Genomic DNA, 57,671 nt, shown 5'->3' on the forward strand with positions numbered 1-57,671 from the left:
GATCTCGAGCTGACCTACGGCGGCTGCGGAGCCGACCCGTGGGGCGGTGTGCGCGCCGCGTTCCACGCCGAAACCCTGTTGCACCGCAATGATTTTGCGATCGATTACAACGCCATGGTTCGCGCGGGAGTGGCCGCCATCGGTACCACTGTCAAGATCGACCTGGACATCGCGGTGGTGCAGGGGACGCAGCTTCCCGCGATGTAGCTCCGCCGGAGCTGAGTCGGTAGCACGTGGTATCCGACGGCGCACCTGGTTAGAGCTATCAACCGGACTCGTCGAGACCGGGCCCGCGCTCAACTGCGCAGCTGCGCGTTGAGTCGTGCCGCCTGGCGCGTGAGGTGGTCGCGTTCGGGGAGGCTGGTCGCCGAGCGGGCGGCTTCGGCGTAGAGCCGTGCCGCGGTTACCGGGTCACCGTCACGCTCGCGCAGGTATGCCGCGACGGCGGTGTGGCGGGGTAGGGCGGAGTCGAGCTCGGCCAGGGCGGCCAGGCCGGCCCGCGGGCCGTCGGCCTCGCCGACCGCGACCGCCCGGTTGAGGCGGGCCACCGGGCTGTCGGTGAGGCGCACCAGTTCGTCGTACCATTCGACGATCTGCACCCAGTCGGTCTCCTCGACCGTCCGGGCGTCGGCGTGGAGCGCGGCGATGGCGGCTTGGACCTGGAACTCACCTAGGCGGTCGCGCGCGAGGGCGGCCTGCAGCACGTCGACGCCCTCGGCGATCAGACGGGTATTCCACAGGCTGCGGTCCTGCTCGGCAAGCGGCACGAGCCTGCCGTCGGTGCCGGTCCGTGCCGGGCGCCGCGCATGGTGCAGCAGCATGAGCGCCAGCAGGCCCGCGACCTCCTCATCGTGGGTCTTGGTCGCCAGCTGGCGAGTGAGCCGGATCGCCTCGCCGGCGAGGTCGACGTCGCCGGAGTAGCCCTCGTTGAAGACCAGGTAGAGCACCCGCAGCACCGTGGCGACGTCACCGGGCTGGTTGAACCGGACGTTCGAGACGGTCCGCTTGGCCCTGCTGATCCGCTGGGCCATGGTCGCCTCGGGCACGAGGTAGGCCTGCGCGATTTGACGCGTGGTCAGGCCCCCGACCGCGCGCAGCGTGAGCGCGACGGCCGAAGCCGGTGTCAGAGACGGGTGCGCGCAGAGGAAGTACAGCTGCAGCGTGTCGTCCACCGCCTCGCCCGGGTCGGGCCTGGGCTCGATTTCGACGAGCACCTCGCGCCGCTGCCGGGAGGTATCGGAGCGGGCAGCGTCGAGAAACTTGCGCCAAGCCACAGTGACCAACCAGCCCTTGGGATCTCGCGGCGGATCATCCTGCCACGCGCGCACCGCTTCGACCAGGGCGTCCTGCACGGCATCCTCGGCCGCCGCGAACTCGGCTCCGCGACGGACGAGGATCCCGATCACCGTGGGGGTGAGGGTCCGCACCAGGGCCTTGTCCACCGTGCGTTACTCCGTGATGGTCGGGGGCGCGGTCAGGAACGGTCGCACCTCGAGCCACTCCTGGACTGGTTTGCCACCCGCCCCCGGAGCCGCGGACAACTCGCCGGCCAGCTCGAGCGCCCGCTCGTGGGTGTCGACATCGATCACCACCCAGCCGGCGATCAGGTCCTTGGTCTCCGCGAACGGGCCATCGGTGATCGGCGGCCGCCCCTCGCCGTCGGAGCGGATGAACGTGCCCTCCGGGGACAGCGCCTGACTGTCGACGAACTCGCCGGTGCCCTCGAGCCGCGCGGCGAAGTCCTGCATGTACTGCACGTGGGCCGAAAGCTCCTCCGGTGTCCACTGGTCCATCGGCACATCGTTGGCCGAGGCCGGCGCGCCTCGGTAATGCTTGAGCAGCAGGTATTTGGCCATCGTGTTCTCCTCGGTACGGTACGGCCCATTCTGGCCGTGTTCATTTCGGGGACGAAGCCGCCGGTTGATTCTCGACATCCCACGGCGAAATTTCTGGCGGACTTCGAAACTCGTTCGATTATGGTCCTCAGACTTTGTCGCGCGTCCAGTCGTGGCCGCGAGTGTCCCTGGGATGGAGCTGGTGGCGCATTCTCGACAGCCCAAGCCGTGCTGAGATCTAGAATCTGCTTCTGCCTGGTGGCGCCCCAGGCGCCGAACGAGAACCCGCGCGCACACGCCGAAGCCGCCATCGGACGCGCCATGTGCCTCTGAGAAGATAGATTGCCGCCACGATCCTTGTCGCCGTTGCCATTTGGCGGTCGGAGCCATTGCGGCGGTGGAGCGTAGTTTCGCTGGCCTTCGCGATCGTGCTGCCGCTGCCGCATTTCTCGCTGCCGCATGCGGTGCGCATCGGCTGGGGTCCGCTGGTGACGGTCGGCAGTGGATCGTGGTTCAGCTCCGGGGGCATCGCGCACTCACGGACTCCAGGCCGCGTGAAACCTCCGCTCGCCGTTGAAGGTTAGGGTGGCCCATGGCTGTCATTCATCATACGACCATGTCGCCCAGCAAGCTCGAACTGCTGACCGCCTGGTTGCCGACCCGGCCGTGGTATCGAGACGGCGGGCGTGCGCCGGAGCTGAGCAAGGCCGGTGGCTTCCGGCTCGACGATCCGGCGGGTGCGGTCGGCATCGAATTCGTGCTGGTGAACGATGGCGTTGGACCGGAACCGATCACCTATCACATGCCGCTCACCTACCGCGGCGCACCACTCGACGGTGCCGATGACGCTCTCGTCGGCACCTCGATACACGGTGTGCTCGGACAACGCTGGATCTACGACGCGACCCGAGATCCGGTGGCGGTCGCTCAGATTGTCGCGCTGTTGGCCGGGCAGGCGCAGCCGCAAGCGCAGCGCACAAGCGACACCCCGGACCCCTCCGTTGCCGTCACATCGGGCGAGTTCTCCTCCGCCGCAACGAAACTCCGCTCGGTCCTCGATACGCCGACGCACACCGATATCGCCGTCGGTAGTGGTCGAAGCGTTCGGGTCGAGCGGGCCCTACGTCCCGAGCCGGCCACACCGGCTTCCGGTCCGACGGATACCGCCCGAGTAACCGTGCCATGGCAGATCGTCACCGGTTCCACCGTCCGCGGCACGGTTCTCGCGATCGACGCGTGACCGCACCGGAGTAGCGGTGGTGGTCCTGGAAGGCCTTTCGTCCTCGGCTACTCCTCGGATTCGGGCTGGTCGCGTTCGCGGCCACCGCCATTGGTGCCGTCGACGCGCGGACGGTGGCGTTCGGCACTGCGATCAGCGCGTCGCTCATCGGGTTCGGCTGTGCGCTGCTCGGCATCGGCGGTTGGCTGGTCGAGCGGAACCGTGGAGCGTGGCGACCGATGGTCGAGGCTGCGCTCGTCTCGGCGCTCTGCGAGGGGTGGTTGATGATTGTCGCGGGCTCGCGGCTGATGCGTGACCCGTTGCGCGAGAAGCTGCTTGCCCGACACATGCCGCTGACGCTTGTGGTCGGGACGGTCATCGCCTGCGGTGTCGGGACACTCGTGCACATGCGCAATGCACCGCGACACGCTCAGCCGGCGTAGAAATATCGCGACCCGAAAGCAAACATTCGGTTATCCGCATCCTCTGGCCATACTATGGAGCTATGCCCGAAAACGAGAGTGCGGGTCGTGGGGGTTCGCTTGCCGACGGAGTGCGGCTGGCTGTATTTGTCGCGGGTATCGGCTCGGTGGTTCTCGGAGTGCTGATCGCCGTGTGGCCGGACAAGACCGAGCCGATGGCGGAGTTGTTGTTCGGGCTCTATCTACTATTGAGTAGTGCGATACAGCTGATCATCGCGATAGACGCCCGGTTCGGCGCGGCGCTGCGGACGTTCGTATTATTCAGCGGCGCCGTCTCGATCGCATTGGCCGTGATGGCGTTCCACAGTGCGAATTCGATCCTGCTGCTCGCGGTGTGGATCGGTCTCGGCTGGGCCGTGCGCGGGATCGTGCAGGCAACGGTGGCGGTCTGGGCCGAGGGGTTGCCTGAGGGTGGCTGGCAAGAGATGTTCGGGCTGCTGACCATGATGGTGGGATTCATCATGATCGCCCTGCCGTTCGATTCGCTGGACGTACTCGGCATGGCTGCGGGTGGCTGCGCGATCGTGATCGGCATGCTGGAAATTCTCACGGTCGCGCGCGGACGCGGCGAGGTCCACCCGGTTACGCGGTCCGCGCACATTCCGGCGGCGCCGAACTGAACTGGCGCACACCCGAGTTGGCGTTCGATCGCGCTGGCGCGATGGTCATGGGACGGGTTAACTGTCGTCATGGTGCGTACCGATAGTGGTTCGGAACTGATCGTCGTCACCCACGGTGCCCGGGCGGGTATCGATCCGAATGCGGTGCGCGAGAGTCTCGCGGCGCAATCGCGGCTGGTCGAACTACTGCCGGAAGGCGGTGCGCCGGTACGCATCTTCGGGCCGCCCAATCGATTGCCGCGGCGGATCGCGGGTACCGCTCAGGAGGAAGTGGGCGCGGAATATCTGCGCTACTTCGCCGTGCGCGGAGTCAGGGATGAACTCGAGGCGCTCGCGGACCGACTGCGTGCCGATGACGCGGTCGAGGCGGCCTATATCAAACCGCCCGCGGAACCGCCGATCGCGCCACCGGTCGTACTGGCCGATATCGCGGCCCGTCGCCTGGCGGACGCGCCGCCCGTGACGCCGAATTTCGAAGCCCGGCAAGGTTATCTGGATGCCGCGCCGCAAGGTGTGAACGCGCGCTGGGCCTGGACCCAACCCGGTGGTCGCGGCGCGGGCGTGCGCATCGTGGACGTGGAGGGCGCGTGGCGATTCACCCACGAAGACCTGCTGGCGAATCAGGGGGGAGTGATCGGCGGTGCGCCGTCGACGGATGCGGGCTGGCGCAATCACGGCACAGCGGTGGCCGGGGAGATCAGCGGTGATCTGAACACCTTCGGTATCACCGGGATCGCCGCCGATGCCGCCATCCGCGCGGTCTCGGTATTCGACGCGGGGTCCGCGGCAGCCATCCGCACTGCTGCCGACGCACTGAGCGCAGGCGACATCATCCTGCTCGAACTGCACCGGCCCGGACCGCGCCACAACTTCCAGAACCGCGAGGACCAGGCTGGATACATCGCGATCGAATGGTGGCCCGACGACTGGGCGGCCATCCGCTACGCGATCGGACGCGGCGTCATCGTGGTGGGCGCGGCAGGCAACGGTTCGGAAGACCTCGACAGCGCCTTGTACGACACCCGCCCCACCGACTTTCCGACCTCGTGGCGCAACCCGTTCCGTGGCGGCGCCGCCGACTCCGGCGCCATCCTGGTCGGCGCCGGCGCACCACCACCCGGATTCCACGGCCGCGACCATGGACCCGCACGTTCGCGACTTGCCTTCTCCAACTACGGATCCCGTGTCGACGCACAAGGCTGGGGCCTCGAAGTCACCACCACCGGATACGGCGATCTGCAGGGCGGCGCCGACGAAGACTACTGGTACACCGACACTTTCAGCGGAACCTCCAGCGCATCCCCGATCATCGTCGGCTCCATCGCCAGCTACCAAGGCTTGGCCGCCGCAGCCGCCGGGCGCAAAACACCATCCGAGGTACGGGCGCGACTGCGCGCGACCGGTTCACCCCAACTCGACGCCCCCGGCCGACCGACGACCCAGCGGATCGGCAACCTGCCCGACATCCAGGCGATGATCGCACCGTAAATCAGCGGAGGCGACGGCATTCCTGGAATGGCTTGCAGCCCAAAACCTCACGCTCGCCACCTACCGTCCTATATCGATGCCTGGCATGCCCAGGCATGGGCGGAAAGAGGAACGGCTTGTGTCGGGCGCGACGCGCGGGCGAAGCTGGAAACTTGTGGACAACGTTTAGTGTCGAAAGGTGAATGGCCCGTTGAACTTTCGGCGCGAATTCGGCGACGTTTCGGGGTGAGGCCGACCATCGACGACCCGGCAGCCGGGCTGCGATTTCCGCCCTGACCTGGGCAGGGGCGGCATGTAGCGGTGAGTGGCGGAAGTCTACGGCCACAGTCGAAGTGGGATTCACCCGCCAAGGATGGGGGTTTCGCCAGTGTCATCCCGGTCGAAAATTTCGGTAGGGTTCGGCGGCGCGGACGGGGTGGGTGCCGTCGCGACCGAAGATCGATGTGACGCCGAGGAGACTGTGGTGGGTGTCGTTACTGTCCGCGAAGAGCAGGCAATTCAGCGGTTGACCGACCGCCTGGTCGACGACTACCCGGCCGATCAGGTCGAAAGCGTAGTGGGTACAGCGCGGCAGCGGTTCGCGGGCCATCCGGTGCGGGAATTCGTTCCGATTCTGATCGAGCGAATCGCGCGCAGGGAACTCGAGGTCTCGACAAAACAGGCCGAGGCGGAAAAGGTTGCAGCGCAACCGGATCCGATCCAACAGCCCGACCCGGCGCGGGGGATCGGCCGAATCCGCACGGCTGGCCGCGAATTCGCCGCGGACAAGCGGCTCATGGGACTCGCGGCGGCGGCTCTGGTCGTTGTTCTCGCGTTGGTCATCGCCGTCGCGGCGCGCCAGCCCGACCAGCCCGCTCCGGCCAGCGCGACAGCAGCGCTGACCACCGTGCACGGCGTGGTCGGCTCGGAGAAGATGGCCTTCTTCGAAGACCCGCGCGTCGTGGATGCCTTGGCCCGCAAGGGCGTCAAGGCGCAGGTCGATCCGGCCGGATCGCGACAGATCGCGACCTCCATTGATCTCGGGAAGTACGACTTCGCCTTTCCGTCGAGTGCGCCTGCGGCGGAACGGATTCAGCGGGCGCGCAATATCAGCACCAAGTACACGCCGTTCTCTTCACCCATGGCGATCGCGACCTTCCAGCCCATCGCCGACCTGCTGACCGCGGTAGGCGTGGTGCGTCCGGGGCCGGTCCCGACCTTCGACATGGCTCGGTACCTCGAACTCGTGCGCAACGATGTGGAATGGGACAAACTTCGCGACAACACCGTCTACCCGGTGCACAAGAACATCCTGGTCTCCACGACCGACCCGCGGACCTCCAACTCCGCCGCTATGTACCTGGCCATCGCCAGCCACGTCGCTAATGACAACACCATCGTGCAGGGTCCGGCCGCCGAGCAGGCCGTGCTGCCCACGGTGTCGCGGCTGTTCGTGCGCCAGGGCTACACCGAGAACTCCACCGACGGCCCGTTCCGCGAGTACCTCGCGGCGGGTGTGGGCCCGACACCGATGGTCTGGATCTACGAGGCCCAGTTCGTCGAGGCGGCCGTGCGCGGCCAGATCAAACCCGGCATGGTGCTGACCTACCCGTCCCCGACCGTGGTCTCCCAGCACACTCTGGTGCCACTCACCGCGTCCGGTGATCGCATCGGACGACTGCTGGCCGCCGATCCGGACCTGCAGCGTCTGGCCGCCGCACACGGTTTCCGCACCAGTGACCCCAGCCAATTCGCCAAGGTCACCGCCGACAACCACGTCTCGGTACCGGGCGACGTGATCGATGTGATCGACACGCCCACCATCGACACCCTCGAACACCTCATCGACAGCGTCACCAAGTCTTACAACTGAGGTCGCATCCGAGTCAGCAGGCCACTGCGCCCACCAAGCCGGCGCATCTCGGTGCCGAGCCGTGCGCTGCCTTTTGCCAGGGGCATGTACCGGCGACCCATATGTCCAGGTCATGACCGATTGCTGAGGCGGCGCGATCGGAGGATCGTAGAGCCTGAACGGGACATATCGGATCGGGAGGTCGAGTAGCGGGGGTCGGGGGATTCGAGTAGCGGGACACTCGTGGCAAGGGGGTGTATTCGGGCCAGGCTATGGGCGGGGATGAAGAAAGGAGCGTCCCATGAGCGGGATGTTCACCAGGACGGCCAGATATGCGGCTCCATATCGGTCGGCCCCGACGGTCGGCACACACGGGATGGTGGTCTTCGGGACCGGCACCGACTGTTACCTATCGCATCGGCCGATGTTCTTCTCACCGTTCGACTTCCAGGTGCTGCTCGACATCGAATTGGACGAGCGCGGCAGTCGGGCACTCGGCGCCGACCGGCGCACCGGATTCCGCGGCGGACACGCCTTCGATCCAGCGGACCTCGCGCTCGTCGACCTCGATCCGCGCGCGGATCATCCGCGAACCACATTCCGGGGCAACCTGATTCGCGGCCATCTGGACCGGCGCGGCATCGTGATCGCACGCGACGTCGTAGCCACCGTGCGCCACGTCGTATCCTTCACACAGCTCGATCCGCATCCCCTGCGCACCGCGGAATTGTTGACTCACCTGTGCTTCGGCCGGGCCGGCAAGATGTATGTGGCGCACCGGATCGGGCGGCGGCCCAGCTTCGATCAAATCGTTTCGGCCCGGCTCATCCCCGGCACCGTCACCGACCTGCTCGGCGCCCCGCTGTCGGTCGATGTCACAGAGTTGGTATTCGATCAGGCGCAGCCGATCATCCTGGGACAGCGAGATTTCGCGGGCCAGCGGTTACGGGTCGGCGAGATCGCGGTGGCGGCCTTCCATACGACCGATACCGTCGGCGGGCAGCAGGGCTTCCTCGTCGACATTGCCATCGAGCGGCAGCTCTACCTGGAGGTCGCCGACCTGGTGTGATGTCAATACGCCGGAGGTAGCTGTTCGTGGCGGATCCGGTCAGGGCGCGAATCGGTCAGGGGGAGGACGACAGCTCGCGGGGGGCGCCATTACCTTCGGATCATGTCCGAATCGGTCCTGCACGCAACCGAATCGCGGCGGATAGCCGAAGTCGACATACTCCGCGGATTCGCACTCTTCGGGATCCTCATCGTGAATGTCGTGGTCGCCACGCTGCTGTGGTCATTCGGCGGCACCATCGACGATCCGCGCCTCGGCTTCGACGGCCCGTTCGACCATTTCGTGAACGCGGTGGTAGAGGCGCTGTTCAGCGGCCGGTTCTATCTGTTGTTCGCATTTCTGTTCGGCTATTCGTTCACGCTGCAGATCGCGGCGGCACAGCGGGCCGGGATGTCGGCGAATCCGCGGCTGCTGCGACGCTGTGTCGCGCTGATGGCGATCGGGTTGGCACATGTTTTCCTGCTGTGGATCGGCGACATCCTGACGCTGTACGCGTTTCTGAGCCTGTTTCTGATCCTGCTGCGGTGGTTGGAGCTGCGGGTGGCGGTCATCGGCGGGACGGTGTTGTATCTCGCGTGGTCGATATGGGCGTTCCTGCCGGGTGCCGGTGGAATTACCGAGGTAGCGGAGCTGCTCGATGTGTTGGCATTGCACGAGGGCTACACCGGCAGCTTCGGTGATACCTTCACGATGCAGCTGTCGGAGGCGCCGCTGTGGATCATCCTGATCTGGATCACCCAGGGAGTTCCGGCGCTCGGGATGTTCCTGATCGGGATGGCTGCCGGTAGGCGCGAGCTGTTCACGGAACAGGAGACATTGCGCCGCTGGGCACCTCGGGTGTTCATCGGCGGGCTCGCGGTCGGACTGCCGGTCTCGGCGGTGACATTCTCCTACGGGATGGGTTGGCTGGAACCGCCGTCGTACTGGAACGGGATCCAAGAAATGATCAACCCACTCATGACATTCGCATACATCGCGGGGATCATCATGCTGACTCGAGCAGCCCGCACCGCACAGTATATGGCGCTGCTCGCCCCGGCCGGTCGGATGGCGGCCTCCAACTACATCATGCAGTCGGTGGTGTTGATGGTGATCTACACCGGCTACGGATTCGCCCTAGCAGATGATGTGCCACCGGCGGGCGTCATCGGGATCGCGTTGGTGACCTATGGCGCGCAGCTCGCCTTCAGTCACTGGTGGTTGCGCGGCCACGCGTATGGGCCGGTGGAGTGGGTGCTGCGCGCTGCGACATATGGTTTGGTTCCGGCATGGCGGCGGCCGGAATACGTTCCAGTGCAGAGGGATCGATTGGCTTGACGATGCTGAGCGCGCACTGGTCCGTCGGAACTGGCGACATCTGCCCATCTCGACGAAACGTGCACGCTCAGCATCGTTTCCGCCCCGCACGGTCCGGCTTCCCCTGAGGGAAACCGGGAGCCGCGTGGGTCAGCGATCAGCGGGGACCGTCAGCGCTTCCAGGAGAGCACGAGCGAATTCGGTTGGGGTTTCCCGCACACCGCTGTGCCCACCTGGGAACTCGACCAGCGGTCGGTCCAACTCGGTCGCAAGGGTTTCGGCGGTCCGATAGGGGAGTTGGCCACGGGTTTCCCGACCTGCGGCGAGCACAAGGCGGTCCACGACGGCGGCGAGTGCGGCCGTATCGGGCCGGTAATCGGTGACCGCGCGCAGTTCATGAGCGAACATCACCGGCGCGTTACCCATGAGCCGCCCGAGCATTTCGGCGGTGCGCGCCGGGACCTCGGCGGCATTGGGCAGCGGCTTCGAGGTGACGCCCACCGCCTGCATGAAACGCCCGCCCGCGACGGCGGGTCCCTGGTCACGGGCGAGTTCGACCACCTCCTCGACCATGGCCCGGTGCGCGGGCGCATCGGGCAGGACCGCGAAGCACGGCGGCTCGTGGGCGACGACCAGGCGCAGCCGTTCCGGATGACGGGCGAGCAGGTCGAGCGCGACGACCGCGCCACCGCTGACACCGGCGACATATGCGAATTCACCTGCGGGCGTAAGGTGTTCGAGCAGACGGTATGCGTCGTCGCTGAAAACTTCCATCCGCTGGTCCACGGGTTCGGGAGCGTCCAGCACGCTGCGCGAGTAGCCACGCGGATCGGCGGCGACGACCGTGAAGTGCTCGGCGAGCGCATCGGCGATCGGGTCGAAGATGCCGGCGTCGCCGCCACTGCCCGGCAGGAGGAGCAGCACCGGGCCGTGGCCGCGCACCTCGAAATACAAGGTGGCGCCGGGAACTTCGAGGGTTTCGGATCTCACTGCGATTTCGCTTTCTCGTCGGTCGGCCAATGGGTGAGGGTGATGTGCAGGGCGTCGATCACGCGGTGCCAGGATGTGGCGGTGGAGCGGGCGTGGCCGAAGCCGCCGCTCGCCTCCAGGTTGGCATAACCGTGAAAAGTGCTGCGCAACAGGCGAACCGCATCGGTGATATCGGGTTCGTCGAGCCCGTAGGCGCGCAGCATCCCATAGGTCAGGTCGATGGCACGCAATCCGCCGGTCCAATCCGCGGCGACGGCGGGGTCCATCGGCATTTGGGTGGCGGCATAGCGGCCGGGATGTTCCAGGGCATAGCGGCGCCACTCGGCGGCAAATGCCGCGAGCGCAGCCCGTCCGGCGCGCCCGGCCACCGCCGCGGCAATGCGGTCGGTCTTCTCGTCGCTTGCCAGCATGGCCACCCGGTTACGCAGATCTTCGAGGTTCTTGATGTGCGAGTACAGGCTCGCGTCCTTGACTCCGAACTTCCTGGCCAGCGCGGCGATGGTGATGTTGTCGAAACCGACTTCATCGGCGAGCTCCGCCGCCGCCAGCGTGATCCGCTCGGTAGTCAATCCGGCGCGTGGTGACATCACATCTCCTGAAACTATGGGGCCTAGTTTATAACCTAATAGCCCTAGGTTTCGCAAGTTTCACGCGCAGACGCACACCGCATCTGGGGGTCCCGGTAGTAATCGCCGAAAATCCGAGGAAGTTCGAGATGTCGCCTGGTAGAAGGTGATTCGTGGACTCGCCGGAAGAAGAAGTTGCCTGAACGGCAATCGCGCGAGGGCTATGCCCATGGTGCGGTTCCGCTGATGATGCGGTGGATGCGCAGATGATTCAGGTTCGCTTCGAATTCGGCGACCATGGCGAGGGTTGGCAGGAACAGCTTGTCGAACGGTCGTGCCAGTCGTAGATCGAGTTGCTGAGTCCGAACAGCGCGTCGCGTTCACGTAGGCCGGTCAGGGATCGCCGGCCTCAGCCATGTTCCGAGCGGGCCGGCGGCCGAGACGCTCCGAGAACTCGACGACATTTGGCCGGGCCCGACCGATTAATTCGCGTGCCCATGCCGGTCAACATTCTCGGCAGACCATGACTACTTTGTCCGAGGAGATCTTGATGACCCCGACTTCGACCGCCACCACGCACACCCTCGACGTGCCCGGGGCTCGACTGCACTACGAGGTGCGCGGTAGCGGGCCGCTGGTCGTGTTGGTCGGCGCCCCGATGGATGCGGCGGCCTTCGCGCCGCTGGCGGAACTGCTCGCCACCGACCGCACCGTGCTCACCACCGACCCGCGCGGCCATCAGGGCAGCGTGCTCCATGACGCGGAACAGGACTCGACACCGCAGCTGCGCGCCGACGACCTGGCCTGCCTCATCACTCACCTCGGCATCGGCCCTGCGGTGGTATTCGGCTCCAGCGGCGGCGCTGTGAGCGCATTGGCCCTGGCCCAATCCCAGCCGGACCTGGTCACCACCGTGATCGCCCACGAACCGCCGCTGGGTGAACTGCTCGAGGACCGCGACCAGGTGCGCGCCGGAACCGAGGACGTCATCGCCACCTACCGCAGCGGCGATGTGCTCGGTGCATGGCGCAAGTTCATGGTCAACGCCAACATGGTGATGCCGGAACCGGTGCTACAGCAGGTGTTCGGCGGCGAGCGCGACCCGCGCCAGCTGGCCAGCGAGCGCTACTGGTTCGATCACGAACTGCGCGGCACCACCACGTGGGAGCCGAATATCGCTGTGCTGCAATCGACTCCGGCCCGCATCCTAATCGGCATCGGCTCCGAATCGACCGGCCAACACTGCGACCGCACATCGCGGGCGCTCAGTCAGGCCATCGGAGTGACTCCGACCGTATTCCCCGGCGGACACACCGGATTCGTCGAGGACCCAGCCGGATTCGCGGTCCGGTTGCGTGCGGTACTCGCAGGTGCTGCTTAGACCGGCGAGCCGGTAGCGCAGCATCGCCTTTGTGTCGATCACCCGGGCGGGGCCGAGAATGCGCAGCGGCGGCAGACCAGAGTTGCAGAGGTCCCGGTAGTAACCGCGCGGAAAACAACGACAATGGCTTGCCCATGGCTTCGGGAGTTGGAGGTCGCGTCGTCTCTGCGCGTCAACGCCGTGTTGGTGCCACGGTCGGCGCGCGTCTGGTCCCTCGGCTGCGTGTCAGCTCGCGATGTGGGCTTGGATGCCGTCGAGGAGGAAGTCGAGGCCGGTGCGGAAGGTTTGGTCGGCGTCCAGGTGGGCGGCGTCGCGTATGACCGTGGACAGCGCGGGGAATCGGCCGGTGGCGAAGGTTCGCTCGAGATAAGGCCCGAAGGCGGCCTGCCACTGCTTCTCGTTCATCCCGGTGGCCCGCTCGGCGCGCCGCTCGGCGATCTCCCGACGCACCGCCCCGACCACGTACGCATTGACCGCGTCGACCACCGGCATGACGATGTCCACGTCGATGCCGTCCATCGCGGCCACCACAGCCTCTCCTCTGGCTAGCGCGTTCGGCCCGAGCTGGGGTCGCCCACCGATCAGGTCGGCGAACCATTCGTGTTGATGAGCGGCCTGTCGGGTGGTTTCGGCGAGGGAGCGCAACACCTCTCGCCAACCGTCGCCGGCCGGCCGGATCTCGGCGTAGACCGAATCGACCATCAGGTCGAGCAATTCCTCCTTGGTGGCGATGTAGCCGTACAGCCGCATCGGCCCGACGTCCAGTGCGGCGGCAACCTTACGTAGCGACACCGCCGGTAGTCCTCCGTCCGCGTCGGCCAGCTGGATCGCCGCTCGTATGATTCGCTCCCGGCTCAGCGGGGCCGGCACTGGTCGATTCGGTGGCTCCGGCCTCTCCCACACCAACATGCCGCTGACAATACATCGGACAGTTCGATACAGTGTATTTGATAATTCACTGTATCGAAGGGCGACTCATGAATGGGCAGACTGCATCCACGGATGTTTTGATCGCGGGCGGCGGATCCGTCGGGCTGATGCTCGCGGTGCTGCTGCGCCACCACGGCGTCAAGCCCCTCGTCGTCGAGGAGAAGCCGGAGCTCTCGCCCCACCCCAGGGCCACCGGCATCGGGTCGCGGACGTTGGAGATCCTGCGCGAGGTCGGCCTGGAGCACGCGGTCAACGAGGCCGCGGTCGACTTGCGGGCGGGGAAGATCAGAGGGCGCACGCTCGCAGAGGCCGACTTCACCGAAGGCGCGGAGTGGAAGACGAAAATCGCGGCCGAGCTCATCTACACACCAGCTCGGATCCGCGGCACCTGCGCACAGAACCGGCTCGACCGCGTGCTGATCACCAAGGCTGGCGACGTGAAGTTCGGGCTGGCGCTCGACTCCTTCGAGCAGGACTCCAACGGCGTCACGGCGACCCTGTCCGACGGGCGTGTCGTGCGGGCGCGCTATCTGGTGGCGGCCGACGGGGTGCGGAGCCGGGTCCGGCAGATCCTCGGCATCGGCCTCACCGGTCCCGGTGCGATCGGTCAGGAGACGACGAGCGTCCTGTTCCGCGCTGATCTGCGGCCGCGCAAGCCGTTCGCAATGTGCAATATCGAGCATCCGGACGCGACCGGCCTGCTGGTGACCGTCGACGGCGAACGCGAGTGGGTGTTCCTCACCCGCCTCGACACCGAGCCGACTCCCGACCTCATCCGCACCGCGGTCGGCGACCCGTCGATCGAGGTGGAGATCCGCAGTGTGCTGAGGTTCCGGGGGCGCGGCCAGGTGGCCGACCGGCTCTCCGTCGGGCGGGTCTTCCTGGTGGGCGACGCGGCGCACGCCATCCCCCCACTGGGCGCGTTCGGGCTGAACGCCGGCGTCGCCGACGCGCACAACCTGGCGTGGAAGCTCGCGCACGTGCTGCGCGGCGAGGCCGGACCCGAGCTGCTGGAGACTTATCACGCCGAACGCCATCCAGTGGCCCTCATGACGATGGAGCAGGCGCGCCTGCGGTTCAACGATCCGTCCCTGCACTGGGGAAAGGACATGGCACAGGCGCGCAAGGCAGCGGGGGCGATAAACGCGCCGGTGGTGCACATGGGCTACCGGTATGGCGGTGCGGAGCTCCCCTCCACCGAGGACGTCGCCCTCGACCTCGACGGGTCCCCGGGATCCCGCCTGCCGCACATGTGGGTGACCGACGGGGTGTCCACGCTGGATCTCGTCGGATCGCAGTGGTGCGTACTCACGGCCGATCCCGACGTGGAGGCCGACATTCCGGTGCACCTGGTGGACGGCTGGCCGTACGGGACGGTGCTGGTTCGACCTGACGGTTTCGTGAGCCGCTCGTACGGCTAGCGCGCCGCCTTCAGGCAGGTGGCGAGCATGTCGCGGAGGCCCTTCTTCTCCTGCGGCGGTGTCCAACACGAAGCCATCCCGTCGTGACCTGAGTGGAGGGCGGCGCAGCAATGCACTGCCCTTACCCGTGTAGTCGGAGGTCAGCGAACGAAAGTTGATGCGCGGTCGGACAAGTCGAGCAGCATTTGCGGGACGATACCGAGCAGGACGGTCGCGCCCGCGGTGAATGCGACGACCGTGGTGGTGAGGAACGGGGAGGCGACGGTCGGGGCGTCGGCGGGTGGGTCGGTGAAGAACATCAAGACGATGACGCGGATGTAGAAGAAGGCGGCGATGGCGCTGGAGATGACACCGACGATGACCAGATAGGCAGCATCGCCGGAAGCGGCGGCCTGGAAGACCGCGAACTTCGCGACGAAGCCACCGGTGAGGGGCAGGCCCGCGAACGAGAGCAGGAAGAGGGCGAAAATTGTTGCCAGCCAGGGGGAGCGGCGGCCGAGGCCCGCCCACTGGGACATGGCGGTAGCTTCGTCACCTTCGGCATCCCGGACCAGGCTGACGACCGCGAACGCGCCGAGCGTGCCGAGGCCGTAGGCCAACAAATAGAACAGGATGGCCGAGGTACCGGCCGCATTCGCCGCGGCGAGACCGGTCAGGATGAATCCGGCATGCGCGACGGAGGAGTAGGCGAGCATGCGCTTGACGTCGGTCTGGGTAATCGCCATGATCGCGCCGATCACCATGGTCGCGATGGCAATGGCGGCGAGCACCGGACGCCAGTCGTCACGCAGACCGGGCACCGCGATCTGCAGCACCCGCAACAGCGCACCGACTGCCGCGATCTTCGTCGCCGCGGCCATGAAGCCGGTCACCGAACTCGGCGCGCCCTGATACACATCCGGCACCCAGGACTGGAACGGCACCGCACCGATCTTGAACAGCAACCCCACGGCCAGCAGCCCCACCCCGAGCAATGCCAAGGTGCTGTTCTGCGGATGCTGGGTTATCGCATCGGCGATCCCACCGAGCTTGACCGTCCCCGCCTGCCCGTAAAGCAGCGCAACGCCGTAGAGGAAGAACGCGGACGAAAACGCCCCGAGCAGAAAGTATTTCAGCGACGCTTCCTGCGAGAGCAGTCGCTTGCGCCGCGCCAGCCCGCACAGCAGATACAGCGGCAGCGACAAAACTTCCAACGCCACGAACATGGTCAGCAGATCATTGGACGCGGGAAACAGCATCAGTCCACCGATTGCGAGCATGGCCAGCGGGAACACCTCGGTGGTCGCGATACCCGCACGGACCGCGGCGATTTCCCCCGCACTACCGGGCACCGCGGAGGCCTGTGGGGTGAACGCGTCCACCCCACCGCCGACGGCGGCCGCGGCCACACTCCACGTCCCAGGACCGGAACGTACCTGCGGCCGCGGCTGCGCACCGCGCTCGGCCATGAACAGCAGCGCCAGAATCGACACCACCAGAATCGTGCCCTGAAGAAACAGTGTCACACCGTCGATCGCCACCGCACCCACCATCACGGTCGCCTTGGTCCCGGACAACCGCAGCACCGCCACCAGTGCCGCGACCAACCCGGCCAGCCCGAGCGGCACCTGGATGGCATACCGGTGGTGGCGCGGCGCGAACGCCTCGACGAGCACCCCGACCACCGCCACCCCGAACACGATCAGCATCGGCGACAACTTTGCGTATTCGATACTCGGCGCGGGCATACTTGCCGCGAGCAGACTGCTCATTTGTGGCCACCTCCGTGATCGGCCCCCGCTGCGGGGATCGCGGGCGTCTTCGGCGCGGGATCGTGGACGCCGATGGTGGTGAGCGTCTGACCCACTGCGGGATTGATGAACTCCAGCACCGGTTTCGGATAGATACCGAGGAACAGCAGTGCCGCGATCAACGGCACCACCACCGCCACCTCGCGCGGCACCAGATCATAGAGCCGCTCGTTGCCCTCCTTGACCGGACCGGTCATCATCCGCTGGTACATCCACAGCACATAAAGCGCCGCCAACACCAACGCCCCGGTCGCGATCACCGCGGCGAATCCGTAGCGCGTGAATGTGCCGAGTAGCACGAGGAATTCGCTGATGAACGGCGCAAGTCCCGGCAGCGACAGGGTGGCGAGACCGGCGATCAAGAAGGTGCCCGCCAGCACCGGCGCCACCTTCTGCACCCCGCCGTAGGCGGCGATGGCCCGAGTACCCCTGCGCGACACCAGGAATCCCGCGATCAGGAACAATGCCGCTGTCGAGATGCCGTGATTGACCATGTAGAGGGTGGCCCCGGTCTGCCCCTGACTGGTCATCGCGAAGATGCCCAGAATGATGAATCCGAAGTGCGAGATAGACGTATAGGCGATCAGCCGCATCACATCGGTCTGTCCGATGGCCAGCAGCGCGCCGTAGATGATGCCGACCACCGCGAGCGTAATCACCAGGGGCGCATAGGTTCCCGAGGCATCCGGGAACAGCAGCAGGCAGTAGCGCAACATGCCGAAGGTGCCGACCTTGTCGACCACCGCCATCATCAGCACCGCACTCGACGGCGTCGCCGCCACCGCCGCATCCGGCAGCCAGGTGTGCAACGGCCACAGCGGTGCCTTCACCGCGAAGGCGAACATGAAGCCGAGGAAGAGGGCATTCAACACGGCCGGGCCGGCGCCGAGCTGTCCGGCATTGGCCGCAATCACCACGGTGCGGAAATCGAAGGTGCCCGAGGATCCGGATCCGAGTCCCTGCCGCGCGGTGAGCACATACAACCCGATCACCGCGGCCAACATGATCAGACCGCCGAACAGGTTGTACAGCAGGAATTTCACCGCCGCCCGTGAGCGCTGCTGGCGATGCGCGAGATCGGCACTGCGCGGCCCGAATCCGCCGATGAGGAAGTACATCGGGACGAGCATCGCCTCGAAGAACACGTAGAACAGCAGAATGTCCAGCGAGACAAAGGAAATCAGCACCATCGCCTCGACGAGCAGCGTCAACGCGACATAGGTGTGCGACACCCGCCGCCCGCTGCCGACCTCACGCTCATCGTTCCACCCGGCCAGGATCAGCAGCGGCACCAGCGCCGCGGTGAGCAGCACCAACACCAGCGCGATCCCGTCCAACCCGAGTGTGTAACCCGCGCCGAAGGCTGGAATCCACTCGTGCGATTCGACGAACTGATACTGCGCCCCACCGGGTTCGAAGCGCACGGCCAAAACGATGCCGAGCACCAGCACCGCCAATGCGACACCGAATGCCAGCCCGCGCGCCAGGGTGCGCCGCGACGCGGGCAACAGCAGCACCACCACCGCGCCGGCGACGGGCAATAACCACAGCGTGGTCAACCAGGGATAGTCACTCACCAGAGCCTCACTGCCAGCAGGGCGGCGGCCACCAGTGCCGCGCCGGTGAACATGGACAGGGCATAGGACCGCACGAACCCGGACTGCACCTTCCGGATGCGACCGGACAGTCCGCCGATCAGTGCGGCGGTCCCGTTGACGATGCCGTCGATGCCGCGATTGTCGAGGAAGACCAGCGACCGAGTCAGATACGCACCGGGACGCATGAATACGCCCTCATTGAACGCATCTCCGTAGAGGTCCTTGCGGGCCGCGACCGTCAACGCGGATGCCGCCTCCGGCGCGGTCTCGGGAATCTCACGCTGCGCGAACTGGTTGTAGGCGAAGCCGATTCCGACGGCGACCACGAGCAGCGCCAGGACGGTCACCACGCCCGCGGGCACGACCTCCTCGCCGTGATGCGCCCCGACAACGGGTTCGAGCCAGTTCTGCAGCGACGACCCGAGAACGAACAGCCCACCCGCGGCCACCGAACCGATCGCGAGCAGAATCATCGGCCCGGTCATCACCGCGGGTGCCTCGTGCGGATGGGTATCTGGTTTCCAGCGACGCTCGCCGAAGAACGTCATCATCATCACGCGCGTCATGTAGAACGCGGTCAGCCCGGCACCCAGCAGCGTCACCGCGCCCAATGCCAAACCGCTTGCGCCGCCTTGGTTGAACGCCGCCTCGATGATCCGATCCTTGGAGAAGAATCCGGCGAACGGCGGCACGCCGATGATCGCCAAATAGCCGAGCCCGAAGGTGATGTAAGTGACCGGCAGCAGTTTGCGTAGTCCGCCGTAGCGGCGCATATCGGTCTCGTCGTCCATCGCGTGCATGACCGAACCGGCACCGAGGAACAGCCCGGCCTTGAAGAAGCCGTGGGTGAGCAGATGCATGATGGCGATCGCGTATCCGGCCGGGCCGAGGCCTGCGGCCAACACCATGTACCCGATCTGGCTCATGGTGGATGCCGCCAGCGCCTTCTTGATGTCGTCCTTCGCGCAACCGACGATCGCACCGAACAGCAGTGTCACCGCCCCTACCAGTACAACCCCGAGTCGCGCATTGGGCGCGAGATCGAAAATCGGTCCGGAGCGCGCGATCAGATACACACCCGCCGTCACCATGGTGGCCGCGTGGATGAGCGCGGAGACCGGTGTCGGACCCTCCATCGCGTCCCCGAGCCAGGACTGCAGCGGCACCTGCGCGGACTTACCGCACGCGGCCAGCAGCAACAACAACCCGATTGCGGTGAGCGTGCCCTCCCCAGCCTGCGGCGCGGTCGCGAAAACCGAGCCGAAGTCAATCGAACCGAAGGTCGCGAACATGGTGAACATCGCGATCGCCAGCCCCATATCGCCGACCCGGTTGACCACGAATGCCTTCTTGGCCGCCGTCGCCGCGGTCGGCTTGTGGTACCAGAACCCGATCAGCAGATAGGAGGCCAGACCCACACCCTCCCAGCCGAGATACAGCACCAGGTAGTTGTCCGCCAGCACCAGCAGCAGCATGGCCGCCAGGAACAGATTCAGGTAGGCGAAGAACCGTCGCCGTCCTGGATCGTGGTTCATATAGCCGACGGAATAGATGTGGATCAGCGATCCCACGCCGGTGATCAGCAGCGCGAAACACACCGACAGCTGGTCCAATTGGAGGCTGAAGTCCACCTGCAACCCGTCGACCGGCACCCAGCTGAAAAAGTCCTTGTGGACTGCGCGGGCGGCATCATCACGGTCGAGCATGTGGAAGAAGGCGACGACGGCGAAGCCGAACGAGGCCAGCGCGGTGGCACAGCCGAGCAGATGCCCCCACCTGTCGCTGAAGCGTCCGACCAGCAGCAAGACGACAGCACCGGCCAGCGGCAGTGCGGGCAGCACCCAGAGCGTTGCGGTATCCACGTCAGAACTTCAGCAGGTTGGCGTCGTCGACCGAGGTCGAACGGCGGGTGCGGAAGATGGTCATGATGATGGCGAGTCCGACGACGACTTCGGCCGCGGCGACCACCATGGTGAAGAATGCGAACACCTGACCGTCCAGATTCGAATGCAGCCTGGCGAAGGTGACGAAGGCGAGATTCACCGCATTGAGCATCAGCTCGATGCACATGAACACCACAATGGCGTTGCGCCGCAGCAGCACACCGGCCGCGCCGATGGTGAACAGCAGGGCGGACAGAAACAGGTAGTTCTCAGGATTCACCGCTTGCCTTCCTCGTCTGCCTCGCGGGCGGGGGTTTCGGGCTCGTTGGCCTCGGCGGCGAAGGTCGGGGTCGTACCGACCGAGATGACCGCCGCTTCGGTGAGCGCCCTGGTGCGGCGGTGCCGCAGGATGGTGCTGACCGACAGCTCCTCGAAGGATCCATCCGGCAGCCGTGCCGGAATATCGACGGCGTTGTGCCTGGCGTACACACCGGGTGTCGGCAGCGGGGTGGCGCGCTCGGAGGGACGGGCCGGATCGTAGGCGCTGCGGAAGCGGCGACGCGAGAGTTCCCGCTGATCCAGGCGCGGCCCGAAACTCTCCCGGTGCGCCAGGATCATCGCGCCGATCGTGGCTGTGATGAGCAGTGCGCCGGTGAGTTCGAAGGCCCACACATATCGGACGAAGATCAGTTCGGCGAGTTGGCCGATCGCGTCTTTATAGGCGAAGCCCTTTGCCGGATAGGTGATTCCGGAGTTGCGGATGCCGTTGGCGATACCGCTGATCAGCAGCAGCCCGAAGCCGAGTCCGACCGCGGCAGCCGAGAGCCGCTGCCCGCGTAGGGTTTCCCCGAGCGATTCGGGGGAGTCGACGCCGACCAGCATGAGCACGAACAGGAACAGCATCATGACCGCGCCGGTGTAGACGACGATCTGCACGACGCCGAGGAACAGTGCATCCTGGGCCATGTAGAAGGTGGCGAGCACGATCATGGTGGCGGCCAGGCAGATCGCCGAATGTACGGCCTTACGCGCGAATACCATGCCGAACGCGGCGATGACGGCGAGCGGGCCGAGGATCCAGAATTGGACGGTCTCGCCGGTGGAGGTGTGGGTCAGTGGCTCTCCGGCTAATGTTTGGGCGGTCAGGATGAATTGACTCACCGCGCGCCTCCTTCCGCGCCCGCCGCGGCGGGCTCCCTGGGATCGGAACCGCTGTCACCGCCGGGAACATTGCCGCGGTAGTAATCGCCTTCCGTCGCACCGGGATACATGGCGTGCGGTGGTGCGGTCATACCTTGCTGCAGCGGGGCCAGTAGCCGGTCCTTCTCGTAGATCAGATCGGCGCGGTTGTCATCGACCATCTCGTACTCGTTGGTCATGGTCAGCGCCCTGGTCGGGCACGCCTCGATGCACAATCCGCAGCCGATACAGCGCAGATAGTTGATCTGATAGACCTGCCCGTAGCGCTCGCCGGGCGAAAAGCGTTCGGTCTCGGTGTTATCCGCGCCCTCGACATAGATCGCATCCGCAGGGCAGGCCCACGCGCACAGCTCGCAGCCGATGCATTTCTCCAGACCATCCGAATACCGATTGAGCTGATGGCGGCCGTGATAGCGGGGCGCGGTCGGCACCTTCTGTTCCGGATAGGACTCGGTATTGGGCTTTTTGAACATGGTCAGGAAGGTGACCGCGAAGCCGGTCAATGGTTCCAGCAGTCCGGGCTTGGGTTCCGGACGCCGCGTCGATGGATCCGGCAGCGGTGGCGTCGGGAAGCCGAGGAAGACCGCGGTGCCCGATTCCCCGGTGCCCGATTCCCAGGGGCTCGATTCCGCGGTGCCCGATTCCCCGGGGGCGGGTTCCTCGACCGGCGGCGCACCTTGTTTGCGACCGGCCCGCAGGAACATCAGCACGATCAGTCCGGAGATGATGATTCCGCTGATCACCAGCAGCGGCGTCTGGATCTCGTAGCCCTCGTTCTGCAGCACGCGGGCGGTCGCGACCAGCATTACCCACAGCAGCGAGGTCGGAATCAGCAGCTTCCAGCCGAGATTCATGAACTGGTCGTAGCGCAGGCGCGGCAGCGTGCCGCGCAACCAGATGAATACGAACAGGAACGTCCACATCTTGGCGATGAACCACAGCGCGGGCCACCAGCCGGAATTCGCACCGTCCCACAGGTTGATCGGGAACGGTGCGTGCCAGCCACCGAGGAACAGGGTGGTGGCGAGCGCGGAAACCGTTGCCATATTGATGTATTCGGCCATCATGAACATGGCGAATTTGAGCGAGGAGTATTCGGTGTGGAAACCGCCGACCAGCTCGCCCTCGGCCTCGGGCAGATCGAACGGCGCACGGTTGGTCTCGCCGACCATCGACACGCAGTAGATCAGGAAAGACGGCAGCAGCAGGAAGACATACCAGGTGCCCTCCTGTGCCTTCACGATCCCGGAGGTGGCCATGGTGCCGCCGAGTAGGAACACCGTCGCGAAGCACAGTGCCATGGCGATCTCGTAGGAGATCACCTGTGCGGTCGAGCGCAGCCCGCCCAGCAGCGGATACGTCGAACCCGATGACCAGCCTGCCAGCACGATGCCGTACACGCCGATCGAGGTGATGGCCAGGATGTAGAGCACCGCCACCGGCAGATCGGTGAGCTGTAGCGCGGTCCGGTGGCCGAGGATCGACACCTCCGGCCCGATCGGGATGACCGCGAACGCCATGAATGCGGGCACCACCGAGATGACCGGCGCCATAATGAAAATCGGCTTGTCGACGATGGCCGGGACGATATCTTCCTTCAGCGCCATCTTCACGCCGTCGGCTACGGCCTGCAGCGTGCCCTTGGGGCCGACGCGGTTCGGTCCGATGCGCATCTGCATCCAGGCCACGATCTTGCGCTCCAGATACACCGCCATCATCGGCGTGAGCAGCAGGAAGGCGAAGATCGCCAGCGATTTCCCGATGACGAGCCACAGCGGGTCGTGGCCGAAAAGAGAGAGATCACTCATGGCGGTGTTCCTTCATCCTCTCGTCGGCGCGATGCAGCTGCACCACACCGCCCGGCTGGGTGGCGAGCTGTTCGTTGACCGAGCAGCCCGGCGAGTTCAGCGGCAGCCACACCACTCGATCGGGCAGATCGGTGATCAGCAGCGGCAGCGTGACGGCGCCGCGATCGGTGGCGACGATGATCGGATCGTCATCGGCGGCACCGATTTCCAAAGCGGTGGCGGGAGACAGCCGCACCACCGGCGGCCGCGCGACACCCGCCAGATTCGGCTCTCCGTCTTGCATCCGGCCCTGGTCCAGCAGCATCCGCCAGCTGGACAGGATGGCCGCGCCGGGATTGGGCTGGGTCACCGGATGCGGGCGATGCGCGGGCGCGGGCACCGCCGGACCGTCCCAGGCGCCGAGTTCTGCGAGTTCGGCGCGCGCGGATTCGGTATCGGGGAGCCCGAGTGCGACCTGCATCTCGCCCGCGATGGCCTGCAGCACCCGCTGATCCGACAGCGGTGCGGGTTCGCGGCGCACCATCGAATCGCCGAGTGCCGTATCGAATTGCCGCGGTCGGCCCTCCCAGGTGCGGAAGGTGCCGGATTTCTGCATTGCCGAGGCCACCGGGAAGACGACATCGGCACGTTCGGTGACCGCGCTGTGCCGCAGCTCCAGGCTGACCACGAAGCGGGCGGCGTCGATGGCCTCCAGTGCCGCCTTGGGGTCCGGCAGGTCGGCGACATCGACACCGCCGATGACCAGCGCGCCCAAGCTCGGCGCGGCCTCCAGGATGGATGCGGTATCCCGACCGGCGGTGACCGGCAGTTCCGCGACATTCCAAATCGTGCGAACCTGTTGGCGCGCACGGGGATCCACCACCGGTCGACCACCGGGCAGCAGGCCGGGCAATGCTCCAGCCTCGACTGCACCGCGCTCACCCGCACGCCGCGGCACCCAGGCCAAGGCGGCACCGGTTTCATCGGCGAGCCGGACGGCTGCGGACAGTGCGCCCGGAATTCCGGCCATCCGTTCACCGACCAGCACCACCGCACCCGGCTGCCGCAACAGCTGTGCGGCTGTCGCCGCAGCGGCGGAGTCCGTCTCGCCGGTGCGCAGTGCATCGAGCAGATGGGGTTCGGCCCCGGGCACGGCTTGCAACAGCGTGCCCGACATCCGATCCAGCCCGCGCGAAGAGTAGGCGGCGAGTGAGAAGATCGGCATACCGCGCTTACGTGCCGCCTTGCGCAGCCGCAGGTAGATGATCGGCGACTCCTCTTCCGGCTCCAGTCCGGCGAGCAGCACGACTGGCGCGTTCTCCAGGGCGTCGTAGTCGACGGTCACACCCTGTCCGGCGATACGGGCGGCGAGGAAGTCCGCCTCTTCGGCCGAATGCACCCGGGCCCGGAAGTCGATGTCATTGGTGCCCAGGGCAACTCGGGCGAATTTGGCGTAGGCGTAGGCGTCTTCCTCGGTGACGCGACCACCGACCAGCACACCCGCGCTGCCGAAGGCAGATGCCAGACCCTCGGCGGCGGCGGCCAGGGCCTCGGACCAGGACGCGGGGGCGAGATTGCCGTCCCAGCCGCGCACCAGGGGTGTGGTGAGCCGGTCGCGTTCGGTCGCGTAGGTGAACGCCCACCGGCCCTTATCGCAGTTCCACTCCTCATTGACTTGCGGATCGTCACCTGCCAAGCGGCGCAACACTTTCCCGCGCCGATGGTCGGTGCGCTGTGCGCAGCCCGATGCGCAGTGCTCGCAGACGCTCGGGCTGGAGACCAGGTCGAACGGGCGGGCACGGAACCGGTAACTGGTTCCGGTGAGTGCGCCCACAGGGCAGATCTGGACGGTATTGCCGGAGAAGTAGGAGTCGAACGGTTCGGCCTGTGCGGTGCCGACCTGTTCGAGCGCACCGCGATCCATGAGTTCGATGAATGGATCCCCGGCGACCTGTTGGGAGAAGCGGGTGCAGCGGGCGCACAGCACGCAGCGTTCCCGGTCCAGCAGCACCGCCGTGGACAGCGGGATCGGCTTGGGGTAGGTGCGTTTGACGCCGTCGAATCGGGTTTCGGGCCGTCCGCTGGACATTGCCTGGTTCTGCAGCGGGCATTCACCGCCCTTATCGCAGACCGGACAGTCGAGGGGGTGGTTGATGAGCAGCAGCTCCATCACCCCCTCCTGGGCCTTGGCGGTCGGCGGTGAAGTCAGCTGAGTGCGCACGATCATGCCCTCGGTGACGGTCATGGTGCAGGAGGCGACCGGCTTGCGCTGCCCCTCCACTTCGACCAGACACTGGCGGCATGCGCCGACCGGGTCCAGCAGCGGGTGGTCACAGAAGCGCGGGATCTGGATGCCGATGAGTTCGGCGGCCCGGATCAGCAGGGTGCCCGCCGGAACACTGACCTCGTTGTCATCGATGGTGACGGTGACCAGGTCGGCGGGCACGAGTCCGCTTGCATTGGAATTCACGGTGGCAGGCCCACCCGTAACCCGGCCGCCACCCCCGATCGAATCGCTGCGCGATGCTGTGCTCATTTCACTCCTTCGGCCCAGGCGGTGGATCGCGCGGGATCGAACGGGCAGCCGTCGAGCCGCAGATGGTCGACGTATTCCTCGCGGAAGTACTTCAGCGAGGAGATGATCGGGCTGGCCGCACCGTCGCCGAGTGCGCAGAACGATTTGCCGTTGATGGTGTCGCTGATATCGAGGAGCTTGTCCAGATCCGATTCGGTACCCCGGCCGGCTTCGATCCGCTCGAGCAACTGGACGAGCCAGTAGGTGCCTTCGCGGCAGGGCGTGCACTTACCGCAGGATTCGTGGGCATAGAACTCGGTCCAGCGCAGCACCGCGCGCACGACACAGGTGGTGTCGTCGAAGATCTGTAATGCCTTGGTGCCCAACATGGATCCTGCTCCGGCGACACCCTCGTAGTCGAGCGGCACGTCGAGGTGTTGATCGGTGAACAGCGGTGTCGACGAACCGCCGGGCGTCCAGAACTTCACCTGATGTCCGGCGCGCACGCCACCGGCGTAGCCGAGCAGTTCGCGCAATGTAATGCCCAGTGGCGCTTCGTATTGCCCCGGCCGGGCGACATGTCCCGACAGCGAGTACAGCGTGAAGCCCGGGGACTTTTCACTGCCCATGGACCGGAACCAGGCGGTGCCGTTCAGGATGATCGGCGGCACGCTCGCAATGGATTCCACATTGTTGACCACCGTCGGGCAGGCATACAGACCCGCCACAGCCGGGAACGGCGGCCGCAATCGCGGCTGGCCGCGCCGCCCCTCCAGCGAATCCAGCAGCGCGGTTTCCTCGCCGCAGATGTATGCACCGGCACCGGCGTGCACGATGAGTTCCAGGTCGTAGCCCGAGCCCAGAATGTTCTTCCCGAGGAATCCGGCCGCATACGCCTGCGCGACCGCGGCCTGCAGCCGCCGCAGCACCGGCACGACCTCACCGCGCACATAGATGAACGCGTGCGCCGCCCGAATCGCATACGCCGCGATGATGACCCCCTCGATGAGGGTGTGCGGGGTGGCCAGCATGAGCGGGATGTCCTTGCAGGTGCCGGGTTCCGACTCGTCGGCATTGACCACGAGATAGTGGGGCTTCGTGACACCGTCCGGTCCCGTCCCCTGCGGGATGAAGCTCCATTTCATACCGGTCGGGAAGCCCGCGCCGCCACGGCCGCGCAGACCGGCGTCCTTGATGGTCTGGATGACCTGATCAGGCTCCATCCGCAAGGCCTTGCGCAACGCCTGATAGCCGTCGTGGCTGCGGTAGTGCTCGATGGTCCACGACTGCGGGTCGTCCCAATATCGGGTGAGTACGGGGGTCAGTGCCATCATCATTCCTCGCCCGGCTTCGGTTCTGGCGCTTGCATATTCTGTTCCTGCGCGACCCGCAGTCCGGCCAGCGTCGCCTCGCCCGCCGCACCGTCGAGCACGCCCGGGCGCTCGTCCGGGAAACCCGCGAGAATGCGAGAGGTCTGCTTGAACGTGCACAGCGGCGCACCGCGCGTCGGTGTCACTTGTTCGCCGCGGCGCATCGAATCCACCAGTGCGGCAGTCGATTCCGGGGTCTGGTTATCGAAGAACTCCCAATTGACCATCACGACCGGCGCGAAATCGCAGGCCGCATTGCATTCGATGTGCTCGAGGGTGATCGACCCGTCCGCCGTGGTCTCGCCGTGCCTGATGCCCAGTCGACGCTGCAGAGTCTCGAGAATGGCATCCCCACCCATCACCGCGCACAGCGTGTTGGTGCAGACTCCGACGTGATAGTCGCCGGTGGGCGTGCGACGGTACATCGAATAGAAGGTCGCCACCGCAGTGACCTCCGCACCGGTCAAGCCCAGCTGTTCGGCGCAGAACTCGATACCGGTGCCGGTGACGCAGCCCTCCTCGGCCTGCACCAGATGCAGCAGCGGCAGCAGCGCCGAGCGCGGCTCCGGATAGCGGGCGATGATCTCCTTGGCATCAACCTCCAATCGCTCGCGCACGAAAGCCGCGAACGGCTGCGGCCGGGTGGACAGCTTCAACAGGATCTCGGTCATCGGTCAACTCCACCCATCACCGGGTCGATGCTGGCGACGGAGGCGATGACGTCGGCGACCATCCCGCCCTCGCACATCGCCGCCACCGCTTGCAGATTCGTGAACGAGGGGTCGCGATAGTGCACCCGATACGGGCGGGTGCCGCCATCGCTGACCATATGCACCCCGAGTTCGCCGCGCGGCGACTCCACCGCCACATACACCTGTCCCGCCGGGACCCGGATTCCCTCGGTGACCAGTTTGAAGTGGTGGATGAGTCCCTCCATGGACGTGCCCATGATGCGGCTGATGTGCTTGGGGGAGTTGCCGAGGCCGTCCGGGCCCAGCTGCAGGTCCGCGGGCCAGGCGACTTTCTTGTCGTCCACCATCACCGGACCTGGGCGCAGTTTGTCCAGGCACTGTTCGACGATCTTGAGTGACTCCTTCATCTCCGCAACCCGAATCCAATAGCGGCCGTAGCAGTCACAGCCTGTGGTGGTGGGCACCTCGAATTCGTAGTTCTCGTAACCGCAATACGGTGCGGCCTTGCGCAGATCGTGTGGCAGACCGGTCGAGCGCAATACCGGACCGGTGATGCCGAGTGCCATGCAGCCGGTGAGGTCCAGGTAGCCGATGTTCTGGGTGCGTGCCTTCCAGATCGGATTCTGGGTGAGCAGATGATCCATATCGCGCAGCCGCTTCGGTAAGAGCTTCAGCAGCTCACGGACCTTGGTGACGCCATCGTCGGGCAGATCCTGGGCGAGACCGCCGGGCCGGATGTAGGCGTGATTCATGCGAAGGCCGGTGATGTTCTCGAAGACATCCAGGATCAGTTCGCGTTCCCGGAAACCGAACAGCATCGGGGTGAGCGCGCCCAACTCCATACCACCGGTCGCCAGCGCGACCAGATGCGAGGAGATCCTGTTCAGCTCCATGAGCATGACGCGAACGATGGTGGCGCGCTCGGGAATCTGGTCCTCGATATCGAGCAGACGCTCGACGCCGAGGCAGTACGCCGTTTCGTTGAAGAACGGGGACAGATAATCCATCCGGGTCACGAAGGTGGTGCCCTGCGCCCAGTTCCGGAATTCCAGATTCTTCTCGATGCCGGTGTGTAGATAGCCGATGCCGCAGCGGGCCTCGGTGACCGTCTCGCCCTCGATTTCCAGGATGAGCCGCAGTACGCCGTGTGTGGACGGATGCTGCGGACCCATATTGACGACGATGCGTTCCTCACCCGCGCCGTCGAGGGTCTCGGTGACCGCGTCCCAGTCTTGGCCCGCCACCGTGACCACAGCGGGTTCGGGCCCGGTGTCGTTGTGGACGCCGGGCCGGGTGTCGATGTCGTTCATTACTTGTACGCCCTCCGCTCGTCGGGCGGCGGAATGCGCGCGCCCTTGTACTCGACCGGGATCCCGCCGAGCGGGTAGTCCTTGCGCTGGGGGTGGCCACGCCAGTCGTCGGGCATGGTGATGCGCGTCAGCGAGGGGTGGCCGTCGAAGAGGATGCCGAAGAAGTCGTAGGTTTCCCGCTCATGCCAGTCGGTGGTCGGATACACGCTGAACAGCGACGGAATATGCGGGTCGGCGTCCGGTGCGGAGACCTCGACGCGCAGGCGCCGATTGTGGGTGATCGACATGAGGTGATAGACCGCGTGCAATTCGCGGCCCGCGTCGTCCGGGTAGTGCACGCCGTTCACGCCGAGGCAGAGCTCGAAACGCAGTGCGGCATAGTCGCGTAACGCCTTGGCCACCGTCACCAAATGTTCGCGCCGCACGTGCAGGGTGAGTTCGCCGCGGAAGACGATCACCTTCTCGATGACGGTCTCCCAGCTGGTGCCGACCGCACCGAGCGCGGCATGCAATTCGGTGACGAGCTCGTCGAAGTAGCCGCCGTAGGGTGCCGGGGTGCTGCCGGGCAGCGTCACCGGACGGACCAGGCGGCCGTAACCGGAGGTGTCGCCGGTGCCGGTGACACCGAACATGCCGCGGCGCACGCCGATCACTTCCGCCGCTGGCGAATCCGCCTCCGGCGGTGTGCCTTCCGGGCCCGCGGTGGCCGCGGCGTCGACGAACTCCTGTGGTGTCCTGGTTTCGGTATTGTCGGGGGAGTCGAAGGTCATCGCAGCAGACCCTCCATCCGGATGGTCGGTGTGGACGCCAGCGCCGCCGCTTCGGCGGCACGGATGGCCTCCTCGCGGTTGACGCCGAGTGGCATCTGCTGGATCTTCGCGTGCAGTGCCAAGATCGCGTTCAACAGCATCTCCGGCCGCGGCGGGCAGCCGGGCAGATAGATATCGACCGGCACCACATGGTCCACGCCCTGCACGATGGCGTAGTTGTTGAACATGCCGCCCGAGGACGCGCAAACGCCCATGGCCAGCACCCATTTCGGTTCGGTCATCTGGTCATAGACCTGACGCAGCACCGGCGCCATCTTCTGGCTGACCCGGCCCGCGACGATCATCAGATCGGCCTGCCGCGGTGAGGCGCGAAACGCCTCCATTCCGAAGCGGGCGATATCGAAACGTCCTGCGCCGGTGGCCATCATCTCGATGGCGCAGCAGGCCAGTCCGAAAGTGGCCGGCCACAGCGAACCCTTGCGCAGATATCCGGCGAAATCTTCGACCGTGCTCAGCAGAAAGCCACTGGGCAGTTTTTCCTCGAGACCCATGTTCGACTAACTCTCACTTCCACTGTGCGTACCGTCCGACGCGGCGTAATGCCTTGTGGGCCAGTGCGTATGGGCAAATCAGTCCCAGCTGAGACCGCCGCGGCGCCATTCGTAGGCGTAGGCCACCGAGACATTGAAGATGAACAGCGCCATCGCGGCGAGACCGAAGAGACCGAGCGCATCGAAGTGGACAGCCCACGGGTAGAGGAACACGATCTCGATATCGAAGATGATGAAAAGCATGGCGGTGAGGTAGTACTTCACCGGAAAGCGTTGTCCGGTAACGCTTCCCGGCCCACCCGCGACAGCGTGCGGTGTCGGTTCGATGCCGCACTCGTAGGCCTCCTGTTTGGCCCGGTTGTGGCGCTTGGGGCCGATGAGGGCCGAGAGGATGACGGAGAACACCGCGAACGCGGCGGCGACCGCGCCGAGGACCAGGGTGGGCATCTCGATATTCACGACTGCACTTCCCCTCCTTGCGAGCTGTAGCTGGCGGTTGGGCGTCATGTCCCCCGACGGCGCCGAGATGGCCGGCGTCGGAATCATGGCTGACCCTTTCGAGCGACCGGCAAGCAGTCGCTACGGGCAGCTTCCGAGGCGGGCTGACTTCGTTGTCCGCCTCGGTCAGACTCGCCTCATGGCCTGCTCGCACCGCGCGGGTCTGTCATATCGAGGCCCGCGCTCATGTGAGCTACGGCACAGCCTACAACTGTCGCGCGGGTTCGACCGTTTATTCGATTGGGGTCTTTGATCGAAAACGGGACTGCTATTTATGACTGAATCAGGGGTAATCCGCCCCGTCGGATCCGCTAAGTGATAGCGCCGTCACGTGACGTCAAAATGCCCGCGTCCCCAGGACGCGGGCACGGGTGCGGCGATCGGTTCAGGCTGCCGAGCGGTTGTGCAATACCGCGACGACGGCCTCGGTGAGCCGGATCGGATCGATCGGATGGGATACGGCGGCCTCGGCGCGCGACCAGTTCGCGAGCCAGGCATCGTCGGGCCGGCCGGTGAGCACCAGAACCGGTGGGCACTGGGCGATCTCGTCCTTGAGTTGCTTGGCGATGCCGAGCCCGCCCACCGGGGCGGATTCCCCGTCCAGGATGGCCAGGTCGATACCGCCCGCATCCATCTGCTCGATGACCACGGGTGCGGTCGCCACCTCGAGGTATTCGAAGGCGGGCAGCTCGGGATGCGGGTGTCTGCCCAGTGCCAGCATTACTTGGCGCCGGGTGTCGGCGTCGTTGCTGTAAACCAAGACCCGCAGTGGGGTGGAACGAATCGCATCGGCCACGCAGGGATGGTACGTCGGGGTGGGGGTGCGGCGTGGCAGGTTGGCACAGATTGCTCGGGACGCGTCGCACTGTCGTCGGGTGGCGGCGTGGAATGCGCGCGCGGGCAAGGTAATCGAAAGCGGTTGCCTGGGTATGGCAGCCAACGGGGTGGGTGAGCTCAGTTTCGGCCGGTAGCATCCCGAAAATGCGGGGAGATATCACGCGCGAACTCGTCGAAACCGACGTGTGGACCGACGAGATGGTGGGCCGGGCGGGCATCCCGGTGGTGGATGTGCCGTTCGTGACCATCGGCAGCGGGATCGGATCCTTCGTCACCTATGACACCTTGCGGATCTACGGTGTTCCGGCGGCAGCGATGGCAGTACTCGGGCCGCAGGAGGTGCCGTGGTCGTCGTATGAGTATCTGACGCGGGTATCGCAGATTCCGCGCGGCGAGCGATTGCGCAGCGACTCGGCCTCGACGCCGGACAATATCTGGGGTTTTCCGTCATTTGCGGTGCGCGAGGCGTTCGCGGAGAAAACGATCCGGCCGCTGTGGAATGTGTGCACCGAGCCGATCCTCAGTAATTACTACACGCCGCGGGCGGGGCAGGCGTTCGTCGCGATGGAACGAGAGTTCCGTCGGATCGGATACGCGGGTTCGTTGCACAAAGGGCATGTGCGCATGGTGCGCAAGCGCTATGACGGCGGGTATTTCAGCGTCCTCACCCCGCCGGCGGGTGCGGCGCCGACCAAGCGGATCGCGTTTCGCAGTGCGTATGTACATGTGGGCGTGGGTTATCCGGGGCTGAAGTTGTTGCCGGATCTGCAGGAGTATCGGGAGAAGTACCGGGATCCGACGCGGGTAGTGAATGCGTATGAACCGCATGAGCACGTGTATCAGGCATTGCAGCGCAGGCCGGGGAAGGTGATGATCCGCGGTAGCGGGATCGTGGCCAGTCGGGTGTTGCAGCGGCTTATCGATGACCGGGACAAACTGCGGCTGAATACCGAGATCCTGCATCTTTTTCGGCACTACGTGGCGGCCGCGCACGGACCGAGTATTTTCAGTCGACGCAAGGGCGGCGACGGGTGGTCCTATCAGGGATTCAACTATCCGAAGTCGGTATGGGGCGGGCAGCTCAAAGCGAAAATGCGCACGCTGCAAGGAGAGCAGCGCGCGCAGGCCTACCACGAGATGGGCGGGACGAACACCCCGGTGCGCTCGAATTGGCAGGAGCAACTGCGGCGCGGACGTAAGGAGGGGTGGTATCAGGTGATGGCGGGCAGTGCGCGCGAGCTGCGGCCCGGGCGAGGGCAGGGCGGGGTGATCACCACGATCGTGCCGGATCCCACGGCCGCACTGCCGTTTCCGCCGCCGACCCGGCCGTTCGACATTTCGGCCGATTACATAATCGACTGCACCGGTTTGGAGGCCGATGTGCGCGAACATCGGTTGTTGGCGGATCTGCTGGATCACGCCGGGGCCGGGCGTAACCCAGTGGGGCGCATGGATGTGGCGACCACCTTCGAGTTGATCGGTACCCGAAGTGGCAGCGGACGCATCTACGCATCAGGTAGTGCGACGCTGGGTGGACCGTTTCCGGGAGTGGATACCTTCCTCGGGTTGCAGATCGCGGCGCAGGAGATCGCGGACGACCTTGCGGCACTGGGTTTCTGCGAGCGGATGGGACCGCTGCGGTCGACTCGGCAATGGTGGTTGTGGGCGACCAACAAGAAGATCTGATCGATGCTGCTTACCTTGAACGGGCGGATCCAGACCCGCATACTCGCGCTCGGCATTATCGGATTGCTGGTCGCGGTGATCATTACACCGGTTCTGCCGACCGGATCGCTGTCACTGGGCAATGCCTATCGGGTGACGCTGTCGGTGTTGCTGGCGACCGTGCTCGTCGGCGTACTGTGGGAATTGCTTTACCATTTTCTGCAGCAATTCCGGTGGGAGAAGGACTGGCCCACGCTGTTCGGCTTCTGGACGGTGACCAACGAGGCGGCGCTGATGTGGGTCCTCGTGCACCACACAACCATTGTGCTGCCGCGTGCGTTGCACCCGTCGCTGACGGCATTCCTCATCCAGTTCATCGTGACGTGGATCGTGTTCTGGCTCATCGTGAACGGGCCGATGCGGGTGGTGTTCCATCGGTGGCGGTTCCAGGGTGGGCGATTTCGGTGAGTCCGCAGCTCGAGGTGCTGCCAGGAGCTGCGCACCTGATCGCGAACAGTGGTGGCGTTGTGCTGGTCGTCGCGCACCGTTCGGAAATTGCGGCCGATGCCGAATCGCGCACGGCGCAGACGATGACGGCATTGCTCGAGCTGGTGCGCGAGGCCGGTGCCTCGGAGATACCGCGCAGCGGACGCATGTTTGCACGGCTCGCCACCACCTGGTTGATGAGCCTGGACGACGAGGACCACGTGGAATTCGGCGTGATCACCCCGAGCGCGACCGGCGTTGCGTTATTCCTGCACGGCGGGGTGACCGCGGTGCTGGAGAGCTCGGATCGCACCGAAATATTGCGCGGCAGGGACGCCGGCTTCACGGTCGACCGCGTGGTGATCCCGGCACCAGAGATCGGGATCGGGCTGTTCGTGGACGAGGACGGAATGACCGAGTCGACGCTACCGGGCCGCGGCATCGCCGGACTCGGTGATGGAACGGTGCCCGGTGCCGGTGCGGTGATGTGGTTCGGGGTGCCTGTGTCGGGTCGTGCACCGGCGGTGCGGAGGTCTCCTGAGGTCGAGTCGGTGCGAGATGGAGTGCTTCAGGCCGTGGCATCGGCGGAAGGCTTGGAAGCGGTGCCGCAGGTCGTGGAAGCGGACCGGCGCGAGTTTCCGAGGCAAGTTGTCGAAGTGATCGGTCCGGTGGCGATGAGATCGGGAGGCGAGGTCGAGCCACAGCCGGAAGGCGGTGCGGTGCGGCCGCCGATCGGGGGTGGCTCGGCGGGAAAGGCGGCACCGTGGGAGCGCGCGTCCGCGATGGGCATGGGAAACCTGCCGCCGAGGAATGCGGTATCGAGCGTCGGGGAGCGGCGGCGAGTCGGGCTGCAGAAGGGTGCGCAGTCCGAGATCGGGGTACCGGAGGCGTCGCCGAATGGGGTCGCCGGGAGCGGTAGGGCGGTTGTTCGGGGGTTCATGTGCTCGCGGCAGCATTTGAACGATCCCCGCGTGTCGTTCTGCGCGGTGTGTGGGATTCGGATGGATCAGCTGACCTGTGTGTTGACCGAGGGGGTGCGACCGCCGCTGGGGTTGCTGATGCTCGATGACGGGACATCGTTCGTACTCGATAACGACATCGTCCTCGGGCGAGAACCCGAACACGCCGAGGCGGTGCGACGTGGCGCGCGACCGATCCGGTTGCCGGACAGCTCCGGCGCGATGTCGCGGGCACATGTGGAGGTTCGGCTGGTCGAATGGGATGTCGCCGTGATCGACCAGGGCTCGGCCAACGGCACCTACATCCGCATGCCCGGCCACCATGAGTGGCTGCGCGCCATGCCGAATCAGCTGACCACCTTGGCAGCCGGTGCCCAGATCCTGCTCGGCGGCCGCATCCTCAGCTTCGACTCCCAACACAGCCAGTTCTGAATTCGTGAAATGGTGAGGCGCGTCGCCGAACGCTGCCACGTGCGTCGAAATACTGTCGATACCGCGCGTCGCGTCGATATGTGGTGTGTCCGAGTTCGATATTCCAGGTAGGGAGTTCTCGATGGATTCGCGTGGTTCGTTGCGTTGGTTGACCATGGCTGCCGTGTCGGTGCTGTCGGTCGCGACGTGCTTGTCGGTAGCGGCGGCGACCCCCGTTCACGGCGATGCTCGTCGCCCCAACATCGTGATGATCCTCGCCGATGACCTCGATGCGATGACAACGCCGGTTTGGCAGGCGATGCCGCGCACCGCCACGCTGATTCGTGACCGCGGTGTCGATTTCACCAACGGTTTCGCGCCGATGCCGATCTGCTGCGCTGCCCGGTCGTCGATTTTGACCGGAGCATACGGGCACAACACCGGCGTTCTCACCAACGGTGGTGAAGTCGGCGGCTTCGAAGCCTTCCGCGCCAACGGCAACGAATCCCATACCATCGCGACATATCTGCATGACGCCGGTTATCGCACCGGGATGGCCGGTAAATATCTCAACGGCCTCGAACACGACCCCGACCACATTCCGCCCGGCTGGGATGACTGGAACGCGGGCATCGACAACTTTCTCTACGCCGGTTACAACTACACTCTCAACGAGAACGGCACTCACGTGAAATACGGTGTCGTGCCGAAGGATTACGAAACCGACGTCATCGGCGAAAAATCCGTTCGGTTCATCACCGACGCCGCCGCCACCGGGCAGCCGTTCTTCTGGTATGCCGCCTCCACAGCGCCGCACTTCCCGATCCCGCCCGCGCCACGGCATCTGGCCGAGACCACGCCGACCGCGGCACCACAGTCGGCGAACTTCCAGGAGCCCGATGTTTCCGACAAACCCAGTTGGCTTATCGACACCGCGGACGTCCGCGCGGCGACGATCGCGGCGACCAACGACATCGACTACACCAACCGGCTCGGCGCACTGAAATCGTTGGACGAGATGGTCGCCGCGATCGTCGATACCCTCGAGCGCACCGGCCAGCTCGACAACACCTATCTGATCTTCACCTCTGACAACGGCTACAGCCTCGGCGCGCACCGGCTCACGCAGAAGATGGCGCCCTACGAGGAATCCATGCGAGTACCCCTCGCTGTCGCCGGTCCCGGTATCAGCCACGGCGCCACCGATGCGATGGGTCTGTCGATCGACCTCGCACCCACCATCCTCGATTGGGCTGCTCTCGCCATCCCCGACCGGATGGACGGTCGTTCGCTCGCACCGGTGCTGCACGGTGACACCAGCGGCTGGCGCACCGACTTCGCCGCCGAATACGGCGGCCCGGGCGTGGACGGCCGCAACGGCATTGTCCAGGAACAGATCCCGGGCACCGAGACACCGGCGATGTATGCCTTCGACATGCCGTCCTGGGTCGCGGTGCGCACCGAGCGGTATCTGTATGTGCGCTGGTACGACCGTGAACGCCCGCTCGCTGACCGCGAATACGAGCTATATGACCTCGCCGCAGATCCGTACCAACTGACCAACCTGATCAAAACTCCGACCGGCCGAGCCGAGCACGCCGCCACCATCACCGAACTCGACCATCGTCTCACTGAATTGACGACCTGTGCCGGACGCGCCTGCCGCTAGGTTCGCGGTGGCTCGCCAGAACGCCCGCGCAGTCAGCGGGGAGGACTTTTCACGATCGCGGTTCCGTCGGGACGCGGCACGGTCGGAAACCGACCAGACAACTCCCGCCGACGAGTCCGTCTCGGACTGATCGTGACGGAAACTCTAGTCGCGTTCGAAGCGGACGATGCCGGACCAGGGGTTGCGGCCCGGTTTACGCGGGTTGGGCTGGGGGAGATAGGTGAACGGGCGCAGGTACCAGGGTGCACGGTGGAGTTTGCGGGCGTGCACGAGGAGATGTTCGATTTCGCGGGGGAGCCAGCCGAGATCTTCGAAGTAGGCGATGCCGTTGCCGGGTTCGAAATCGAGAGGTGCGTTCTCGAACATCGAATTCGAGCGCATGCGGTGCATTCCCACGGTGACGTCCATGACCCACCAGCGGATCTCCGGCCGCGACAGCGCGGCGGCGATGGTGCGGACCGTCTCCTCCTCCAGATACATCAGCAGACCTTCGGTCAGCACCAAAGCTTTTGTGGCGGGCAAATTTTCGGGGCCGAGCGGACCGAGTGCCCAGTCCAGGAACGTCGCCAGCGCGACCGGATCGGCCAGGTCGACACCACGGCGGATCAGCGCACAGTGCGGCTGCTCATCCGCGAGGGCCGCTTCCTTTTCCGCGGTGAGCGCGGGCAGATCGGCCTCCACCCAGACGAAATCGGCGGACAGGTCCAGGCGGTAGGGGCGGGTGTCGAGCCCGGCGGCGAGATTGAGCACGCGGTCGCAGCCCTCGGCGACGGCGGTCGCGATCAGGTCGTCGATGAGTTTGGTTCGGGTGACCACCGGCCAGCCGTTGCGCATCATCCGCGACGCGGCCGCCACCATGGCGTATCCGCGCTCACCGGCCAGGCCTTCGGCGAGCGGATCGCGGAACAGCGCATCCTCGCGGGCGGTCTCCAGCGCGCGATAGGCGGCCACCCAACGCGCGGTATCGGACACATTCGAAATCAACGTTTCCCCACCAGCCATGCGCGCCAGTCTGGCACAGCGGCGCCCCTCCACCGAGCCAGGGTCCCCGCTGGCCATCCGATAGAATTTCGGCCGGGAAATCGGACCGCGCGGAACATGATATTCACCGGCTCGTAACAGCGAAACATGCTGCTGAGCCGGTATTCGGTTCACAATCATCTCAATGGCGAATTCACCGCCGAGAACCTGCGCGATCATTTCGATCGCCAGTCGGGTGGAGTCCGGGTGCCGTGCCCCCGGACTCCACCGCCCGGGGGGTTGGTAGCGCGTCCAGATAGCTTGCCGCGCCGCCCGCGCCGGCGGCTCGCCGAGCGCAGGCATATGGCGGTCGATGCGGCGTGGGCGACCACCATTCGACTGCGTTCGACGGAACCTCGGAACCAAGGTTCGAACGGCACAAGCCATCTGGACGCGGCACTCTAGCCGGGGTGGAAGGCGTGCGCGCCCACTTCGGCTGGGTCGAGGATATGGGCGAGAAAGAGGCGGGCAGTCGGGGTGGGGGTGCGTGTCGTTACGGCATGCCATGGCCGGTCCATGGGGGTGCCGTCGACCGGAAGTACTTGCAGCAGACCGGTCTCCAGGTCTTGGGCCAATGCGTCGCTGTGAATGAGGGTCACGCCCAAGCCTTCACGAGCGGCGGCCAGGACAGCGCCGTGGCTGCCGAGGGTGAGGGTGGGCGGGGAGATCTCCAGGCGATCGATGAGGCTGAGGGTGGCGTCGCGGGTGCCGGAACCGCGACCGCGCAGCAGCCAGGTGCTGTGCAGTGGATCGGGGCAGCCGGGCGCGCCGACGACGACAAGCTGACTGTCCCGTCGGGCGCGGATGACCAGCCCGGTGTCACGTGGCGGGCGGCCCGCGATGACGAGATCGGTTTCGTGGTGGTGCAATTCGAGGAACAGCACATCGCGTGGGTGCACCGACAGGCTCAGTTCGATATCCGGATAGCGATTCCGGAATGACGCCAGCGGCCCGAGCAGCACATACTCACCCGCCGTTGCGACTACACCGATCCGCAGCTTGCCGGTCTCGGCCCGGCGCACCGCGGCATTGGCCTCTTTCATGAGGCCGAGGATGGTGCGGCAGTATTCGGAGTAGATGCGTCCGGCCTCGGTGAGCGCGATACCGCGCCCGGCCTTCGCGATGAGCTTTGCCCCGAGCTGCTTTTCGATGTGCGCGACGGCCGCTGACACGGCGGCCTCGGTGATGTGCAGCTGGGTGGCGGCGCGGCGAATGCTGCCCTGCCGAGCCACGGCCAGGAATGTTTCCATCCTTGCCGCACTCACCATACCCACAATTCGACGGTATCAAACTCAATGAATCCGTTGAGTATTCCGAGGAACAATCAAATTGTTTGTCGTCGACAACGCCGTCATCCTTGAACTCAGTAGGCGTTCACCCCACGTCTCAGGCGCAGCATCCCGCACAACACCCGAACCGAGGTGTCCTGCTCGATATCCGGGCGCGGGTGCCTCGCGCAACACGTCCCGAGCGCGGATGACCGCAAAACGAGCGGAGCAATGATGACCGACGAAACCGAACCCAATCGCTGGGATCCGGGTGTCCACTCCTACGCTTCGATGGGCTACTACGCCCCGGACTATGTCCCCAAAGATACCGATGTACTCGCCGTCTTCCGTGTAACCCCGCAGAAGGGCGTGGATCCGATCGAGGCCGCGGCCGCCGTCGCGGGGGAATCATCCACCGCCACATGGACTGTCGTATGGACCGACCGTCTCACCGCACACGACCGCTACCAGGCCAAGTGCTACCACATCGATGAGGTTCCCGGCCGCCCCGGCGAGTACTTCGCCTATATCTCCTACGATCTCGATCTCTTCGAAGAGGGTTCGATCACCAACCTCACCTCCTCGATCATCGGCAATGTCTTCGGCTTCAAACCGCTACTGGCACTGCGCCTGGAGGATATGCGGATTCCGGTGGCCTACGTCAAAACCTTCCAGGGCCCGCCGCACGGCACCGTCATGGAGCGCGAGTACCTGAACAAATACGGTCGGCCGCTGCTCGGTGCGACGGTGAAGCCGAAACTCGGTCTGTCCGCGCGGAATTACGGTCGGGTGATCTACGAGGCATGCAAGGGTGGCCTGGATTTCACCAAAGACGACGAGAACATCAACTCCCAGCCGTTCATGCGTTGGCGCGACCGGTATCTGTTCGCCATGGAAGGTGTCAACCGCGCTGTGGCCGAAACCGGTGAGATCAAGGGGCATTACCTCAATGTCACAGCGGCGACCATGGAGGAGATGTACGAGCGCGCCGAGTTCGCCAAGCAGTTGGGCAGCGTCGTGATCATGATGGATCTGACGGTGGGATTCACTGCCATGCAGTCGATGTCGCATTGGGCGCGGCGCAATGGCGTTCTGCTGCACCTGCATCGGGCCGGGCACTCCACCTACACGCGGCAGAAGACCCACGGCGTGAGCTTCCGGGTACTGGCCAAGTGGTGTCGGCTGATCGGCGTCGATCATCTGCACGCGGGCACCGTCGTCGGCAAACTCGAGGGCGATCCGGCGACCACCAGGGGCTTCTACGACACGTTGCGGGAGAACCATATTCCCACCAATCCGGGCAACGGCATCTTCTTCGACCAGCATTGGGCCAGCCTCGGCGGTGTCATGCCGGTGGCCTCCGGCGGCATTCATGCGGGCCAGATGCACCAGTTGCTCGATCTTTTCGGCGATGACGTGGTCTTGCAGTTCGGCGGCGGCACCATTGGCCATCCGCTCGGCATCGCCGCGGGGGCGGAGGCGAATCGGGTGGCTCTGGAGGTGGTCGTCAAGGCCCGCAACGAGGGTCGCGATCTGCTCAAAGAAGGTCCGGATGTACTGCGCAAGGCCGCCGAGATGTGCCGCCCGCTCGATGTCGCGCTCTCGACCTGGGGCGATGTCACCTTCGACTACACCTCCACCGACGCGCCGGATGCCGTGCCGACGGCCAGCCGCTGAACGACAGGACCCCGCACATGTATCTGCGCCACGGAACCTTCTCGTATCTGCCCGAACTCACCGACGTCGAAATCGCGGCCCAAGTGCGTTACGCCTTGCTCAACAACTGGCCGGTGTCCATCGAATACACCGATGATCCGCACCCTCGCAACGCCTACTGGGAGATGTGGGGGCTGCCGCTGTTCGATCTCGACGAGCCCGACGGCGTGCTCGCCGAGATCGACGCATGCCGCAATACCTTTCCGCGACACTACATTCGGGTCCTCGCCTACGATGCCCGCTACGGCAGGCAGACCACCGCACTGAGCTTCCTGGTGCAGCGTCCCGTCGGCGAGCCCGGATTCGTGCTGACCCGCACGGAGGGACCGGACCGGCGCCAGACCTACGGTCTGCACTCGTATGCCACCGACGAACGGCCCGGTAGCCGATATGGCGGCTGAAAGATCGAGCGCGGCAAGTGGTTTCCGATTGCACCGGCCCGGTGCGGACGACGGCAGGCCGGTGCGGGCGGTGCCCGCGGACGCACCGCCGGAAGAATTGCTGGCCGAGGACGCGGTGCTGGATCTGTCCGCCGATATCGCCGGCAATGACGTCGCGGACGTATTGACCAGGCTCGACGCCGAACTCGTCGGTCTGGCGAATGTGAAGCGGCGGGTGCGCGAGATCGCGGCGCTGCTCCTGATCGATCGGGCCAGGCAGCGCTTCGGCCTGCAGGCATCCCGGCCGACCATGCATATGAGCTTCACCGGCGGCCCCGGCACCGGCAAGACGACCGTCGCCTTGCGGATGGCCGAGATGTTGCACGCGCTCGGCTATGTCCGTAAACCGAAGGTGCACACGGTAACTCGTGACGATCTGGTCGGCCAGTTCATCGGTCACACCGCACCCAAAACCAAGGAGGCGCTGGCCAAGGCAGCCGGGGGAGTGCTGTTCATCGATGAGGCCTACTACTTGTTCCGGCCGGAGAACGAACGCGATTACGGACAGGAAGTCATCGAAATCCTGCTGCAGGAGATGGAGAGCGAGCGCACCAGCCTGGTGGTGATCTTCGCGGGCTATCCGGACCGGATGGAGAAATTCTTCTCCGCCAATCCGGGATTGTCCTCGCGGGTAGCTCATCATCTGGAATTCAGCGACTACACCCACGACGAGTTGGTGCGCATCGCCGAACTCATGGTGGCACGGGACAATTTCCGCTTCGACGATCCCGGATACGCCGCCTTCGGTGAGTATCTCACACTGCGGATGTCCCGACCCCGATTCTCCAATGCGCGCAGCGTCCGCAATGCCCTGGACCGCTGCCGGTTACGGCAGGCCAAACGGCTGGTCGAGCTGCGGCGACCGCTCACCAAGACCGACCTGATCACACTGCTCGACCGAGATGTGTACGGCAGCAGTGTATTCCGCGGCATGAGCGACGGGCCCGGAGGCGGCGGCTTGCGTGACCACGCAGGGCCCCGGGAGCACCGCCAATCGGACACAGCAGGACAGCAGCCGGATGGGCCGACCGCAAGGGCCCCCGCGTGACGAGATCGAGAACTCATGCCAGAAGGATTGAAGACCCTCACCCGATACACGATCGAGGAGGAGCACCGGCATCCCGGATCGTCCGGCGAATTCTCCGCTCTGGTGAATGTCGTCGCGACCGCGACGAAAATCATCGCCAACCAGGTGACCAGAGGCGCCATTGTCGGCTCACTGGGCGCCTCCGAACCCGATAACCTGCCGCCGACTGTGCACCGCAAACTCGACGCCATCGCCAATGACATCATGGTGGCCGAGACCCAATGGACGGGGCATCTGTCGGCGCTGTTATCGGAACAGATGACCGATATCCATCCGGTGCCCGATGTACACCGGCGCGGCAAATATCTGCTGGCCTTCGATCCATTGGACGGATCCTCGAATATCGATGTAAACCTGCCGGTCGGAACGATTTTCAGTGTGCTGCGGGCAGCGGATGACACTGCGCCGCGTACCGCTGACTTCCTGCAGCCGGGCGTGCGGCAGGTCTGCGCTGGATTCACGCTGTACGGACCGGCGACGATGCTGGTGCTCACCACCGGTAGTGGCGTCGACGGATTCACCCTGGACCGGGAGATCGGGGCATTCGTGTTGACCCATCCGCGGATGCGAATCCCAGAAGATACTTCCGGATTCGCGATCAATGCCGCCAATGAGCGGTTCTGGGAACGGCCGGTGCGGCGGTATGTCCACGAATGTCTCGACGGTGTGGACGGGCCGCGGGGGCGGGATTTCAATATGCGCTGGGTCGCGTCGTTGGTCGCGGATACCTTCCACATCCTGACCCGCGGCGGGGTCTACCTGTATCCATACGACACTCGGCGGTCGGGGCGAGTGTCGTTGCTGTACGGCGCGAATCCGATCGCCTACATCGTCGAACAGGCTGGCGGCTGGGCGACGACGGGCGGTGATCGGGTGCTGGAGGTAGTGCCGGGACAGGTGCATCAGCAAGTACCGCTGATCTTCGGTTCGCGCAATGAGGTCGCGCGGATCGAGCGCTATCACAGCGAGCCCGAGGAAGGGCCCAGCTTCGACAGTTCACTGTTCGGGTCGCGATCGTTGTTCCGTCCGGCCGGGCGCTGAGTTCTGTTGTGCGGCAATCGAGGAGGTGTCATGTCGGTCAAACATCCCGTCGTCGCCATTACCGGATCCTCCGGTGCGGGCACGACCAGTGTCACGCGGACCTTTCAGGAGATATTCCGCCGCGAAGGCATCAATGCGGTGGTCGTAGAGGGGGATTCCTTCCATCGCTACGACCGTAACGAGATGAAGCTCGCGATGGCCGAGGCGGAGCAGAGCCACAATCGCACCTTCTCGCATTTCGGCGAGGAGGCGAATCTGCTGAAAGAGCTCGAGACGCTGTTCCGGGATTACGGTGAGACCGGCGTCGGTTCGGTGCGCAAATATCTGCACGACGAGTTGGAGGCCAAACCCTATGGTCAACCCGCAGGCACCTTCACACCGTGGGAGGATCTGACACCGGGCAGCGATCTGCTGTTTTACGAGGGATTACACGGCGCCGCCGTCACCGATTCGGTGAATGTCGCGCAATACGCGGATCTGCTGGTCGGCGTGGTGCCGATCGTCAACCTCGAATGGACCCAGAAGGTGATCCGGGATAAGACCGAACGCGGCTATTCCAGTGAGGCCGTGATCGATACGATCCTGCGCCGCATGCCCGATTATGTGAAATACATCTGCCCCCAGTTCTCCCACACCTACGTCAACTTTCAACGCGTCCCCACTGTCGATACCTCGAATCCCTTCATCGCCCGAACCATTCCCACCGCCGACGAAAGTTTCGTCGTCATCCGCTTCGCCGACCCCAAGGTCATCGACTTCCCCTATCTGCTATCCATGCTGCACGACTCGTTCATGTCCCGCCCCAACTGCATCGTGGTACCGGGCGGCAAAATGGAACTGGCCATGCAACTCATCTTCACCCCGCTGATTCTGCGGCTGATGGATAAGCGCCCCAAGCGTTCTCGTTGATCGGCGCTCTGCGGGGGTGGTTCACCGACCGTCGCAGGTCGACAGACACTCGAAGCGACCACCGCGATTGCGGTGGTCGCTTCGGATTCTGGCGAAAATAGGAGCGAACGGGTCGCCAGTAATTCAGAGGCACCAGACCAAGTTCGCTGATCCTGGCATAGGAATGGTGAAGCACAGCCCGATCGAGCCGTCGACCGGCGATGCGGAAGTCTCACTGGCGGATGCGGTGGATGCCCCGATGACGCCGAGGGCCAGTACGATTGCGGTTGCGCCGACGGAACCGGCAATTCTGGTAACCATCTGATCGTCTCTTCTCGTGTGGACTTCTGCGCCAGAAAAGGCGCGGGACAAGTAGCGCGAGAACGAGCGCCTCGGACATTTCGTGCTATGCGACCATCGTCCGCGCATTCGCGTCCATCAACAAGGGGCCTTCGACCCGAACCTCGGCGTCGGAGGATTCTAGCTACCGAAGAGTTTCCCGGTCAGCATACGGTTTACTCGAAAACATGCACTGTCCGATATTCCGTTATGCCTCGTTTTCTCTCGAAGTCGATTCATTAACACAAGTAACCGAAAAGCGGTCGCGGGATCACGGCCGCGAACAGATATACGAGCCACCCTTGACCACATCGCGCGGAAGCGCTGAGACTTACAACTCGCCCTGTTCGCGGCGGCGATCCATGTCGCGTTGACGTTGTTCCTCTTGGCGGCGGGCCTCGCGGCGCTGCGATTCGGCGCGTTCGCGCAGACCGCGCAGGAAGGCTTCGTCATCGTCCGGGTTCTGCGGGACGTAGCGGCCGGGGCGGTCGTATTCGGCGTAGCGGGTGGTGGAACGCGGGGCACCTTCGTGCAGGGGGCGGCCCGCGAACAGCCACAGCAGCGCGCCCACGGTCGGCACCAGGATGACGACGATGAGCCACGCGAGCTTCGGCAGGTTCCGGATGCCCGCGTCGGGGCAGGTGACGATGTCGACCAGGCAGTAGACCCACAGGGCCAACGTGATCAGACCGAATACTGCGTATGGCATCGAAATCTCCTCGGGCGCACGGCAATAGCAATGGCCTGCTCATCCGTGGTTTCCGAAAGCTCGATGGTCACCCCCCGCCGAACCGGCCTGCATGGAGGGTACACGCCGCATTCGAGCGATCAGTCCGGCAGCAGTGGGACCGAGACGCCTTCGCCGCGGCCGATCAGGGCGGCGCGGGTGACGGCCGATGAGCCGAAGCGGCGGCGCAGGTCGTCGAGGGTGGCATCGAGGGTGTTGGTGGCGCGGGGTTCCAACGGCAGCGTGAGCTGGACGGCGTCGGCATTCTCGAGATTGGTCAATGCCAGGCCGATCAGGGTGAGCCCCCGCTCCTGGATCATGGGCATCGCGGTGCTGAGCAAGGTGCGTGCGGCGTAGAGGATGGTTTCGGTGTGATCGGTCGCCTCGTTCAGGGTGTGCGAGCGGGTGGCGCGGGTGAAATCGTCGAAACGCATGCGCAGCACCACGGTTCGGGTCACCCGGCTGGCAGCGCGTAGCCGACGGCCGAGTCGGTCGGTGAGGCCGTGCAGGTAGGCCTCGATCTCGTCGGGCGGTCGGTGCCGACGACCGAGTGCGCGTTGCGCGCCGATGGAGCGGCGGCGGACCTCGGTTTCGACGCGACGCGGATCGCGTGCCCACGACAGTGCGTACAGGTGCCGGGCAGCGGCGGGTCCGAGGATGGCACGCAACGGTGCTTCGCCGAGGTCGGCGAGTTGTCCGATGCGGGTGATGCCGTGTTCGTGCAGGGTGCGGGAGGTGACCTCACCGACGCCCCACAGTCGTTCGACCGGCAGCGGGTGCAGGAAAGCGAGTTCGAGTTCCGGCGGCACCAGGCGCAAGCCGTCAGGTTTGGCGACCGCGCTTGCCACCTTGGCCAGGAATTTCGTGCGCGCGATACCGACCGAAATCGGCAACCCGACCTGCTCGCGCACCGCATCTCGCAACCGTCGTCCGATCTCGACGGGTTCGCCTGCGATCCGCCGCAGCCCACCCACATCGAGAAACGCCTCATCGATCGAAATGCCCTCGACCACCGGGGTCGTGTTGTGGAAGATCTCGAAGACGGCCCTACTCGCCTCGGCATAGGCCGACATGCGCGGCGGCACCACCATCGCATGCGGGCAAAGCCGCAGCGCCGCACCACCATTCATCGGTGTGCGCACCCCGAACGCCTTCGCCTCATAACTGGCTGCCAGCACAACCCCACCACCGACGATCACCGGGCGCCCCCGCAGCCGCGGATTATCGCGCTGTTCCACCGAGGCATAGAACGAGTCGAGATCCGCATGCAAAATCGACGCCTCGGCCCGCGCCTCGATCCGCGGCCTTCGGGGACGCGGCGAATTCAGGCGGGCAGACTCGGACACGAACATATGTTCGCATAGACGACCCTCTCGCGCGTCAAACTTTCTGGCAGGGTTGCTCGGTTCACCCTCCGGGCACATCGAGCCAGGAAGGCGCCGGTCTGTGGCGCGGTCACAGCGGTTGAAGATTCCGGTCGAGGACACGGTGCGGGTGGTGTTGTCGGTGCTGGCCGGTGAGATGAGCGCCGCGGAGGCTGCTCGGCGTGGGGTGAGCACGGCATCGGTGGGCAAGTGGGAGCAGGCGTTCCTGGAGGTCGGCATCAAGGCGCTGGACGAGTTGCCCAGCGGCCCGGCCCGGGCGCAGGGGACGCCGGAGCAGCGGCGATTGCGGATGGAGAACGAGCAACTGAAGCTGGCACTGGCGGAAGCGACGGTGCAATTGCGGGTGTGGCAGCACGGCGCCACCTTGGTGGATCAGGTTCCTTCGCTGACCTCGTAGCCCTGAGAGCGGCAGAGGGACTGCCGGTTTCGAGGTTCGCTCGGCTGGCCGGCATTCCCGAACGCACCTATCGGCGGCGGCTGGCTCGGCTCGGCGACGGGTATCCGCAGCGTGGTCCGTGGCCATCGCCGAAGGTGGAACGGTTCGAGCCGATCTGACCCAGACCGCCCGCGGTGCCGATGCCGTGGCCTGTCCGCGGCTCGCGGTCACCGAAGCCGAACGGGTTCTCGACCTCGACGATTTGCATACAGACCGTGGGCTGGCGGTGTCGTCTATCGCGCCGATGGTATGAGCACGATTCTGCCGAACACCTCGCCAGCTTCCATTTTCTGGTGGGCCACAACAGCCTGATCCAGGGAAAGCGCCTCGTGCACAACTGCTTCCAGCTCGCCACGAGCTGCGGCAGCGAACAGTTCGGTGGTCGCGGCCCATCGCTCGGGTGCGGGCACGGTGTCGGCACTGAAGGTCGCGAATGACATCGACTTCCGGAACGCCGCGACCATCGCAGCGCCGAAGTCCGCCGGTGGCATGCCTGCCATCGCGCCGACGGCCACCATGCGACCGTTCGGCGCGAGCCTGGCGAAGAATGAAGGCAGATCCGCACCGGCGACGATGTCGAGGATGAGGTCGTAGCCCGCGGGAGCGTCCTGTGCACCCCGGCCGGCGCGGTCGAGCACGTGGGTTGCGCCCAGCTTGCGCAGGCGAGCGCCACGCTCGGCCGACGAGGTCGTGACCGCCACCGCGCCGGCGCCGCCACGAGCCGCGAGCTGGACCGCCATGACCCCGATACCACCGGCCGCACCGCGCACCAGCACCGACTCACCGCGAGCGAAGTGGGCATGGCGCAGGCCGAAGTGGGCCACCGTTGCCGAGCCGCCGAGCGTCACTGCGTCGATGGCCGACAGGTCCGCCGGGAGAGGGACGAGCGTCTCGGCCGATGCGACGGCCTGTTCGGCATAGCCGCCGCTCTCACCGGTGAGCGCCCACACGCGTCGGCCGACCCATGCGGTGTCGACGCCCTCGCCGACCTCGGTCACGGTCCCCGCGACCTCGCTGCCGAGGACGCGACCGGGTATGGCGCCGTACGTGGCCAGCGCGCCGCTTCGGATCAGGGCGTCGAGACCACCGACGCCGATCGCGGAGGTGGAGCTGGAGTAGGCGGCGTTGAACGAGTTCGCCAAGGACGTCTATGGATGTCAAGCCGCCGTCGCTCAATAGTCGGATCGCAACGCGCGGAACACTTCTCGTGCGAGCAGGATCGCGCCGTTGGCGGGGTTCATCATGGAACTATCCGTCTGTGTCGCCGTGCTGCCCAATTGGCCACTAGAGAGCCGTCAATTAATAGCCTCTAGGCATTGTCGGCTGATGCTTCGATGAGACTGGGTTGACAACAAGATCGCGTCTACAGGGCTCTATCCAGGCATTTCAGTATGCTAGTCAAATTGAAATCAGTTCAGTATGCTGGCGTCGAAACCGACCGAGGAGACGTCGCCATGACGCAGACCACAAACCATTCCGAGGCGCCCGATCGAGACCTGGGCGGCTGCCCAGTCATGCATCGCGACTTCGCATCCCCGCAGGCGGCCGGCCGACATTGGGAGCTGGCGGACGAACTGCGCGAGACGAGCCCGGTCTTCTTCAATACCTTCGCCCAGGGCTACTGGGTGTTCACCCGGCATGACGCGGTACGCGACATCTACAAATTGCCGGAGGTGTTCTCGAGCGAGTCGATCACACCTTGGGAGCCGGATCCGATCTACCGCTTCGTCCCGACGCAGATCGACGCGCCCGACCACATCAAGTACCGCAAGATCGTCAACGCGTGGTTCTCGCCGCACGCGATCGACGAGGCGGAACAGACGATGCGCGATCGGTGCCGCAAACTCGTCGAGGAGGTGGCCCCCACGGGTAGGTCCAACTTTGTCGGTGAGTTCGCCCTGCGCTTTCCCACCGAGGCGTTCCTGAGCGTGATCGGGATCGATCCTTCCGACGCGGACCTGTTCGTGCCGTGGGTCGAGGACTTCTTCGGCGGGTTCGGCGGCGACCCCGCCGGTTTGGAGCCGATGGGCAAGGCGCTCGAGGGTATCCGCGAGTACTGGGTGGCCGCCCTCGCGCAGCGACGGGCCGATCCGGTGCCTCGTCAAGGCGATCTCGCCACGCACCTGCTGCATTCGACCTTCGACGATCGTCCGCTCACCGACGCCGAGATGCTCGACATGCTCACGGTGCTGGTGCTGGCCGGGCTCGACACGACCCGCGGCACCCTCGGCTACCTGTTCCGCCACCTCGCTACGCACCCCGAGCATCGCAGGCAGCTGATCGAACAGCCGGAGCTGATCCCGTCCGCGGTGGAGGAGGTGCTGCGTTTGTACACGATCGTTTTCGGCGACGGGCGAAAGGTGACTCGCGACATCGAGTTTCACGGTGTTCAGCTGAAGCAGGGCGATATGGTCTATGCGCTCGTCTCCGGCGCGAACCGAGATCCGCGGGCGTACGACCAGGCCGACGAGTTCGTCATCGATCGCCAGCGCAATCAGCACATGGGCTTCGCGAACGGCCCGCACCGGTGCCTCGGCTCCCATCTCGCGCGGCGCGAGCTGCGTATCGCGGTCGAGGAGTGGCTGCGGGTTATCCCGGACTTCCATATCGCGGGCGAGGAACAGCTGACCGAGCGCGGCGGCGGCGCGATGATGACGCTGACCCGACTTCCACTGGCGTGGGCGGTGCAGTCGTGAGAATGACGATCGACGGCGCGAGCTGCACCGGGCACGGCCGCTGCTATTCGATGGCGCCGGACTTGCTCACCTGCGATGACGAAGGTTTTGTCGCAATGCGGGATCAGCCGATCGAGGTGCCCGACGATCAGGCCGAGGCTGCGGCCGACGCGGCCGGGACCTGCCCCGAAGGGGCCATCACCTTGGGCGCGTAGTGACTTGTCGCTACCCGAATGCCCACACGCTCATCGAGGAGACCTAAAAATGGCAAGACGCATAGTGGTGGTCGGCGGAGGCTCCGGCGGTTGTGTCATGGCCGCCCGACTGTCCGAGGACGAAGACAATGACGTTGTGCTCGTCGAGGCTGGGCCGGACTATCCGACGCTCGACGACCTGCATGAGCATGTGAAAGATGCCTTCACCTTCGGGTTCACCTCACACGACTGGGGCTATGTCTCGGAGGACCACATCCCTGGTTCCGTCAATGCGCCGACATTCGCCATTGTCGAGCAGGGCGTACTTCCGGTGCTGCGCGGCAAAGTGATGGGTGGCTCGTCCTCGGTCAACGCCACGAACGCGCTGCGCCCGACCCCGCGCGATTTCGAACAGTGGGTAGGCCTCGGCTTGGACAAATGGTCCTGGGACGAGGTCCTGCCATATCTGAAGCGACTCGAGCGCGATCCGGTCGGCGGTCCACTGCACGGCACCGAAGGACCTGTCCCGATAAGACGATGGAGTGAAGGCGACGGTCTGCGGCCGTTCATGGCGGCCTTCGTCGAATCGGCCGCCAGCCTGGGCTACCAGGTCGTCCACGATCTCAATGGGGAAAGCCAGCTCGGTGTCGGCCCGGTCCCGATGAACCAGCAGGACGGAATCAGACAGAGCACCGCGGTGACCTATCTCGCGGCCGCCCGTGGTCGCAAGAACCTCACGGTGCGTGGCGGCGCCGATGTCGACCGGCTCGAGATCGTGGACGGCCGACCACGTGCGGTCGTGCTCGCCGACGGCGAACGCATCGACGCGGACCTGGTAGTGCTGTGCGCGGGATCGATCGGTACGCCGTCGATCCTGATGCGATCCGGAATCGGACCCGCGGACGTGCTCGAGCAGTTGGACATCCCGGTTGAAGTGCCACTGGAAGGCGTTGGGCGCAATCTCCGCGATCATCCCCTGGTGTACATGACCTATACCGGCGATGCGGAGGCCATCGGCGAACTCCTGCCACCGCTGCAGGTCGTGCTGACGACCAGCGCGGCCGGGCCGGACGGTTCTGCGGAGATCGACCTGCACATGATCCCGTTCACCCTCGAGCCCGGTTCGGTTCTGGTCGCGGTCGGTCTTGTTCGGCCGTACTCGATCGGTTCGACCGAGATCAGATCCGCTGATCCCGGCACCGACCCGCGCATCCTGCTGAATCTCCTGCATCACCCCGACGATCTGCGCCGCCTGGTGCGCGGCATCGAACTCACGCGGCAGGTGATGAAGTCCGGACCGCTCGCGAAATACGTCGGCGAAGAGTTGTGGCCCGGCCCGTCGGCGGTGACGACCGGTCAACTCACCCAAGCGGTCCTGGAAGCCAAGAACACGTATGCGCATGCGGTGGGCACCGCGGCTATGGGCGAAGCGGGCAGTCCGTGGGCGGTGGTCGGACAGGACTGCAAGGTGCACGGTCTCGATGCGCTGTACATCGCCGACGCGTCGGTGATGCCGACCATCGTCGGTGTGCCGACCAACACCACCACGATGATGATCGCCGAAAGGTGCGCGGACTTCATCAAAGAAATATCCAGGTAGACAAGGCAATTCGTGTCGTACTGATCAGGCGATAGGTAGGTATATGGCGATCGACTTGGCGTACTCGGCTGAGATCGCGGCATTGGTCGAACGGACCCGAGCGTTCACCCGCGAGGTCGTCGTTCCGATCGAGGACCGGCATGGTGGCGATATCACCGCCGCCGGTGGCGATATCGTGCGCAAGGATCTACAGGCGGCCGCCAAGCTCGCAGGCTTGTTCGCCCCGCATGCGCCGGTCGAGTACGGCGGGCTGGGATTGTCGATGTCGGATCGGGCGCCGGTCTTCGAGGAGGCCGGGTATTCACTCTTCGGTCCCATGGCATTGAACGTCGCGGCGCCCGACGAAGGAAATGTCCACCTGCTCGCGCATGTCGCGAGCCCAGAGCAGAAGTCGCAATACCTTGCGCCCTTGGCGAGTGGGGAGATCAGGTCGGCGTTCGCGATGACCGAGCCCGCTCCGGGCGCGGGCTCGGATCCATCGGCGCTGACGACCCGGGCCGAGCGGACAGCGGCCGGGTGGCGCATCAACGGACGCAAATGGTTCATCACCGGGGCCGACGGCGCCGGGTTCTTCATCATCATGGCGCGTACGTCGGGTCAGTCGGGGGAGCGTGGCGGCGCAACGATGTTCCTGGCGGCGGCCGATACACCAGGGCTGCACGTCGGGCGGCACATCCCGACAGCGGACCGCTCGATGCTCGGTGGTCACTGTGAGGTCACCTTCGAGGATCTGGTGGTGCCCGATTCCGCGGTGCTCGGTGCAGTTGATAGAGGCTTCGAGTATGCGCAAGTTCGGCTCGGACCGGCCCGGATGACGCACGTCATGCGATGGCTCGGAGCCGCGCGCCGCGGCCACGATATCGCCGTACACCATGTGGCGCGGCGCGAGGCATTCGGTGCGAAACTCGGTGATCTCGGCATGATTCAGAAAATGGTTGCCGACAACGAGATAGATATCGCGGCAACCCGGTCGCTGCTCGTCCGGGCGTGCTGGGAACTCGACCGCGGCGGTGCCGCGTCCAATGCAACATCGATCGCGAAAACCTTTGCCGCAGAGGCGATATTCCGAATCGTCGACCGCTCGGCGCAGATGTGCGGTGGCCTCGGCGTGGCCGAGGATCTGCCGCTGGCGCGGCTGGCACGTGAGGTGCGACCGTTTCGGGTGTACGACGGTCCCTCCGAGGTCCATCGCTGGGCTATCGCCAAACGGAGCGTCGGTGCGGCCAAACGCGCGATCCGTGTGGATTCCGCATGACGCTGCCGGGTATGGATGCCGAAGCGCTGCACCGGTTCTTGCTGGACAGCGGGGTCGAGGTACGTGGCGAGCTGGTGATCGAACCGATCAGCGGCGGCCGCTCGAACCTGACTTACAAGGTTTGCGACGACGAGTCGACGTGGGTGGTCCGTCGCCCGCCGGTCAGCGGGCTGACACCATCCGCACACGATATGGCCCGCGAGTACACCGTCGCGCACGCCTTGCAAGGCACCCGGGTGCCGATCGCCGCAACCGTGGCGTTCGATGCGGCGGGCACCGCGCTCGGCGTACCCATGACCGTCGTGGAATTCGTTGCGGGCCAAGTGGTGCGGGATCGGTACGATCTCGCAGGCCTGACCGACGCACAGGTGGAGATGAGCACCTCGGCGCTGGTGGCGGCGCTGGTCGAACTCCACGCTGTCGACTATCGCGCCGTCGGACTCGAATCGTTCGGTCGACCCGACGGATTCCTCACCCGTCAAGTGACGTTGTGGGCAAGTCAATGGGGTGGGCAAGTCAATGGGAACGGGTGAAGACGCGCGAACTCGGTGACGCGATGACTCTGTTTCAGGCCCTCGCAGAGCGTGTCCCGAAGGCGTCGAGTGCCGCAATTGTGCACGGCGACTTCAGGATCGACAACACCATTCTCGACCTGGCTGGACCGGATATCGTCCGCGCCGTGGTGGACTGGGAGCTCTCGACGATCGGCGATCCACTCACCGATGTCGCGCTCATGTGTGTTTACCGGTCTCCGGCATTCGATCATGTCCTCGGAGCCGAAGCCGCGTGGACGAGCCCGCGGTTTCCTCCTGCGGATGCACTAGCACAGCGGTACGCCGATGCATCCGGGAGAGACTTGGGCGAGTGGAACTTCTATCTCGCCCTCGCCAACTTCAAGCTCGCGGTCATCGGTGAGGGAATCACCCACCGGGCTCGGCAAGGTGCCGACGCCGGGAACGGCGCGGCCGCTGCGGCCGAGGCGACACCGGAGTTCATGGCCGCGGGCTTACGGGCACTACGTCGGAGGTGAACCACGGCGGTCAGCCGGCCGGGACGGCACGGTCGGCTGCCGCCCGGTCGGCCGCGGCAAGTCCGAATACAAGAGCGGCGGCGATTCCGCCGGTATACGCGCGGTCGTAGAGACCGCCGATATCGGCGCCCGCCGCGAAGAGTCCATCGATGGTTCCCCCGCTGGTGGCAAGGACCCGGCCGTACCGGTCGATGCGAATGCCGTGAAATGGAAATGTCAGGGCCGGACACACCTCGATGACGTAATACGGGCCGTGGTCGAGCGCTCGCGCGTCGTAGGTGCGCGGGGGCTGCGCGGATGCGCCCGCCGCGTTGACAGCCCGGATCTGCGCGGCGATGTCGACGCCGTCGTAGCCCCATTCGGCGGGCAGATATACGAAGTCGTCGAGGCTTTCGGCGATGCCACAACGGCCGCCGCGGCGTTGCGCCAGATCGAACTTGTCGAGCGCCTGCGCGCCCTTGACGTAACTTCCGGTGATCCAGTCTCGGTAGACCCGCTCGTCGGCGACGAGCAATCCTCGGGACTCGGGTTGGTCCAGCAGTTCCATGGTGGTCAGGTGATCGCCGACGGTTTCATCGGTAAACCGGCGGTTGTCGAGGTTGAACAGCAGGGCATGCTCGCTGTAGTACAACGACAGCGCGACGAAGTCGGACGGATCGCGGAACTCTACCCCGGCGGGAATGAGGTGACCGTAGAAACCGGAGCGTTCCGTGCCCGTCGCGGCCCCGACGCACTCGGCAAGCCGAAGTCCGTCGCCGACGCTGGTCGGGTTGGACCGCAACTGCATCGCGCTCGCAACGGGCTGGATGTACTTGTCGACCAGCTCCGGATTCGCCTGGAACCCTCCGGTCGCGAGTATCGTTGCGCCAGAGCGAATCTCGCGTTCCATGCCATTCGGAAGTCGCACATGAGCGCCGACGACGCAACCGTCCTCGGTGAGCAGGGCTCGAGTGTCGGTCTCGGTGAGCAACTCACCCTCGGCGCGGATCCGGCGGCGGCATTCGTCGATGTACCGGTTGGTGTCGAATTGATGGCCGGAACCGTAGCGCAGGACGGTCACCGCATCCGCGCATTCGACGCCGAGCGACCGGATCCAAGCGATACCAGGGCCGAACCCGTCGACAAGTGCGCGGCGCAGCTCGATATCGCCGCGAGGATTGACCTCGTCCATGATCGCGTGGGAAGGAGCGGTCCAGGCATATCCCGCGAATTGCGCGGATCCGCCTACTGCGGTCGCCTTTTCGACGACGATCACCGAATTGCCAAGATGCAGTGCTCGGGCTGCCGCGGTGAGTCCGGCCATCCCGCCGCCGATGACAAGTACGTCGGTGTGGACCTCTGACATTCGATGCTCCTCACGCGTCGCGGTGCTGCCCAGCGTGCTGGTCACCCTAACTCTAAAACTGAAGTCAGTTCAAGTGCCGATTCGCTTGTGAAGTGAATCACGGTGCATGTACGGTGAAACCCGAACCGAGTTCAACTCAGTTCTGTCGGCGACAGCGCGCCGACGATAGCAACCTTGTCTTCGAGAGGAGCTTCGCGTGATCGATCGCGAATTCACTGGATTCTTTATTGGGGGATCTTGGCGAAAGACGTCCTCCGATGACCGATTCGAGGTGATTTCGCCGGCCAGCGGCAAGCCGATCGGTTCGGTGCCCGCGGCCACCGAAGCAGATATCGACGCGGCCGTTGCCGCCGCCCGGGAGGCTTTCGACGGGTCCGACTGGCCGAAACTCACTCCCGCGCAGCGCGGTGAGTACCTCGTCCGCCTTGCCGCGGCGATCGCCGCACACGGGGAGGAACTCGCCGAGCTCATCACCGACGAATTGGGCTGTGCCCATCTGCTCTCCCAGGTGTATCAAGCCGTAGCGCCGGTGATGAGCCTGAATTACGTTGCCGAAGTCGCGAAGTCACTGCAGACCAGCGAGCTGCGCGTCAGCGATCTGACCCCGTTCGCGGGATCAGGGGATGCGGTCGGCGTCATCCCGATGGCGGGCAAGAGCCTGGTCGTCAAGGAGCCGGTGGGCGTTGTCGCGGTATTCCCCGCTTATAACTTCGCTCTTCCCGCCGTGGCGCAAAAGATCGGTCCCGCGCTGATCGCCGGGTGCACCGTCGTTGTGAAGGCGACGGAGCCGAACCCGCTGGCGATCTTCACGCTCGGGAATCTGTTGCAGGAGATCGGTTTCCCTGCCGGAGTAATCAACATCGTGGCGGCGCGAGCAGGTGAGTCCGAGTATCTCGTCGGACATCCCGGTGTCGATATGGTGAGCTTCACCGGATCCACCGAGGTCGGCAAGAAGATCGGTGCGGCGTGCGGCGAACTGATTCGACCGGTGGTCCTGGAACTCGGCGGAAAATCGGCGGCGATCGTCCTGTCGGATGCCGATCCCGAGATCGTCGTCCCTACTCTCGTCGGCGCGAGTGTCGCCACCAATTCCGGCCAGAGCTGCGTCGCGCAGACCCGATTCCTGGTACCTACGCAACAGTACGAGTTCTACGCCGATGCGTTCACGCGCGCGTTCGAGACGCTGAAGGTGGGCGATCCGCGCGACGCCGACACGGTGGTGGGACCGGTGATCACCAAGTCGCATCTCGAGCGCATCGAAGCGCACCTGGCCAGGGCCGTCGAGCAAGGAGCGACGATACGCACCGGTGGGCGACGACCGGCGCATCTGTCGGAAGGCTGGTACATCGAACCGACGTTGGTCACCGGCGTCACGAACGATATGGATATCGCGCAGAACGAGATATTCGGTCCGGTAGCAGTTTTGATCGCGCACAACGGTGAAGAAGATGCCGTCCGGATCGCCAATCAGAGTCGCTACGGTCTTGCCGGATCGGTCTTCACGGCCGACTCCGCACACGGTTTCGAGGTCGCACGGAGAATTCGAACGGGAACCTTCTCGGTGAACACATTCGCCGCGGATCTCGGCTCTCCTTTCGGTGGCTACAAAGAGTCCGGACTCGGGCGCGAGCACGGCGTCGGTGCGGTGCAGGAATACCTGCTGCAGAAGACGATCTCCATCGATCCCAGCCTCGACCTCCCCCAAGAAGTCGTGTCCGGCGTACCAGTCGGACGCGGTCCGGGCATTACCGCCTGATTCCAGAATCAGGAGTAGTGCCAACTTGTTTCGACACATGAAGAACCGATGAGGATTCAAGCAATGGAATTCAAGAAGTTCGCGGTAACGGCTGCGCTGGTGACCACCGGACTCGGCATCAGCGCTGGGACCGTCCATGCCGCGCCCACCTCCGGGCATGGTGACGTCGATTTCACCGCTTCGGCGACCGACCGGTCCACGATCATCACGACCAGCGCGGGAGCGATGGTTGTCGAGGATGGTGTATTCAAGATCAAGGCGGCCGATGGGGCCACCCTGGCCGGCACCGAATTGCGGTTCCGTGTCGATGACTTCGAATTCCCGATCGCCGCGGAGATCAACGACCGCAC

Annotated in this window: 51 protein-coding genes and 1 pseudogene (2 of these 52 cut by a window edge); 27 read left to right on the forward strand and 25 right to left on the reverse strand. The window is 65.3% G+C overall.

Features of this window, described 5'->3' with window-relative positions:
- On the forward strand, positions 1–207 hold the end of the coding sequence (locus tag ACIBJI_RS20660; RefSeq protein ID WP_364346075.1) for a YceI family protein. Its footprint begins 615 nt before the window's first position; the window shows 207 of its 822 coding nt (coding positions 616–822); its start codon lies off the left edge, out of view; its stop codon occupies positions 205–207.
- Positions 208–296: 89 nt separating this feature from the next.
- Here ACIBJI_RS20660 and ACIBJI_RS20665 read toward each other — a convergent pair whose 3' ends face one another.
- Together ACIBJI_RS20665 and ACIBJI_RS20670 are read right to left on the reverse strand one after the other, a co-directional pair.
- Positions 297–1,442, reverse strand: coding sequence for a sigma-70 family RNA polymerase sigma factor (locus ACIBJI_RS20665; RefSeq protein WP_364346077.1), 1,146 nt, complete (start codon positions 1,440–1,442; stop codon positions 297–299).
- A gap of 6 nt (positions 1,443–1,448) precedes the next feature.
- Positions 1,449–1,856, reverse strand: coding sequence for a YciI family protein (locus ACIBJI_RS20670; protein WP_364346079.1), 408 nt, complete (start codon positions 1,854–1,856; stop codon positions 1,449–1,451).
- 595 nt (positions 1,857–2,451) lie between these two features.
- Here ACIBJI_RS20670 and ACIBJI_RS20675 point away from each other — a divergent pair.
- From ACIBJI_RS20675 to ACIBJI_RS20705, 7 genes are all read left to right on the forward strand, one after another.
- Positions 2,452–3,075, forward strand: a complete 624-nt coding sequence (locus ACIBJI_RS20675) for a 1,4-alpha-glucan branching protein (RefSeq protein ID WP_397085288.1) — start codon at positions 2,452–2,454, stop codon at positions 3,073–3,075.
- Positions 3,076–3,188: 113 nt separating this feature from the next.
- On the forward strand, positions 3,189–3,497 hold the full coding sequence (locus ACIBJI_RS20680; RefSeq protein WP_397085290.1) for a hypothetical protein: 309 nt from the start codon (positions 3,189–3,191) through the stop codon (positions 3,495–3,497).
- 62 nt (positions 3,498–3,559) lie between these two features.
- Positions 3,560–4,156 carry a DUF308 domain-containing protein gene (locus ACIBJI_RS20685; protein ID WP_364356430.1) on the forward strand — a complete coding sequence of 199 codons (597 nt, stop codon included), beginning with the start codon at positions 3,560–3,562 and terminating at the stop codon, positions 4,154–4,156.
- 69 nt (positions 4,157–4,225) lie between these two features.
- Positions 4,226–5,644, forward strand: coding sequence for a S8 family serine peptidase (locus tag ACIBJI_RS20690; protein ID WP_364356433.1), 1,419 nt, complete (start codon positions 4,226–4,228; stop codon positions 5,642–5,644).
- Between the two features lie 463 nt (positions 5,645–6,107).
- On the forward strand, positions 6,108–7,496 hold the full coding sequence (locus ACIBJI_RS20695; protein ID WP_364356436.1) for a three-helix bundle dimerization domain-containing protein: 1,389 nt from the start codon (positions 6,108–6,110) through the stop codon (positions 7,494–7,496).
- A gap of 280 nt (positions 7,497–7,776) precedes the next feature.
- Positions 7,777–8,544 carry a hypothetical protein gene (locus tag ACIBJI_RS20700; protein ID WP_397085292.1) on the forward strand — a complete coding sequence of 256 codons (768 nt, stop codon included), beginning with the start codon at positions 7,777–7,779 and terminating at the stop codon, positions 8,542–8,544.
- A 102-nt stretch (positions 8,545–8,646) separates the two neighbouring features.
- Positions 8,647–9,861, forward strand: a complete 1,215-nt coding sequence (locus tag ACIBJI_RS20705; protein ID WP_397085294.1) for a DUF418 domain-containing protein — start codon at positions 8,647–8,649, stop codon at positions 9,859–9,861.
- Between the two features lie 129 nt (positions 9,862–9,990).
- Here the strand turns inward: ACIBJI_RS20705 and ACIBJI_RS20710 are convergent, their stop codons facing one another.
- Entirely contained in the window at positions 9,991–10,830 is an 840-nt protein-coding gene (locus ACIBJI_RS20710) for an alpha/beta hydrolase (RefSeq protein ID WP_364356445.1), read from the reverse strand.
- Positions 10,827–11,417 carry a TetR/AcrR family transcriptional regulator gene (locus ACIBJI_RS20715; RefSeq protein ID WP_397085297.1) on the reverse strand — a complete coding sequence of 197 codons (591 nt, stop codon included), beginning with the start codon at positions 11,415–11,417 and terminating at the stop codon, positions 10,827–10,829. Before ACIBJI_RS20715 ends, ACIBJI_RS20710 begins: the two co-directional genes overlap by 4 nt.
- 529 nt (positions 11,418–11,946) lie before the next feature.
- Here ACIBJI_RS20715 and ACIBJI_RS20720 point away from each other — a divergent pair.
- Complete coding sequence (locus ACIBJI_RS20720) at positions 11,947–12,777, forward strand: alpha/beta fold hydrolase (protein ID WP_396956698.1); 831 nt, start codon at positions 11,947–11,949, stop codon at positions 12,775–12,777.
- Between the two features lie 225 nt (positions 12,778–13,002).
- On the opposite strand, the gene ACIBJI_RS20725 is transcribed toward ACIBJI_RS20720, so the two are convergent.
- A complete protein-coding gene (locus tag ACIBJI_RS20725; protein WP_397085300.1) occupies positions 13,003–13,569 on the reverse strand; it encodes a TetR/AcrR family transcriptional regulator C-terminal domain-containing protein in 567 nt (188 codons plus the stop codon).
- 215 nt (positions 13,570–13,784) lie between these two features.
- Here ACIBJI_RS20725 and ACIBJI_RS20730 point away from each other — a divergent pair, with 215 nt between their 5' ends.
- Positions 13,785–15,128, forward strand: coding sequence for an FAD-dependent monooxygenase (locus ACIBJI_RS20730; protein WP_397085302.1), 1,344 nt, complete (start codon positions 13,785–13,787; stop codon positions 15,126–15,128).
- 140 nt (positions 15,129–15,268) lie between these two features.
- Here ACIBJI_RS20730 and nuoN read toward each other — a convergent pair whose 3' ends face one another.
- The 14 genes from nuoN to ACIBJI_RS20800 form a co-directional block, all read right to left on the reverse strand.
- Positions 15,269–16,879 carry an NADH-quinone oxidoreductase subunit NuoN gene (gene nuoN, locus ACIBJI_RS20735; protein WP_397085304.1) on the reverse strand — a complete coding sequence of 537 codons (1,611 nt, stop codon included), beginning with the start codon at positions 16,877–16,879 and terminating at the stop codon, positions 15,269–15,271.
- Positions 16,876–18,495: an NADH-quinone oxidoreductase subunit M gene (locus ACIBJI_RS20740; RefSeq protein ID WP_397085307.1), complete on the reverse strand. Its 1,620-nt coding sequence runs from the start codon at positions 18,493–18,495 to the stop codon at positions 16,876–16,878. The genes nuoN and ACIBJI_RS20740 overlap by 4 nt, the downstream gene beginning before the upstream one ends.
- Positions 18,492–20,378 (reverse strand): NADH-quinone oxidoreductase subunit L, encoded by a 1,887-nt coding sequence (nuoL, locus tag ACIBJI_RS20745; RefSeq protein ID WP_364356466.1) that lies wholly within the window; start codon positions 20,376–20,378, stop codon positions 18,492–18,494. The genes ACIBJI_RS20740 and nuoL overlap by 4 nt, the downstream gene beginning before the upstream one ends.
- Before the next feature lies 1 nt (position 20,379).
- Positions 20,380–20,679 (reverse strand): NADH-quinone oxidoreductase subunit NuoK, encoded by a 300-nt coding sequence (gene nuoK / locus ACIBJI_RS20750; protein WP_062982135.1) that lies wholly within the window; start codon positions 20,677–20,679, stop codon positions 20,380–20,382.
- Positions 20,676–21,560, reverse strand: coding sequence for an NADH-quinone oxidoreductase subunit J (locus tag ACIBJI_RS20755; RefSeq protein ID WP_397085309.1), 885 nt, complete (start codon positions 21,558–21,560; stop codon positions 20,676–20,678). Before ACIBJI_RS20755 ends, nuoK begins: the two co-directional genes overlap by 4 nt.
- The gene (nuoH, locus tag ACIBJI_RS20760) at positions 21,557–23,407 is read right to left on the reverse strand and encodes an NADH-quinone oxidoreductase subunit NuoH (protein WP_396956700.1); all 1,851 of its coding nucleotides are present in this window, start codon (positions 23,405–23,407) and stop codon (positions 21,557–21,559) included. Before nuoH ends, ACIBJI_RS20755 begins: the two co-directional genes overlap by 4 nt.
- Entirely contained in the window at positions 23,400–25,922 is a 2,523-nt protein-coding gene (locus tag ACIBJI_RS20765; RefSeq protein ID WP_364356473.1) for an NADH-quinone oxidoreductase subunit G, read from the reverse strand. The genes nuoH and ACIBJI_RS20765 overlap by 8 nt, the downstream gene beginning before the upstream one ends.
- Positions 25,919–27,232 (reverse strand): NADH-quinone oxidoreductase subunit NuoF, encoded by a 1,314-nt coding sequence (nuoF, locus tag ACIBJI_RS20770; protein ID WP_364356476.1) that lies wholly within the window; start codon positions 27,230–27,232, stop codon positions 25,919–25,921. Before nuoF ends, ACIBJI_RS20765 begins: the two co-directional genes overlap by 4 nt.
- A gap of 2 nt (positions 27,233–27,234) precedes the next feature.
- Positions 27,235–27,942 (reverse strand): NADH-quinone oxidoreductase subunit NuoE, encoded by a 708-nt coding sequence (gene nuoE, locus ACIBJI_RS20775; RefSeq protein ID WP_397085312.1) that lies wholly within the window; start codon positions 27,940–27,942, stop codon positions 27,235–27,237.
- The gene (locus ACIBJI_RS20780; RefSeq protein WP_397085315.1) at positions 27,939–29,273 is read right to left on the reverse strand and encodes an NADH-quinone oxidoreductase subunit D; all 1,335 of its coding nucleotides are present in this window, start codon (positions 29,271–29,273) and stop codon (positions 27,939–27,941) included. The genes nuoE and ACIBJI_RS20780 overlap by 4 nt, the downstream gene beginning before the upstream one ends.
- Positions 29,273–30,043: an NADH-quinone oxidoreductase subunit C gene (locus ACIBJI_RS20785; protein ID WP_396956705.1), complete on the reverse strand. Its 771-nt coding sequence runs from the start codon at positions 30,041–30,043 to the stop codon at positions 29,273–29,275. Before ACIBJI_RS20785 ends, ACIBJI_RS20780 begins: the two co-directional genes overlap by 1 nt.
- Positions 30,040–30,594, reverse strand: coding sequence for an NADH-quinone oxidoreductase subunit B family protein (locus tag ACIBJI_RS20790; protein WP_364356488.1), 555 nt, complete (start codon positions 30,592–30,594; stop codon positions 30,040–30,042). Before ACIBJI_RS20790 ends, ACIBJI_RS20785 begins: the two co-directional genes overlap by 4 nt.
- A gap of 78 nt (positions 30,595–30,672) precedes the next feature.
- Positions 30,673–31,041, reverse strand: coding sequence for an NADH-quinone oxidoreductase subunit A (locus ACIBJI_RS20795; protein ID WP_397085483.1), 369 nt, complete (start codon positions 31,039–31,041; stop codon positions 30,673–30,675).
- Positions 31,042–31,477: 436 nt separating this feature from the next.
- A complete protein-coding gene (locus ACIBJI_RS20800) occupies positions 31,478–31,813 on the reverse strand; it encodes a hypothetical protein (protein ID WP_364356665.1) in 336 nt (111 codons plus the stop codon).
- Positions 31,814–32,073: 260 nt separating this feature from the next.
- Between ACIBJI_RS20800 and ACIBJI_RS20805 the strand changes: the two genes are divergently transcribed.
- The 4 genes from ACIBJI_RS20805 (at position 32,074) to ACIBJI_RS20820 (ending at position 37,119) form a co-directional block, all read left to right on the forward strand.
- Entirely contained in the window at positions 32,074–33,615 is a 1,542-nt protein-coding gene (locus tag ACIBJI_RS20805) for a hypothetical protein (protein WP_397085317.1), read from the forward strand.
- Positions 33,616–33,618: 3 nt separating this feature from the next.
- The gene (locus ACIBJI_RS20810) at positions 33,619–34,062 is read left to right on the forward strand and encodes a hypothetical protein (RefSeq protein WP_364356495.1); all 444 of its coding nucleotides are present in this window, start codon (positions 33,619–33,621) and stop codon (positions 34,060–34,062) included.
- Positions 34,059–35,471 carry a hypothetical protein gene (locus ACIBJI_RS20815; protein WP_397085319.1) on the forward strand — a complete coding sequence of 471 codons (1,413 nt, stop codon included), beginning with the start codon at positions 34,059–34,061 and terminating at the stop codon, positions 35,469–35,471. The genes ACIBJI_RS20810 and ACIBJI_RS20815 overlap by 4 nt, the downstream gene beginning before the upstream one ends.
- 121 nt (positions 35,472–35,592) lie before the next feature.
- Entirely contained in the window at positions 35,593–37,119 is a 1,527-nt protein-coding gene (locus ACIBJI_RS20820; protein ID WP_364356500.1) for a sulfatase, read from the forward strand.
- Positions 37,120–37,263: 144 nt separating this feature from the next.
- On the opposite strand, the gene ACIBJI_RS20825 is transcribed toward ACIBJI_RS20820, so the two are convergent.
- Together ACIBJI_RS20825 and ACIBJI_RS20830 are read right to left on the reverse strand one after the other, a co-directional pair.
- Positions 37,264–38,121, reverse strand: coding sequence for a class I SAM-dependent methyltransferase (locus ACIBJI_RS20825; protein WP_397085322.1), 858 nt, complete (start codon positions 38,119–38,121; stop codon positions 37,264–37,266).
- A 419-nt stretch (positions 38,122–38,540) separates the two neighbouring features.
- Complete coding sequence (locus tag ACIBJI_RS20830; RefSeq protein ID WP_397085485.1) at positions 38,541–39,407, reverse strand: LysR family transcriptional regulator; 867 nt, start codon at positions 39,405–39,407, stop codon at positions 38,541–38,543.
- Positions 39,408–39,641: 234 nt separating this feature from the next.
- On the opposite strand from ACIBJI_RS20830, the gene ACIBJI_RS20835 reads away from it, so the two are divergent.
- From ACIBJI_RS20835 to ACIBJI_RS20855, 5 genes are read left to right on the forward strand one after another with little or no spacing between them, the layout of a single operon-like run.
- Complete coding sequence (locus ACIBJI_RS20835) at positions 39,642–41,084, forward strand: form I ribulose bisphosphate carboxylase large subunit (RefSeq protein WP_364356506.1); 1,443 nt, start codon at positions 39,642–39,644, stop codon at positions 41,082–41,084.
- A 17-nt stretch (positions 41,085–41,101) separates the two neighbouring features.
- Entirely contained in the window at positions 41,102–41,524 is a 423-nt protein-coding gene (locus ACIBJI_RS20840) for a ribulose bisphosphate carboxylase small subunit (protein WP_364356509.1), read from the forward strand.
- Entirely contained in the window at positions 41,514–42,611 is a 1,098-nt protein-coding gene (locus tag ACIBJI_RS20845) for an AAA family ATPase (protein WP_364356512.1), read from the forward strand. The genes ACIBJI_RS20840 and ACIBJI_RS20845 overlap by 11 nt, the downstream gene beginning before the upstream one ends.
- Positions 42,612–42,626: 15 nt before the next feature.
- Positions 42,627–43,691, forward strand: coding sequence for a class 1 fructose-bisphosphatase (locus ACIBJI_RS20850; protein ID WP_364356515.1), 1,065 nt, complete (start codon positions 42,627–42,629; stop codon positions 43,689–43,691).
- 30 nt (positions 43,692–43,721) lie between these two features.
- The gene (locus ACIBJI_RS20855; protein WP_364356518.1) at positions 43,722–44,600 is read left to right on the forward strand and encodes a phosphoribulokinase; all 879 of its coding nucleotides are present in this window, start codon (positions 43,722–43,724) and stop codon (positions 44,598–44,600) included.
- A 649-nt stretch (positions 44,601–45,249) separates the two neighbouring features.
- Here the strand turns inward: ACIBJI_RS20855 and ACIBJI_RS20860 are convergent.
- Both ACIBJI_RS20860 and dinB read right to left on the reverse strand, forming a co-directional pair.
- A complete protein-coding gene (locus tag ACIBJI_RS20860) occupies positions 45,250–45,627 on the reverse strand; it encodes a PLD nuclease N-terminal domain-containing protein (RefSeq protein WP_364356521.1) in 378 nt (125 codons plus the stop codon).
- A 119-nt stretch (positions 45,628–45,746) separates the two neighbouring features.
- Positions 45,747–46,997 (reverse strand): DNA polymerase IV, encoded by a 1,251-nt coding sequence (gene dinB, locus ACIBJI_RS20865; protein WP_396956720.1) that lies wholly within the window; start codon positions 46,995–46,997, stop codon positions 45,747–45,749.
- Positions 46,998–47,091: 94 nt separating this feature from the next.
- Between dinB and ACIBJI_RS20870 the strand changes: the two genes are divergently transcribed.
- Positions 47,092–47,427, forward strand: coding sequence for a helix-turn-helix domain-containing protein (locus tag ACIBJI_RS20870; protein WP_364356527.1), 336 nt, complete (start codon positions 47,092–47,094; stop codon positions 47,425–47,427).
- A gap of 272 nt (positions 47,428–47,699) precedes the next feature.
- Here the strand turns inward: ACIBJI_RS20870 and ACIBJI_RS20875 are convergent, their stop codons facing one another.
- On the reverse strand, positions 47,700–48,608 hold the full coding sequence (locus tag ACIBJI_RS20875) for a zinc-binding dehydrogenase (protein WP_364356530.1): 909 nt from the start codon (positions 48,606–48,608) through the stop codon (positions 47,700–47,702).
- A 312-nt stretch (positions 48,609–48,920) separates the two neighbouring features.
- Here ACIBJI_RS20875 and ACIBJI_RS20880 point away from each other — a divergent pair, with 312 nt between their 5' ends.
- From ACIBJI_RS20880 to ACIBJI_RS20900, 5 genes and pseudogenes are all read left to right on the forward strand, one after another.
- Positions 48,921–50,162, forward strand: coding sequence for a cytochrome P450 (locus ACIBJI_RS20880; protein ID WP_364356533.1), 1,242 nt, complete (start codon positions 48,921–48,923; stop codon positions 50,160–50,162).
- Positions 50,163–50,164: 2 nt separating this feature from the next.
- A complete protein-coding gene (locus tag ACIBJI_RS20885) occupies positions 50,165–50,356 on the forward strand; it encodes a ferredoxin (RefSeq protein ID WP_397085328.1) in 192 nt (63 codons plus the stop codon).
- A gap of 49 nt (positions 50,357–50,405) precedes the next feature.
- On the forward strand, positions 50,406–51,935 hold the full coding sequence (locus ACIBJI_RS20890; RefSeq protein WP_364356539.1) for a GMC family oxidoreductase N-terminal domain-containing protein: 1,530 nt from the start codon (positions 50,406–50,408) through the stop codon (positions 51,933–51,935).
- A gap of 43 nt (positions 51,936–51,978) precedes the next feature.
- Positions 51,979–53,190, forward strand: coding sequence for an acyl-CoA dehydrogenase family protein (locus ACIBJI_RS20895; protein WP_397085332.1), 1,212 nt, complete (start codon positions 51,979–51,981; stop codon positions 53,188–53,190).
- Positions 53,187–54,220, forward strand: a pseudogene (locus ACIBJI_RS20900) (phosphotransferase family protein). Before ACIBJI_RS20895 ends, ACIBJI_RS20900 begins: the two are co-directional and overlap by 4 nt.
- Positions 54,221–54,230: 10 nt before the next feature.
- On the opposite strand, the gene ACIBJI_RS20905 reads toward ACIBJI_RS20900, so the two are convergent.
- Complete coding sequence (locus ACIBJI_RS20905) at positions 54,231–55,565, reverse strand: FAD-binding protein (RefSeq protein ID WP_397085334.1); 1,335 nt, start codon at positions 55,563–55,565, stop codon at positions 54,231–54,233.
- A gap of 196 nt (positions 55,566–55,761) precedes the next feature.
- On the opposite strand from ACIBJI_RS20905, the gene ACIBJI_RS20910 reads away from it, so the two are divergent.
- Both ACIBJI_RS20910 and ACIBJI_RS20915 read left to right on the forward strand, forming a co-directional pair.
- The gene (locus tag ACIBJI_RS20910; protein ID WP_397085337.1) at positions 55,762–57,321 is read left to right on the forward strand and encodes an aldehyde dehydrogenase family protein; all 1,560 of its coding nucleotides are present in this window, start codon (positions 55,762–55,764) and stop codon (positions 57,319–57,321) included.
- A gap of 63 nt (positions 57,322–57,384) precedes the next feature.
- On the forward strand, positions 57,385–57,671 hold the 5' portion of the coding sequence (locus tag ACIBJI_RS20915) for a hypothetical protein (RefSeq protein ID WP_364356554.1). It continues 415 nt past the right edge of the window; 287 of the gene's 702 nt are visible here — the first part of the coding sequence; its start codon is at positions 57,385–57,387; its stop codon lies beyond the right edge, outside the window.

The sequence above is a fragment of the Nocardia sp. NPDC050408 genome (genome assembly GCF_044458905.1).
In the GTDB taxonomy this organism is placed as follows: Bacteria; Actinomycetota; Actinomycetes; order Mycobacteriales; family Mycobacteriaceae; genus Nocardia.

What these genes read in the sequence shown, in the direction of transcription:
- dinB (WP_396956720.1), bottom strand. Translation starts at nt 46,997, where the DNA reads ATGTTCGTGTCCGAGTCTGCCCGCCTGAATTCGCCGCGTCCCCGAAGG.
- ACIBJI_RS20800 (WP_364356665.1), bottom strand. Translation starts at nt 31,813, where the DNA reads ATGCTGGCACTGGGCAGACACCCGCATCCCGAGCTGCCCGCCTTCGAA.
- ACIBJI_RS20685 (WP_364356430.1), top strand. Translation starts at nt 3,560, where the DNA reads ATGCCCGAAAACGAGAGTGCGGGTCGTGGGGGTTCGCTTGCCGACGGA.
- ACIBJI_RS20835 (WP_364356506.1), top strand. Translation starts at nt 39,642, where the DNA reads ATGACCGACGAAACCGAACCCAATCGCTGGGATCCGGGTGTCCACTCC.
- ACIBJI_RS20830 (WP_397085485.1), bottom strand. Translation starts at nt 39,407, where the DNA reads ATGGTGAGTGCGGCAAGGATGGAAACATTCCTGGCCGTGGCTCGGCAG.
- ACIBJI_RS20850 (WP_364356515.1), top strand. Translation starts at nt 42,627, where the DNA reads ATGCCAGAAGGATTGAAGACCCTCACCCGATACACGATCGAGGAGGAG.
- ACIBJI_RS20890 (WP_364356539.1), top strand. Translation starts at nt 50,406, where the DNA reads ATGGCAAGACGCATAGTGGTGGTCGGCGGAGGCTCCGGCGGTTGTGTC.
- ACIBJI_RS20810 (WP_364356495.1), top strand. Translation starts at nt 33,619, where the DNA reads ATGCTGCTTACCTTGAACGGGCGGATCCAGACCCGCATACTCGCGCTC.
- ACIBJI_RS20675 (WP_397085288.1), top strand. Translation starts at nt 2,452, where the DNA reads ATGTCGCCCAGCAAGCTCGAACTGCTGACCGCCTGGTTGCCGACCCGG.
- ACIBJI_RS20820 (WP_364356500.1), top strand. Translation starts at nt 35,593, where the DNA reads ATGGATTCGCGTGGTTCGTTGCGTTGGTTGACCATGGCTGCCGTGTCG.
- ACIBJI_RS20720 (WP_396956698.1), top strand. Translation starts at nt 11,947, where the DNA reads ATGACCCCGACTTCGACCGCCACCACGCACACCCTCGACGTGCCCGGG.
- nuoF (WP_364356476.1), bottom strand. Translation starts at nt 27,232, where the DNA reads ATGGCACTGACCCCCGTACTCACCCGATATTGGGACGACCCGCAGTCG.
- ACIBJI_RS20895 (WP_397085332.1), top strand. Translation starts at nt 51,979, where the DNA reads ATGGCGATCGACTTGGCGTACTCGGCTGAGATCGCGGCATTGGTCGAA.
- nuoH (WP_396956700.1), bottom strand. Translation starts at nt 23,407, where the DNA reads ATGAGTGATCTCTCTCTTTTCGGCCACGACCCGCTGTGGCTCGTCATC.
- ACIBJI_RS20715 (WP_397085297.1), bottom strand. Translation starts at nt 11,417, where the DNA reads ATGTCACCACGCGCCGGATTGACTACCGAGCGGATCACGCTGGCGGCG.
- ACIBJI_RS20780 (WP_397085315.1), bottom strand. Translation starts at nt 29,273, where the DNA reads ATGAACGACATCGACACCCGGCCCGGCGTCCACAACGACACCGGGCCC.
- ACIBJI_RS20885 (WP_397085328.1), top strand. Translation starts at nt 50,165, where the DNA reads ATGACGATCGACGGCGCGAGCTGCACCGGGCACGGCCGCTGCTATTCG.
- ACIBJI_RS20705 (WP_397085294.1), top strand. Translation starts at nt 8,647, where the DNA reads ATGTCCGAATCGGTCCTGCACGCAACCGAATCGCGGCGGATAGCCGAA.
- ACIBJI_RS20825 (WP_397085322.1), bottom strand. Translation starts at nt 38,121, where the DNA reads ATGGCTGGTGGGGAAACGTTGATTTCGAATGTGTCCGATACCGCGCGT.
- ACIBJI_RS20855 (WP_364356518.1), top strand. Translation starts at nt 43,722, where the DNA reads ATGTCGGTCAAACATCCCGTCGTCGCCATTACCGGATCCTCCGGTGCG.
- nuoN (WP_397085304.1), bottom strand. Translation starts at nt 16,879, where the DNA reads ATGAGCAGTCTGCTCGCGGCAAGTATGCCCGCGCCGAGTATCGAATAC.
- nuoE (WP_397085312.1), bottom strand. Translation starts at nt 27,942, where the DNA reads ATGACCGAGATCCTGTTGAAGCTGTCCACCCGGCCGCAGCCGTTCGCG.
- ACIBJI_RS20795 (WP_397085483.1), bottom strand. Translation starts at nt 31,041, where the DNA reads ATGCCCACCCTGGTCCTCGGCGCGGTCGCCGCCGCGTTCGCGGTGTTC.
- ACIBJI_RS20670 (WP_364346079.1), bottom strand. Translation starts at nt 1,856, where the DNA reads ATGGCCAAATACCTGCTGCTCAAGCATTACCGAGGCGCGCCGGCCTCG.
- ACIBJI_RS20905 (WP_397085334.1), bottom strand. Translation starts at nt 55,565, where the DNA reads ATGTCAGAGGTCCACACCGACGTACTTGTCATCGGCGGCGGGATGGCC.
- ACIBJI_RS20805 (WP_397085317.1), top strand. Translation starts at nt 32,074, where the DNA reads ATGCGGGGAGATATCACGCGCGAACTCGTCGAAACCGACGTGTGGACC.
- ACIBJI_RS20785 (WP_396956705.1), bottom strand. Translation starts at nt 30,043, where the DNA reads ATGACCTTCGACTCCCCCGACAATACCGAAACCAGGACACCACAGGAG.
- ACIBJI_RS20790 (WP_364356488.1), bottom strand. Translation starts at nt 30,594, where the DNA reads ATGGGTCTCGAGGAAAAACTGCCCAGTGGCTTTCTGCTGAGCACGGTC.
- ACIBJI_RS20765 (WP_364356473.1), bottom strand. Translation starts at nt 25,922, where the DNA reads ATGAGCACAGCATCGCGCAGCGATTCGATCGGGGGTGGCGGCCGGGTT.
- ACIBJI_RS20860 (WP_364356521.1), bottom strand. Translation starts at nt 45,627, where the DNA reads ATGCCATACGCAGTATTCGGTCTGATCACGTTGGCCCTGTGGGTCTAC.
- ACIBJI_RS20840 (WP_364356509.1), top strand. Translation starts at nt 41,102, where the DNA reads ATGTATCTGCGCCACGGAACCTTCTCGTATCTGCCCGAACTCACCGAC.
- ACIBJI_RS20880 (WP_364356533.1), top strand. Translation starts at nt 48,921, where the DNA reads ATGACGCAGACCACAAACCATTCCGAGGCGCCCGATCGAGACCTGGGC.
- ACIBJI_RS20845 (WP_364356512.1), top strand. Translation starts at nt 41,514, where the DNA reads ATGGCGGCTGAAAGATCGAGCGCGGCAAGTGGTTTCCGATTGCACCGG.
- ACIBJI_RS20700 (WP_397085292.1), top strand. Translation starts at nt 7,777, where the DNA reads ATGAGCGGGATGTTCACCAGGACGGCCAGATATGCGGCTCCATATCGG.
- ACIBJI_RS20690 (WP_364356433.1), top strand. Translation starts at nt 4,226, where the DNA reads ATGGTGCGTACCGATAGTGGTTCGGAACTGATCGTCGTCACCCACGGT.